Below are 56,186 nucleotides of genomic sequence, written 5' to 3' on the forward strand. Positions count from 1 at the left end.
CGGAAAATCCGACCGTCACGAACACGGTCGTCCCGCCTTCGGCTTTCAGCCTGTTTGCGATGGCGACCGTATTGGCAACGATCTGCTGGGCGGAGTAGGGCGCAAGCGGGCGGCTGAGCACGAGGCCTTGCAGGTCGATGGAAACAAGAGCGGTGGTCTTGGGATCGTAAAGTGACATCTGGGGGCTCCGAGAAAACATGAGGGTATCCTCACAATGGAAAATATGAGGATGACCTCACAAAAATCAAGTGAAGAATTGAAGACGCGCGCGCCGAAGCGGCAGCGAGGCCACGATCGCGTTGCCGTTCTGCTCGAAGCGGCGGCGAAAGTCTTTGCGCGCAGGGGTTACGATGCGGCAACGATGACGGAGATCGCGGCGGAGGCGCATTCATCGATCGGCTCGCTCTATCAGTTCTTTCCGACAAAGCCCCTGCTCGCCGAGGCGCTGCATATCGATCGCCTGGAGCGCCTTAAGGCGGGGCTTCGTGACATGGCGGAACGGAGCATAGGGCTTTCCGCCGCCGGTAGCGGTGAGGCAATCTTCGATGCGCTCGCCGCTTTCATCGAGCAATATCCCGAGTTTCCCGTACTAGCCGGGCGTCGCGATATTCCCAAGGACCGCAAGGCGCGCTCGCGCGCGGAGTTGCGAGAGCTGATTGCCGCCTTTCTGCGGCAGGCCCATCCGCCGATCACGGACGATATCGTTCTGATGGCGGGCATCGTGCTCGAATTGCTGCGCATTGCTGTCGTCGTTTCCAGCGACCCGGATGCCGCCGAGGACCGGCGCGTCTTCGCGGAACTGCGGCTGATGCTGCGCAAACGTCTTGAGGATGCTACGGCAAAAAACTGAGCCTCGGACACGGTTTTCAGCCTTTGCAACGAGATGAGTTGTTGCGTCCTGCTTTTTGCCCTCATTTGCCGTATGCTGATTCCTCAGACATCATCAGGAGATCATGAATGGCATTGTCGCGGTTGAAAGCAGGCTTGGTCGTTTCTCTTTTTTGCCTGCTGGCAATGCCTCTATCCACGAAAGCCGAAGAGCCGCAATTCCGCATCGGCACGGCTATTCTTGGCGACTTGAAATATCAATCCGGCTTCAAGCGTTTCGACTACGTCAATCCGGACGCGCCCAAGGGCGGCGAGCTTAAGCTTTCGGCCGAAGGCACGTTCGACACGCTCAATCCCGTGCTGTTTAAGGGCAACCCCGCCAGCGGATTGTCAATGGTTTTCGATACGCTGATGAAATCGTCCAATGATGAGATAGCCACTTCCTACGGCTTGCTTGCCGAGGGCGTCTCCTATCCCGATGACATAGCGAGCGCCACCTTCCGCTTACGCGCCGAGGCGAAATGGGCCGATGGCACACCGGTGACCCCCGATGATGTGATTTTCAGCTTCGATCGCACCAAGGAGCTCAATCCTCTCGCGACCAGCATCTATTCCCACGTGACGCGAGCCGAAAAGACCGGCGACAGGGACGTCACCTTCTATTTCAATGAAAAGAACAATCGCGAACTTCCTTTTATCGCCGGCCAGTTGCTGATCGTGCCGAAACATTGGTGGGAGAGCGCCGGCGCGGACGGAAAGCCGCGCGATATCTCCCGCACGACACTCGAGCCGCTCATGGGATCCGGACCGTATAAGATCGTCTCCGTGCAGCCGGGATCATCAATCCGATACGAATTACGCGACGACTATTGGGGCAAGAACCTGCCGGTCAATATCGGCCAAAATAATTTCGGGGCGATTTCCTATACCTACTACGCCGACAAGGATGTGCAATTCGAAGCCTTTCGTAGCGGAAACACCGATTTCTGGCAGGACCAGTCAGCAAGCCATTGGGTGACCGCATATGACTTTCCAGCCGTCAAGGACGGCCGCATCAAGCGCGACGAGCTGCCCAACTCGCTGCGCTCTGTCGGCATCATGCAGGCGGTGGTGCTCAATCTCCGGCGCGATCAGTTCAAGGATCAGCGTGTGCGCGAGGCGTTGAACTACGCCTATGATTTCGAGGAGATGAACCGAGCGCTTGCCTTTGGCCAGCTGACCCGTGTCAACTCCTTCTTTTTCGGCACCGAGCTTGCCTCTTCGGGGCTGCCCACGGGCGAGGAATTGAATATCCTCAACAGCGTCAAGGATAAGGTGCCGCCCGAAGTCTTCACCACGCCCTATACCAATCCGGTTGGCGGCGACCAACAAAAGGCACGCGACAACCTGCGTAAGGCGATCGAGCTTTTCAAGGAAGCCGGTTATGTGTTGAAGGGCAATCGCATGGTCAACGAAAAGACCGGCCAGCCCTTCGCGATGGAAATCCTGCTCGGCAGTCCTTCGATGGAAAGATCAAACCTGCCTTACGTACAGAACCTGCGCCGCATTGGCATCGATGCGACCCTCAGAACGGTCGATTCATCGCAATACATCAACCGCATTCGCAGCTTCGACTATGATGCGACCTGGAACGTCTGGGGCACATCTCTGCCGCCCGGCAGTGAGCAGATCGATTACTGGGGCTCGGCTTCCGCAAACCGCCAAGGCTCTCGCAACTACGCCGGCATATCCGATCCGGGTATTGATATATTGATCGGCAAGCTTGTCTCTGCCGCGACCCTCGAAGAAAAGACTGCTGCCGCCAAGGCGCTTGACCGCGTACTGCTCGCCCACCACTACGTTGTTCCGCTGTTTTATGGGACGACGAACAAGATCGCTTATTGGGACAAGTTCGAACATTTGCCCGAGCTGCCCTATTACTCCATCGGCTTCCCCGATGTCTGGTGGTCGAAAGGCGCCGGAAAGTGAGCCTCTCTTGCAATGAGGGGCCTGCTGGCTCCAAATGCAGAGGGCTGATTCGGGTAGTTTCAAGCTGATATGACTGCGCCGGCCTCGATCCGGCGGAAGGGAATGTGATTTTGATCGACGGACGGATTGAGGCGAGGCGGAACATACCCCTCTTCGAGGGAGCGGTGGGCTGATGGGCGCCTATATTCTGCGACGTCTCCTGCTGATGATCCCGACCATTGTCGGTATCATGGCGATTTCCTTCACCATCGTGCAGTTTGCGCCGGGCGGTCCGGTCGAGCAGGTCATCGCGCAGCTGACCGGGCAGGGCGACAATGCCAATGGCCGCCTGTCGGGTGGCGGTACGGACCTGGCTGCCCAGCAATCCCTGGACGATAGCAGCTCGAAATATCGCGGCGCGCAGGGGCTCGATCCCGAGCTGATCGCCAAGCTCGACAAGCAGTTCGGCTTCGACAAACCGCCGCTCGAGCGTTTCGGCCAGATGATGTGGAACTATATCCGCTTCGATTTCGGCGAGAGCTTCTTCCGCAATACCACCGTCATCGACCTGATCGCCCAGAAGTTGCCGGTGTCGATTTCGCTCGGCATCTGGATCCTGATCTTCTCCTACGCCATTTCCATTCCGCTCGGCATCCGCAAGGCGGTACAGGACGGATCGACCTTCGATGTCTGGACCTCGGGCATCATCATCGTCGGCTATGCCGTCCCGAGCTTCCTGTTCGGCATCATGCTGATCGTGCTGTTTGCCGGCGGCTCCTTCTTCGACTGGTTCCCGCTGCGCGGCCTCGTCTCGGATAACTTCGCCGACCTCACCTGGTGGCAGAAGATCCTCGATTATCTCTGGCATCTGGTGCTGCCGCTGATTTCGCTGTCGCTCGCAGCCTTCGCCACGACGACGCTGCTCACCAAGAATTCCTTCATCGAAGAGATCAAGAAGCAATATGTCATCACCGCCCGCGCCAAGGGTCTTTCCGAACGGCGCGTGCTCTATGGCCATGTCTTCCGCAACGCCATGCTCATCGTCATCGCCGGCTTTCCCGGCGCCTTCATTTCCGCCTTCTTCACCGGCTCGCTTTTGATTGAAAACATCTTCTCGCTCGATGGGCTGGGGCGTTTGAGCTATCTCTCCGTCGTCCAGCGCGATTATCCGGTGGTGTTTGCGACACTCTTCATCTTCTCGCTGCTCGGCCTCGTGGTCAGCCTCGTCTCCGACCTGATTTACACCTGGATCGATCCGCGCATCGACTTCGAGCGGAGGGACGTGTGATGGACGCAGCCAATCAGCAGACGCTTCCGACAACGGTGAAGCCGCCGCGCAAGGGGCTGTTCTCGCCGACCAATGTCCGCCGCTGGGAGAACTTCAAGGCAAACCGCCGCGGCTACTGGTCGCTCTGGATCTTCCTGGTGCTGTTCGTCCTCAGCCTCGGCGCCGAATTCATTGTCAACGACCGGCCGATCCTCGTCTCCTACAAGGGCGAGATCCTGACACCGGTCTTCGTCGATTATCCGGAGGAAAAGTTCGGCGGCTTCCTGGCGCAGACGGATTATCGCGCCCCGGATATTCAGGATGAGATCAATGCCCATGGCTGGATGATCTGGCCGCCGATTCACTATTCCTATCAGACCGCCAACTCCAATCTTCCCAAGGGCATGTCGGCGCCGACGCCGCCTTTCTGGGCGATGAGCAAGGAGACGCGCTGCTCGGGCTATCCCGGCGGCGTTGCCGATCCGAATTGCAACTGGAGCAATTTCAACTGGCTCGGTACTGACGACCAGGCCCGCGATGTGCTCGCTCGTTTGGTCTACGGCTTCCGCATCTCGGTGCTGTTCGGCCTGGCGCTCACCATCTGCTCGGCTGTCGTCGGCGTCTGCGCCGGCGCGATACAGGGCTATTTCGGCGGCTGGACCGATCTTTTGATGCAGCGCTTCATCGAGATCTGGTCGTCTATGCCGGTGCTTTATATCCTGCTGATCATTGCCTCGGTGCTGCCGCCGGGTTTCTTCATCCTCCTCGGCATATTGCTGCTGTTTTCCTGGGTCGGCCTCGTCGGGGTCGTGCGCGCCGAATTCCTGCGGGCGCGCAATTTCGAATATGTGCGCGCCGCCCGCGCGCTCGGCGTCAACAACCGTACCATCATGTATCGCCACCTGCTGCCGAACGCGATGGTCGCGACGCTGACCTTCGTGCCCTTCATCCTGTCAGGCTCGATCACCACCCTGACCTCACTGGATTTCTTGGGCTTCGGCATGCCGCCCGGCTCGCCGTCGCTGGGTGAAATGATCGCCCAGGGCAAATCCAATCTGCAGGCTCCCTGGCTGGGGCTTTCGGCCTTCTTCACCATGTCGATCATGCTGTCGCTGTTGATCTTCATCGGCGAGGCCGTGCGCGACGCCTTCGATCCGAGGAAGACGTTCCGATGAGCGAAAATTCCACTCCGCTGCTGTCAGTCCGCAATCTCTCCGTCGCCTTTCATCAGGGCGGGCAGACGTCGATTGCCGTCGACGGCGTCTCCTTCGATATCCACAAGGGCGAGGTCGTGGCGCTGGTCGGAGAATCCGGCTCAGGAAAATCGGTTTCGGCCAATTCGATCCTGAAGCTCTTGCCCTATCCGTCCGCAAGCCATCCTTCCGGCGAAATCCTGTTCAAGGGCAAGGATCTGCTGAAGGCATCGGATAACGAGTTGCGCGCGGTGCGCGGCAACGACATCACGATGATCTTCCAGGAGCCGATGACCTCGCTCAATCCGCTCCACTCCATCGAAAAGCAGATCAGCGAAATCCTGGCGCTGCACCAGGGCATCGTGGGCGAGGCCGCGCGCAGCCGCACGCTGGAACTCTTGAACCAGGTCGGCATCCGCGAGCCGGAAAAGCGCCTCAAGGCTTATCCGCATGAACTGTCCGGTGGCCAGCGCCAGCGCGTAATGATCGCCATGGCGCTCGCTAATCGCCCGGAACTGCTGATCGCCGACGAGCCGACGACCGCGCTCGACGTCACCGTGCAGGCGCAGATTTTGGAATTGCTGCGCGACCTCAAGGGCACGCATGGCATGTCGATCCTGTTCATCACCCACGATCTCGGCATCGTCCGTAAATTCGCCGACCGGGTCTGCGTCATGACCAAGGGCAAGATCGTCGAGACCGGCACGGTGGAGGACGTCTTCACCCGGCCGCAGCATGACTATACCCGTCATCTGCTGGCGGCCGAGCCGCGCGGCGAGCCGCCGGCAAGCGATGCGAACAAGCCGGTGGTGATGGAAGGCAGCGATATTCGCGTCTGGTTCCCGATCAAGGCTGGCTTCATGCGCAAGGTCGTCGATCACGTGAAGGCGGTCGACGGCATCGATCTGAAGCTCAGGGCCGGCCAGACGCTCGGCGTCGTCGGCGAATCCGGCTCAGGTAAGACGACGCTTGGTCTCGCACTCGCCCGGCTTATTTCCTCCAAGGGCCGTATCGCCTTCGTCGGCAAGGATATAGCCGGCTATTCGTTCCGCGAAATGCGGCCGCTGCGCAACCAGCTGCAGGTGGTCTTTCAGGACCCCTACGGGTCACTTAGCCCACGCATGTCGGTCGGCGAGATCATCGCCGAGGGGCTCAAGGTGCATGAACGCTCGCTTTCGGCCGATGAGCGCGACAAGCGCGTCTGTTGGGCGCTGGAGGAAGTCGGCCTCGATCCGTCCACCCGCTGGCGCTTCCCGCATGAGTTCTCGGGCGGCCAGCGCCAGCGCATCGCCATTGCTCGCGCCATGGTCTTGAAGCCGCGTTTCGTCATGCTCGACGAGCCCACTTCGGCGCTCGACATGAGCGTGCAGGCGCAGGTGGTCGACCTGTTGCGCGACCTGCAGCAGAAGCACGATCTTGCCTATCTCTTCATTAGCCACGATCTGAAAGTAGTGAAGGCGCTCGCCAACGAGCTGATCGTCATGCGCTTCGGCAAGGTCGTCGAGCAGGGCGCATCCGCCGATATTTTCCGGGCGCCGAGAGAGGACTACACCAGGGCGCTGCTTGCCGCCGCCTTCAACATCGAAGCGGTTCCTACCGCCGCCATTCAGCAATAGAGACCACCATCATGCCGGCCAAAAGCCCCGTTCTCGTCGACCTCAAATTCGATCCTGTGTCCGTTGCCAAGGCGGTTGAGACGGCCTTTGCCGATCGCGGCAGCATCAATCTGGCCGATCCTGCCAATAAAGGCGCTGATCTCTCCCATGTCGACTACGCGCTTTTGTGGAAGCCGGATGCCGATCTTTTCGAGCGCGCACCCAATCTCAAGGTCATCTTCTCGGGCGGCGCCGGTGTCGATTCGATGATGTCGATTGTCGGCCTGCCTGACATTCCCGTCGTCCGCTTCGTCGATCGCAGCCTGACGGTGCGCATGAGCGAATGGGTCGTGATGCAGTGCCTCATGCATCTGCGCGATGTGCAGGGGCATTTCAGGAATCAGCGCCAGCACGTCTGGGCGCAGCAGAATGGCCCTGAAGCCGCCGAAGTTACCGTGGGCGTGATGGGGCTCGGTGTTCTCGGCTGCGATGCCGCAGCCAAGTTGAAGATCATGGGCTTCAATGTCATCGGCTGGTCCCGCAGCAAGAAAGAGATCGACGGCATGGAAACCTTCGATGCTGCCGGGCTCGATGCATTCCTGGCGCGCACGGACATCCTGGTCGGCCTCCTGCCGCTGACGCCGGAGACGACGGGTATCTACAACGCCTCGCTTTTTTCCAAGCTGCATCGCAACGGCCCGCTCGGCAAGCCGGTCTTCATCAATGCCGGCCGCGGCAAGAGCCAGGTTGCGGCCGATATCGCTTCGGCTGTTCGCACCGGGATTCTCGGCGGCGCGTCGCTCGATGTCTTCGCCGTCGAGCCTCTGGCTGCGGACGATCCGCTTTGGGACTTGGAAAATGTCATCATCACGCCGCATGATTCCGCCATGTCTGACGAAAGGGCGCTGATGCGCCATGTCGAGGAGCAGATCGCCCGCTTCGAACGCGGTGAGCCGCTGCAGCATCTGGTAGATCGCGGTCGGGGATACTAAGTCTATCTTCGGATGGTGGTGGTCTGGGCACTATGCCTCAGCAGGCGCCGGCAAAATGCGACCCATTTGCCCTGGTATCAATTTTCTTTCAGCGACTGGACTTTCGCTCAACATTTTTTGATAACAGGGCGCTACAACCGCATGTCGGCAGGATGGTCGGCGGCGAGCATGACGTCCGTAGGGCAGGAGACGGGGCAGGAACGACATGACCAAGACGGATATCGCCACCCGCGTCTATAATCATACCTGGAAGCTTGATCCGATCATCCGCAGCTTGATCGATACGGATTTCTACAAGCTTCTGATGCTGCAGATGATCTGGAAGCTCTATCCGGATGTCGATGCCACCTTCTCGCTTATCAATCGCACCAAGAGCGTTCGCCTTGCCGAAGTGATCGACGAGAAGGAATTGCGTGAACAGCTCGACCATGCCCGAACGCTCCGCCTCTCCAAGAAGGAGATGATCTGGCTGGCGGGTAACAGTTTCTACGGCCGCGCGCAGATCTTCGAACCGGAATTCCTCGCCTGGCTGTCGAATTTCCAGCTGCCGGAATATGAGCTCTCGAAGCGTGACGGCCAATATATTCTCGACTTCCACGGTTCGTGGAAGGAAACGACGATGTGGGAAATCCCCGCACTCGCCATCATCAACGAGCTTCGCTCCCGCTCCGCGCTGAGGGCGCTCGGTCCCTTCACCCTCGATGTGCTCTATGCCCGCGCGAAGGCGAAGATGTGGGGAAAGGTGGAGCGGCTGCGGGAACTGCCGGGCCTGCGCATCTCCGATTTCGGCACCCGCCGACGCCACAGCTTCCTCTGGCAGCGCTGGTGCGTCGAGGCGCTGAAGGAAGGTGTGCCGCATGCCTTCACCGGCACGAGCAACGTGCTGCTTGCCATGGACTCCGATCTCGAAGCGGTCGGCACCAATGCCCATGAACTGCCGATGGTTGCCGCAGCGCTTGCAAAAAACGATGAAGAGCTTGGCAAGGCACCCTACAAGGTGCTGCGCGACTGGAACCGTCTCTATGGCGGCAATCTGCTTGTCGTGCTGCCCGATGCTTTCGGCACGGCTTCCTTCCTGCGCAACGCTCCGGAATGGGTGGCCGACTGGACCGGCTTCCGCCCCGACAGTGCCCCTCCCATTGAGGGCGGCGAGAAGATCATCGAATGGTGGAAGAAGATGGGCCGCGATCCGCGCCAGAAGCTGCTGATCTTCTCCGACGGCCTTGATGTCGATGCCATCATCGACACCTACAAGCATTTTGACGGCCGCGTTCGCATGAGCTTCGGCTGGGGCACCAACCTCACCAACGATTTCGCCGGCTGCGCTCCGACCGAACTCAAGGGCCTCAACCCTATTTCGATCGTCTGCAAGGTCATCGAGGCAAACGGCCGGCCGGCCGTGAAGCTCTCGGACAATCCTCAGAAGGCGACGGGCGAGCCAGCGGAAGTCGAGCGCTATCTGAAGTTCTTCGGCGCAGAGGATCGCGTCGATCAGGAAGTGCTGGTTTAAGGCGTTTCCCAGGAAAAATGCCTAGCGCAATTCCAGCAAAAGTGCGAAGCGGTTTTGCGTATGGAATGCGTAAAACGTCTAGTGGCGAATGGCCGCTTCTATCCGGGTGACGCGGCGAAATAGCGTCCAACGGCCATTTTCCCAGCGATATTGATCCGGCGAAATAACGTAGGGCACGTCGCTGAGATCGGCGCTGATCAGCTCCAGAAGCTGCAGGCCTTCAATGTCGTTCTCATGCGTGAAGAACACCTTATCGCGCGATAGGAAGGCGGCGATCGGCGCGGCGCCGCCGGATTGCTCCTGCACCTGCGCCCAGAAATTCGGCAGAAAGGCGATGCTGGATTCGAACTGACCGTCCACCTCGACATATTGGAACCGGCTGCGTTTGGCGATCTGGACGCCGGTCTTGGCAAGGAACTTCTGCAGGTTGGCCTGTGCCATCTCGGCGAGTTCCCGGACATCGATGCCCCAATCGTCGAGTGCTTCGGCCATCACATAGTTGACCGTCGTCTCGCCATTGACGACGAAGAGCTTGATCAGGTTTTCTGCTTCTTCGAGGTAGACAAATTGCGGCAGATTGGGCTCGTCCTTGACGGCCTGCATCATCTGCTGCCGCGCAACCTCGACGAAATCGCGCGCTTTCAGGACCGGCAGGACCTTGGCGAGCTCGCCGCTGTCGACCATGGCCTCCGTCATGTTGAGATAGTTGAGGAGCGCCTGCGCGCGCGCCGGCCCACGCTTTTCCCGCAGCGCCAGCAGCGCATTGCTCAGGAATTTTGTCATCGTATCGCCGTTGCGGCTGTGCAGCGTCAGGCTGCCGGCCGTAGGATCGTAGTCGACGCGGATCAGGTCACCGAAGAACGGCAGGCGTTCCTGCAGATAGGCGGCGAAGGCCGCTTCATCCTGCAAGGCTTCGTCGGGAATGTTGAGATCGAGAGTTTTGGCAGCCGCTGTGTTCTCTGACTCCTGCATTGGGAAGGCTCGGCCGGTGCGCACGTCTGCGCGCTCGCCTCTGCCGAAGAGCCTTTTCAGGAAATTGAACACGCGCATCCCCGAGTACCGAACGGTATTGCAGCAGAACCTAGCGCGACAGCCGTTGCGGGGCAATGGCGACATGATCGGGATTGGGAGCCGTAAGTGCCTGCTTGCCCGTGTCAAAAACGCGTATAGTCTGCAGGAGCGGGCCGGATGGTCCGATGGCAAGAAGGGCAGCGCAGATGAAGAATGTCAGGGGCGGCAGGTGGACGATCGGAGGCCTGCTTTTTTGTCTTTTCGCACTGGCTGTGCCCATGGCGGTCTTCGCGCAGAATGCGGCCGTAACGCAATCGGTAACGCCGCCGCCCGACAAGGTTCGCGAGCTGATGCAGCTGCTGAACGAGCCCGATGTCAGGCAGTGGCTTACCACGCAGCTCAGCACTCAGCCTGCGTCCGCCAGCGATAAACCCGCACCCGCCAGCGATCCGGCTCCGGCCGACGGCAATCAGATGTCGGTTCTGTCAGGCATGCTCGGCCACACGCGGCATCACCTCGAGCTGGTCTCTGGCGCTGCGATGACTTTGCCCTACGAGGTCATGACCGCATCGGAAAAGCTGGAGGGGGAGGGCAAGTCGGTCGGCCTCGTACGCATCATCGTTCAGATTGTCCTTCTGTTCTTCCTCGGATTGGTGGCCGAACTCGCCGTTGCCCGTTTCATCAACACCAGGCATATGCAGCGCACCGAGAGGGCTGCCGGTACCGAGACGGAACTGCAGGCAGCGCGCTTCCAGTTTCTGGGCGGCGTCGTGCCCGCCATCATCCATGGCCTGGTGACACTCGTTCCGCTTCTTGCCTTCGACTGGCCGCCTGCCATTGAAAATTTCGCCATCGCTTGCGTCATTGCGATGGTATCGATCAGGCTGGCGATCTCCATCGGCAAGCTTGGGATGGAATTGATCGCGATGCGCCGCGCCGATGATGTTCTAGACGAGGACGGCGGTACCGCCCGCATCGCCGAACGGCGGCGCGTGGCCTATTACTGGTATCGGCGATGCACGCTATTTGCCATTTATTTCGCCTGCGGCTGGGCAGTCATACAGGCCGTCACGTCGCTGGACTTTTCTGCCGGCGCGCGCGACCTCATCGGCTACACGCTCGGCATCGGTTTGTTCCTGATCGCCACGGCTGCCGTGTGGTCGAGGCCACTCCCGCCGGAAAAGCGGGGGGCGAAGACGGTTTCCTGGCTGCTGACGATTTTCTTCGTGGCGCTCTGGTGCCTCTGGGTGGCCGGTTTCGACGGTCTTCTATGGATCGGCATCTATGCGATATTGCTGCCGCGCGTCCTCTCGGTATCGACAAAGGCAATCGACGCTCTGCATGATGCGGCCGACGGCATTTTTGGTGCCGGCAAGATCGCGGCTGTGCTGCTCGACCGCGGCGTGCGCGCGCTGATTATCACTTTCGCGGCTTTGTGGCTCGGCAAGATGCTTGGAGTCGAGGCGCATGCGATGATGAGCGGCAGCGAATCGGTCGTTGGCCGCATCGCTCGCGGCATTCTCGGTGGCATCGTCATCCTGCTGGTCGCCGATCTCGTCTGGCAGCTCGCAAAAACCTATATCGACGGCAAGGTAATGGAAGCTCTGCCCGCCGCCGGCGAATCCGACGAGATAAGGGCAAGCCGCGCCCGGCTGCAAACGCTGCTGCCGATCTTCCGCAACATTCTTGCCGTCGTCATCGGCATCATCGCCGTCATGATGGTGCTGTCGGGCCTCGGCGTTCAGATCGGCCCGCTGATCGCCGGCGCCGGCGTCGTCGGCGTCGCGGTCGGCTTTGGTGCGCAGACCATCGTTAAGGACGTCATCAGTGGTGTCTTCTATCTCTGGGACGATGCCTTCCGCATCGGCGAATATATCGAAAGCGGCCATTACAAGGGCGTAGTCGAATCCTTCAGCCTGCGCTCAGTCAAGCTGCGCCACCAGCGCGGCCCGTTGGCGACGATCCCCTTCGGCTCGCTCGGCGCGGTCAACAACATGAACCGCGACTGGGCGATCGACAAGATCATCGTCAAGGTCACCTACGATACCGATCTCGTGAAGCTGAAGCGCATCGTCAAGGATATCGGCCAGCGCCTGCTCGAAGACGAGGATCTGAAGCCGAGCATCATCCAGACGCTGAAGATGAAGGGCGTCGAGCAGTTCGGCGATTTCGCGATCGAGATCAGGCTGGCGATCACCGCCAAGCCGAACGAACTCTCGGTCATCCGCCGTAGCGCGCTGGCCCTGATCAAACAGTCCTTCGACGAAAACGGCATCCAGTTCGCCTTCCCGACCGTACAGGTGGCAAGCGATAAGGATGCCACTGCCGCAGCCGCCCGGCAGCTTATCGAGATGCGGGCGGCAAATGTGGATGGCGCGCAGCAGGCGAGCTAGATCCGGTCAGGTCGCGGCGCCGCCGTGCTGCCGCGCACGATCAGCGTGACGCCGATCATCTCGCGCTCAGCCGGTACGGCATCGTGAAGAACGGCCTGCACCGCGCGTTCCGCGATCTCGGCAAAGGGCTGAGCCATGGTCGTCAGGCCGGGCTCCACCATTCCGCCTTCCGGCACGCCGTCGAAGCCGATGACGGAGACGTCCTGCGGCACTGAGAGACCTCGCGCCCGCAACCAGTTGATCGCTAGAAGCGCGATGTTGTCGGACATGGCGAGGATCGCAGTCGGCGGTTCGGGCAGGGAAAACAGGTAGTCCAGCCCGGCTTCAACGCTTGGCTTGTCGTTGAGCGTCTTATAAATCGGCACGTCCTCGCGCCGAATGCCGAAGGCTTCGAGCGCCTGCCAATAACCGAGTGCACGATTGCGGGAGGTGGAATAGATCCCGCGTTCGATCTCGGCAATTCCGACCGGCCCCACATTGTCGTCCGAAAGTTCTGTTGCAAGCACGCCGAAACGCCTGTGGCCCAATTCCGCCAGATGCCGTGCCGCAACGGCCGCGCCTCCCACGTTGTCGACGCTGATCGCAGGGATCGACGGGTCCTCGTCATTCAAGGCGAGAGCGATGAAAGGCAATTGCCGCTCGCGCGTCAACTGCACCAGTTTCTCTCCGCCCTCCACGCAGAGCAGGATGAAGCCATCCACCAATGCGCTCTTGATGTTCCAGTCCACCGTCTGCCGGTCCTTGGCCGAGACCAAAGCCAAGCCAGTGCCGCTGGCATCGCACACGCGGGAAACTGCGGCCAGCAGAGCCCTGGCCCATGGGTCATTGAAGAAATAGGCAATCGGCTCGACCGCGGCGACACCGATCGCATTGACCTTTCCCGCCCGCAGCAGCCGGCCCGTCAGGCTCGGCCCGGCATAGCCGAGCCGCTTGGCTGTCTCGAGCACATGCTCACGCACTTCCTCGCGCACCACTTCGGGCCGGTTGAAAACATTAGAGGCGGTCCCCTGCGATACGCCCGCCGCCTTGGCGACATCCGCGAGCCTGATGGTGCCCTTGGCCAATGAAATGCTCCTTATGTTTCCGGCGGATACTAGCAACGAAGTTGTATCGGTTCAATTCTTCTTGACGGCGGAGTTTTAAGGCGTATCATTGAACCGATTCAACAAAAGAAGCCCGAGCAATTATTGAATCGATTCAATATCGAGGAGAAACCAATGCTGACCAATTATCTCTTCAAGGATCTCTATGATGATCGATGGGGCGATCCGCGCAATCCGGATGCAGTCGAGCCGCCTTCACCGGAGGACGAGGGCGGAGCCGGCCGGCAAGGTTTGCTGGGTCGACTGGCAAACATTTTCCGCCGCCGCCGGAAACATCCCTCGGCATGGTCCTTCACGATTCCAAGCGAAGTGCCTGACGCCGAATGTGAAGCCGATCAGCGGCATCGTAATGGGCTAGAAGATCCGAAGTTTCTCGCAATCGCCAAGGCTTTGTCGCGGAATTGCTAGAGCTACGCCATGGAGCGCACGAAATTTCGAGCCTCAGAAGTTTTCCTTGTAGGGGCGCAGATCGAGCTCCTGCGTCCAGGCCGAAGGATGCTGACGGTGGATATGCCAGTAGCTCTCGGCGATGGCGTCGATATTCAACAGCCCATCGGCATCCACATCCGGCCGACGCGAGCGCAGCCGCTCTCCGTCGATGCCGCCATCGATGATGGTGTGGGCGACATGAAGGCCGAGAGGACCGAATTCACGCGCCATGCTTTGGCTGATCATTCGAAGGCCGGCCTTGGCGGCGGCGAATTGCGCAAAGCCGGCCTTGCCGCGCAGGCTCGCGGAAGCGCCGGTGAAGATCACGGTGCCACGGCCAAGTGGCGCCAGATGCCGCGCCGCCTCGCGCCCGACGAGGAAACCGCCGAAGCAGCAGATGCGCCAGAATTCTTCGAATTGGGCGGCCGTCAGATCGCGGAAACCGATCTGGCGGTTGATGCCGGCGTTGAAGACGACCAGATCGGGCTGAGCGATGTCGTCCCGAGCGGTAAAGGCGTGCTCGAATAGCCGGATGACCGCAGCTTCATCCGTCGCATCCGTTTCGATCGCCTCGGCACTGCCGCCGGCTGCCTGGATGGCAGCGGCCACCTGATCGATCTTCGCTGCGGTCCGGCCGGCAACGGCGACATGATAGCCCTTGTCCGCGAGAAGCCGGCAGAGCGCCGCACCCAGACCCTGCTCGGCACCCACTCCGACAATAATTGCGCTTGGCGTGCTCATTCGGCGGCCTCCCTGGCGTTCAGCGTCGGATAGTCGGTGTAACCCTCGGCACCGCCGCCATAGAAGGTTGGGCGATGATAGGGATTAAGAGGAGCACCGAGACGAATGCGCTCCGGCAGATCGGGATTGGCGATAAACAGGCGACCGAAGGCGATGGCATCGGCATGGCCCGCGGCAAGTGCGGCCTCCGCGGTATCCGGCCGGAAATTGCCGGCGGCGATCAACGTGCCGGACCAGGCCGGCCGAAAGAGTTCCGCAGCCGACGGCACGTTCTTGTGGTCGACCTCGGCTTGGCCAGCACCGCTGGCGCGCGGCTCGATCAGATGCAGATAGGCAAGGTTGAGCCGGTCCAGCTCGCGAATGACATGGCCATAGAGGCGCAAGGGATCGTCCTCGCCGCTGTCATTGGCGATGCCGAAGGGCGAGAGGCGGACACCGACGCGATCCGACCCCCAGACTTCGGAAACCGCCTCGACGACCTCGAGCAGCAGCCGCGTGCGGTTCTCGATCGAGCCGCCATATTGGTCGGTGCGCTGGTTCGTGCGGGCCTGCAGGAACTGTTCGATCAGATAGCCGTTGGCGCCGTGGATCTCGACGCCGTCGAAGCCGGCTTGCTTGGCATTGGCAGCGGCTTGAGCATAGACGTCGATCAAAAGCGGCATCAGGTCGATATCGATCGCCTGTGGCGTCTCGAAAGGCACGCGCTCGAAGGAGGCCGTGAAGGCATGTCCCTGGGCGGCAATGGCCGAAGGAGCAATCGGCAGAGCGCCATCGGGCTGGTGCGAGGAATGGGAGATGCGACCGACATGCCAGAGCTGCAGGAAGATCTTGCCGCCCTTGCAATGAACCGCATCCGTCACCGCCTTCCAGCCGGCGATCTGTTCGGCCGTGTGGATGCCCGGCGTTGCCGGCATGCCCTGTCCGGCCCGTGAAATCTGCGAGCCCTCGGAAATGATCAGCCCGCCCTCGCTGGCGCGCTGGGCATAATATTCTGCATTCAAAGCCGAGGGCACGTTGCCGGGCTGGCTCGCCCGCATGCGGGTCAGCGGCGCCATGACGATACGATGCGCAAGCTCATAGGGGCCGATGGAAAGAGGCGAAAACAAAGTGGCTGTCATAAAATTCTCCTGCCTGGAGCCAAATTGCTCCCCGGGGCGGAAGGGCCTGTCAGCGGCGATTCGGTCTCGGGAGTTCGAATAAGATGATGGTCATCATTTATTCCAACGATCGGACATGCGCAACTGAATCTGATCTCAGGCGGCAATCCGAGCGAGGAAGGCGAGCAGAGCGGCGTGGAACTGCGCCGGCCGCTGCAGCGGTGCGAAATGGCTGACGCCGGGCAGAAACATCAATTCCGCCCCGGGAATATGCCGGACAAGATAATCGGCGTGTTCGCGCTTGATGAACTCATCGTGCTCGCTGTGCACAATAACGACGGGTACATTGATCTCGGCAAGATCTTTGATCGTGTAGTTCGGCTCGGTCCGCTGCATCAGGCCGACAGCCTCGACGAAGGCATCGAACCTATCCGGCGTGGCGGAAAGGGCTGCGTAATCCTTCGTATGACGGGAGAAGCAGCGCTCGATAATCGGCGTCGCTACGAATTCTTTCGTGCCGCTCGGGTCCATGTTGCAGGCAAAGAAAAAGACGCCGGAAACACGCTCCCGATGGGTTTTTCCAAGCACCATGCCGATGCAGGCGCCGTCGCTCCATCCGGCAATGACAGCCTTTTCGATCTTTAGCCTGTCCATGACGGCGAGAACGTCGGAGGCCATGAGCTCATACGTGTATGGTCGCTCGTCGCGTGTGCTGCGGCCATGGCCGCGGCTGTCGATGACGATAACCTGATGGCCTGCGTCGATCAGCGCCGGCGCCTGATAGCTCCAATTGCCGCTGTTTCCGAGCCCGCCATGCAGGAGGATCACCGGTGCGCCGCTGCCATAGGAAGCGTACCAGATACGCGCGCCATCATGATCGACATGGCCTTCCACCTCGGTTTGCGGCAGGGGCGCGGCCCCTTCGGCTTCGAAGCGGTGAAGCTCGTCGTCGTGAAATTCCATGCCTACCTCCCATTGCGCCGTCTCCTCCCGACAGCCACGCGGGAGACTAGTCGATCCCAACGCGTCTTTTCAACAGGTCGGGCTCATATCGTTGCCAGATGTTCGAAAAGATCGCGAGCCGGTGACGGAAGGTCTTCGAGGGAGCGTGTGCAGACCGAAAGCCGGCGCGTCGCCCATGGGTCGGTGAGGCGGAGGGCCGTAATTTTTGCGGATCGGCTGCAGCGACGTGCTGCCGTTTCCGGCACGATGCCAAGGCCGATACCCCGGCCTGCCATCTCGCAAATGGCCTCAAATGTCCGCATCCGCACCCGCATCTTCAATCGACTGCCGAGCCGGGCTGCCTGCGCGTCGATATGATCCTGCAGCGCTCCGCCTGCGAGCCCGACAAAATGCTCATGCAGGATGTCCGCAAAAGCAATCTGCTTTGCCGCCGCAGGCGCATGATCGCGAGGCATCACCACCACCAGCCGGTCGACTGCGAAGGGTTGCAAAAGCGGGCCCGCAGTGTCGACGGCATCCGAAAGGATGCCGATCTCGGCGAGTCCAGCCGAAACGGCCCGGGCGATCTCGATGCTTTGGCGCTCCTTGAGATCGATGTCGGTTCGCGGGTTTCTGGCCATCCATTCGGCAAGGCGAGGCGGCGGATATTCGGCGATCGCCGCGGTGTTGGCGAGAAGCCGAATGGTTGCGCGCAGGCCGCTTGCATGTTCCCCAAGCTCGCCGCGCATCTGTGTCAGTTGCCTCTGGATCAGCCGGGCATGATGCGCAAGCGCTTCGCCGGCGGGGGTCGGGCTCACACCGCGTCGCCCGCGCTCCAGCAGCTTTACGCCGCCATTCACCTCCATGTCGCGCAGTCGCTCGCTGGCGGCCGGCAGCGAAAGCCCGACATCGGCGGCCCCATGCGTGATGCTGCCGGCATCGACGACGGCGAGGAACAGGCGAAGGTCGGTCAGGTCAAAGCGCATGAAGCGGAGATTACCGCATCTCCAGGCTTCGGAACAGCCGAAGGCTGGCTTCGCATCATCCGCATTGTGCCGGTCTTTGTCTCTGCTACTGAAAAGGCATGATGGATCATTCGATATGGCTCGTCGCGGCGATCTTCGCGACCTTCTTCGTCGCCGGCACTGTCAAGGGCGTCACCGGCATGGGGCTGCCGACCGTGGCGATGGGCGTCTTAGGTACGTTGATCTCGCCGCTGACGGCAGCGAGCCTGCTGATCGTCCCGTCTTTCGTCACCAATGTCTGGCAGCTTCTGTCAGGTCCGAGTTTTGGCGCGCTTGCCCGTCGCTTCCTTCTATTGGTTCTTGCCGTGGTCATCGGAACCTTCGCCGGCTCATATTTCCTTGCCGCCGGCGATACACGTCTGACGACCGCTGCTCTGGGTGCGGCGCTCATCGTCTATGCCGGCCATGCTTTGTTCGCCCGTCAACTGCATATGCCCGCAAGGTTCGAGCCGCTGCTATCGCCGCTCGTTGGCGGGGTCACCGGCCTGCTCACAGGAGCGACCGGTGTTTTCGTCGTGCCGGCAGTGCCCTATCTGCAGTCGCTCGGACTGGAGAAGGAGGAGCTGGTTCAGGCGCTCGGCCTTTCCTTCACCGTGTCTACCGTGGCACTGGCCGCAGCGCTTGCCTGGCACGGCGCCTTTCGCATCGACAATCTCGCGCTCTCTACCCTCGCGATCGTCCCGGCACTTGCCGGCATGTGGGCCGGCCAGATCATTCGCAATCGCGTCAGTCCTGCCACTTTCCGCCGCTGGTTTCTGATTTGTCTGCTGGTGCTTGGCGCCGAGATGGTGATGAAGGCCTCTTTCTGAGGCTGTCTTGCCGGGCTGCCCGATGCGCACCCATATGGAGTTTGTTTCATGGCAGGATCTGAAGGATTGATGGAAGAAGAGCAGCGAGAGATTTCCGATAACAATCCATTGGCCGATGCCCTGCTGGTCGTCGATGTCCAGAATGCCTTCGTACAAGGCCCAGGCGCGGTCGCCGATCATGCCGTGTTGAGGTCGGCGGTGGAGGTCCTGCTGGACAAGGCGCGGTCAGCATGGGCCCCTGTGATTTTCCTGCAGAACGATGGTCCGTCAGGCGCGCTGGATGAGCCGTTTCAGCCGGGATGGAAACTCCATTTTCCACCCCTATCAGGCGAAGTGGTCATCAGGAAAACGGAGGATGACGGCTTCGACGGCACCGACCTTGACACCATTCTCACAGCCCTCGGCGTGAAGGATCTGGTGATATGCGGCGTGCTCTCGGAAATGTGCGTTGCCGCGACAGCGCGGACGGCGCTTGAGCGCGGCTATGGTGTACTGCTGCCGCATGATGCCCACGCCACCTATGATGTTCCCGCCGGTCCAGGCTCACAGGGCGTGCCCGCAGCCATGGCGGCAAGGGCGGCGGAATGGTCTCTTGGCGACGAGATCAGGATTTGTGCTTCGGCACGCGAAGTTCGTTTCAAAGAGCGAGCTTAACCGCAGCCCTGCATCATCTATTCTTCTTCCGGCACCTTCACGATAACCGTCTCGTCCGGGCCGATGGCACGCCCGTCCTGCGCCCGGATGTCAAGCTGCACCGGCTGACCTGTGACGCAATCCACCAGTAGCGAATGCTCTTCCGCCGGCGCAAAGAGATGGCGTTCGCCGAATTGGCGCAGCGCCACCATCACCGGAAAGAGATCTTTTCCCATCGCCGTCAGCCGATATTCCATGCGCGCACCGCCTTCGCTTGTCGGTACGAGCTCCAGAATGCCGCTTGCGACAAGCGTCCGCAGTCGCTCGGTCAAAATATTCTTGGCAATGCCAAGGCTCTTTTGAAACTCCCCGAAGCGCGTCAGCCCGTCGAAGGCGTCGCGCACGATCAGCAGCGACCACCAGTCGCCGATCACGTCGAGCGACCGTGCGCTCGGACAATAATCACCCTTCAGGCTTTTCCGCGCGACCATCGCCTTAGCCCTTCCGGTCCTTTGTTAGTAGAAATGGTTGCATGATTAAACCAATAATGTTACTCGATCGTTGGTTTCATTATTAAACCGAAGAATCGGGAGTTTTGCAATGACGATCGATCAGGACGCGCCGCCAGCCGGCAGCGCGAAGGATATTCTGCGCCCTAACTCCTCGCGAGAGGGTTCGTCTAAGAGCGCCCAATACTCCGGAGCGCCCAATTCGCCGTTGACGCGCGCAACGATTTTCCTCTTTGCCGTCGCGAGCGGCGTCGCCGTTGCCAATGCCTATTTCGCCCATCCGCTTCTCGATGTCATGGCCGATGATCTCAAGCTGTCGCGCACGGTTGCCGGCCTGATCGTCGGTGCGACGCAACTCGGCTACGGGCTCGGCCTGATCCTGCTGGTGCCGCTCGGCGATCTCGTCGATCGGCGCAAGCTCATCATTGTGCAGTCGCTCTTGAGCGTAGCCGCGCTCATCTGTGTCGGCTTTTCCTCAAGTGCGGCGATGCTGCTCGCCTCCATGGCCGCAGTCGGCTTTCTGGCCGTGGTCACACAGGCGCTCGTTGCCTATGCGGCGAGCCTGGCGCACCCCGCCGAGCGCGGCCATATCGTCGGCATGGTCACGAGCGGCATCGTCCTCGGCATCCTGCTGGCGCGTAGCGTGGCGGGAACGCTGACCGATCTCTCCGGCTGGCGGACCGTCTACATTGTCTCGGCCGCGCTGACGCTGGTAATTGCGCTTCTCCTTTGGTGCGCACTGCCGCGGCAGGAAAGGCCGAAGAGTGGTCTGTCCTATTTCGGACTCATCCGCTCGCTCGGCACCCTGCTCGTCGAGGAGCCGGTGCTGCGCATCCGCGGGATCATCGCCATGCTGATCTTCGCCAATATCACCACCTTGCTCGCTCCTCTGGTGCTGCCGCTGACCGCCCCGCCTTACTCCCTGTCCCACACGGAAGTCGGCTTGTTCGGCCTTGCCGGAGCGGCAGGTGCACTCGGCGCCGTTAGGGCAGGGCGCTGGGCCGACCGTGGCCATGGCCAGCGCACCACGGGGATCGCACTTGCCCTGATGTTGTTTGCCTGGCTGCCGATTTCCATGCTGGACCGCTCGATCCTCTGGTTGATCTTCGGTGTCCTCGTTATCGATTTCGGTCTGCAGGCGGTGCACGTCACCAATCAGGGCATGATCTATCGCGTCAGGCCGGATGCGCAAAACAGGCTGACCGCCGCCTACATGATCTTCTACTCCATCGGCAGCGCCGTCGGCTCCTCGACGTCGACGATCATCTATGCCCATGCGGGCTGGACGGGCGTCTGCATATCGGGTGCTGCCATAAGCCTCGCAACGCTGCTTTTCTGGGCGCTGACTTTGCGGGCAACGCCTGAGGTGGCGACGCAGAACGTCGATCTGAAAAATAGCTAGCTTTTCGGCGGGGAGGCCGTGCCGAGCTGCTCCTCCAACAATGAAAGCACCACCCGAATCCGCGGCGGAAGCGGCCTTATCACCGGGTAGAGCGCATTGAGATCGAAGCCCGGCACGGTAAATCCTGGCAACAGGCGGATCAGGTTGCCATTGGCAAGATCATCCGCGCAGACCGGCTCCTGCAGGATGCCAATACCGGCTCCATCCAGCAGCAGGCGGTACAGCGGCCGCCAATGGCTGGTGCTGACGGCGATGTCGACGGCGGCAAGTTCGGTCTGTCGCTCCGGATCGACCAACGGAATCCGGCCGTTATTGAACAGGCCGGAGACCCGCAGAAAAGGGTGGTTGGCGAGCTCATCGGGGGTCGTTGGCGTCCCATACTCATTGAGATAGGCGGGCGAGGCCACGAGTACGCGGCGGACATGGCCGAGCTTGCGGGCGATGAAGCTTCCCTCGCTAAGATCACCCAGCCGCAGCGAGATATCGACACCTTCCGTCACGGGATCGACGATCCTGTCGTTGAGGATCAGCTCGATTTTGAGCAGCGGATGACGCTTGCGCATCTGCAGCAGGATCGGCGGCAGGATGATCTCGCCGACGCCATGTGGCGCCGCGATTCTGAGCGTGCCGCGGAGCGACTTATCACCATCCGCGACCGTCAAGGCATCCTCGGCACTTTCGAGAACTTGCTTGCTGCGCTCGTAGAAGGCGGCACCGACATCGGTGACGGAAAGCTTGCGGGTATTTCTAAGCAGCAGCCGTGCTCCGAGATATTGCTCCAGCCGATCGATCCGCTCGCTGACGGCAGGCTGGCCCATGCCAAGATCGCGGGCGGCAGCCGACATGCTGCCCCTTTCCACCACCCGCACGTAGACGCGCATCGCAACCAGCAGATCCATATGCGCCAATATATCGGCTCAGCCGATAAATGTAAGTGGATGATGCCGTCTAGTGGGGAAGCATTCGATCGCCGAAAACGGCGCTCGAACAGCAACCACAGGTCAGGCTTATGAGCGATATCAGGCTTTATATGTTTCAGTCGGGCACGCAGCGATGCAAGGCCCACGACATCAGGATGAACCAGGGTGGTGACGCCGATTACGAAATCCCTGTTCCCTGGTTTCTGCTGACGCATCCGAAGGGCAATGTCGTCATCGATGGTGGGCTGGCGGTGGAGGGCCTTTCCGATCCGCGCGGCTATTGGGGCGATACGGTCGACAGCTATCAGCCCTTCATGACCGAGGAGCAGGGATGCGTTGCGCAGCTAGCAAAGCTCGGCATATCCGGTGAAGACATCCGCTTCGTCGTGCTGTCCCACCTGCATTCCGACCACAGCGGCGCTATCGGCCGCTTCCTGAACGCGACCCATATCGTCCAGCGTAGCGAATATCACTATGCCTTTGCACCGGATTGGTTCGCCGCCGGCGCATATGTCCGAAAGGATTTCGACCGTCCCGGCTTGAAGTGGCACTTCCTGGAGGGTGCCGCGACCGATGGCTGCGATCTCTATGGCGACGGCGTGCTGCGGATGATCTTCACGCCTGGCCATAGCGTCGGTCACCAATCCTTTCTCGTGCAGTTGCCGAACGCAGGCACGATATTGCTGGCGATCGATGCAGCCTATACCCTCGATCACTGGAACGAAAAGGCACTCCCCGGTTTCATGGCGTCCGCCGTCGACGCGGTGCGATCCGTCGGCAAGCTGCATGCGCTTGCCGAACAGACCGATGCCCTGGTGGTCACGGGGCATGATCCCGAGGCGTGGCCTCGGTTCAAGCACGCCCCGGCCTATTATGATTGAAGGCGCATCCCGCCGATCAGCCTCGGCTTGATGGCGCTTGTTCCGTATCGAAGAACAGTGCCCGATGCTGGCGAACCCATTCCTCGATACCGGTCGGCTGGAAATCCTCAAGGCCGGCTCGCGGTTTGAAGGGCTTGGCCAGCATCCTATCCGCATCTTCGGGATGCGTTGCGAAGAAGCGGAATTTCGAGGCGACGCGGCGCCCTGTTCCTGGCCCCATCGCCGCATCGACATCCCGCTCGAACTCGTCGAGCGGCTGCTGGCGATAGGTGATCCGGCGACCAAGCCCGGCACCGATGCGCGTGACAAGCTCGTTTCCATCAACGCTCTCCGGCCCAGCAATGCAGTGGTCGCCGGATGCAATGCCGCGTTCCAAAAGGGTGACGGCGGCGCAGGCGCAATCGTCGACCGAGCTCCAGGCGATCCGCTGGGATTCGGCAATCGGCGGCGCAAAGATCCCATGTTCGACGATGTCCTTGCGCGCGGATGGTTTCAAGAGATTGTCGAGGTACATTGTGGGGCGAACTATGGCAAAGGGCAGGCCTGACGCGCGAACGACATCCTCGATCATGGCGTTGGCGACGAAGCTCGGTTCCTCGCAAGGCGCTGGTCGGCTGGCGCTCGCAAGCTTGAGGACAATGGATTTCATACCGGATGCCAGCGAAGCCGATATCGCATTGTCGGCCTGGATACGCATGTCGCCCTGTGATCCGATTGGAATCTGCAGCACCGCATGGCTGATGCCGGTGCTGGCGGCGCGAAGCGAGGCGGCATCGCGAAGATCCCCTTCGGCAAGTTCGACACCGAGGGCTGAAAGCGCCGAAGCGCGCCTTCGGTCTCGCACAAGCGCCCGAACCTTGAGGCCACGCTGCAACGCGGCGCGAATGACTGCGCTGCCTTGGACGCCGGCGGCGAGATAGACAAGGATGGGCTGGGATTGATCGATAGTGAACATGGTATGACTCCTTCGAACATGGTCTGCCGAGGAAGCATCGTCAAATGGCTACCACCGCGCAGACCCGAGACGCGCACGAGGCGCAGGGACTGTCGGGGTATCCGCGCGAGCGCGGAACAGAGCTTCTCCGTCCGAGGAGAAGGGCCTGGGCCTACCGAGACCAAGCCAGCCATTTTCGACGGACGATATCTAGGTCGGCTTCACCGATGCTGTCAATGGATAGATACGCGCGGACACGCGCGTCACGCTATTTGCCTTACGGTTGAGGCAGCAGCGATCTGATCCGCTCGGCATCATCAGGCGTTGCCGGATTGTAGACGATCATGCTGAGATCCGTTCGGCCGTCGACCGAAAAGGCCGAATATTCGAATGCCAGCGGGCCGAGGATGGGATGGCGTATATGTTTGACGGCCTCGGTGTGAGTGCCGGGAACGTCGTTTTCGCGCCACATGGCCCTGAATTCCGGGCTGATGCGGCAAAGTTCCGCCACGAAAGGCTCGATCTCACTCGATGCGCCTGCGCGCGCTGCATCGACACGGAATGCGCCCAGAGCGAAACGGGCGACGCTTTCCCAGTCATATTGCACGGCGCGGGCGCGCGGATCGAGAAAGATATAGCGCAGAATGTTGCGTTCTTCCGGCGGCAGCGATCCGTAATCGATCAGCATCACGGGTGCTGCCCGGTTCCATGCGATGACGTCCCAAGTGGCGGTTCGGATGAGGGCAGGGCTCGGCTCCAGCGCATCGAGCACACGCTGCAGCCGCGGCGTCACGCCATCATTCTTGCGATAGCGCGCTTCCGGCGGCCGGCCGAGGCCGAGCAGGAATAGATGCTCGCGCTCCACTTCGGTCAGCATCAGCGCACGGGCGATCCGGTCAAGCACGTCGGCGGAGGGCGCCCCGCCGCGTCCCTGTTCCAGCCATGTGTACCAGGTCGGGCTGATATTGGCGCGCTGCGCCACTTCCTCGCGCCGAAGCCCGGGCGTGCGCCGCCGCTCGCCGGCAAATCCCAAGGCGGATGGGTCGAGTTTTGCGCGGCGGTCCCTCAGATAGGTCCCGAGCACGTTTTCGGTTTCGATGAGATCGGTCATCCTGTTAGTGTCTTTACTATGATAATGTCACTACTTTACCAGAATAAACGATAGGCAGAGATTTGTCTCCGACGAAATAAGGAGACAGTGCATATGCGTATATTCGTTACCGGTGCGACCGGAAATGTCGGCTCGCATGTCGTCAGGGAGTTGATTGGCGCCGGCCACCAGGTGCTGGGCCTTTCGCGCTCGAAGGAAAAGGCGGTCGCGCTTGCCGCTGCCGGCGCCGAAGTCCTTAACGGCACGATCGAGGACGCGGAAATCCTGAAAAGCGGCGCCTCGCAATCCGACGGCGTCATCCACCTTGCCTTCAACCACGACTTCTCGAGATTCGTCCAGAATTGCGAGGATGACCGCCGGGTCATCGCAACGCTGGCCTCGGCGCTTGCCGGTTCCGCCCGTCCGCTGGTCATTACGTCGGGCACGCCGATCGCCAACACGGTGCCGGGCGAGCCCGCGAAGGAAGACAATCCGATCGTCCGCTCCGACAGGCATCCGCGTGCCGCCACGGAGGAAGCGGGGATATTGGCGAGCGAAATCGGCGTCAATGTCTCGGTCGTGCGCCTCCCGCAGGTGCATGATCCGGTCACCCAGGGGCTTATTACTCCCTTGATCCAGATATTCCGGGAAAAAGGTGTTTGCGCCTATGTCGGAGATGGGCTCAGCCGCTGGCCGGCGGCGCATTTTACCGATGTCGGCCGCCTTTACCGCCTCGTTGTCGAGCGCGCCGAGCCGAATGCCAAATATCACGCCGTTGCCGAAGAAGGCGTCCCCTTGCGCGATATCGTGGAGACGATCGGGCGGCGCCTGAACCTCCCGGTCAAATCGATCACCAAGGAAGAGGCGCAGGATTATTTCGGCTGGCTCGCTCTGTTTGCCGGCCACGACATGCCGGCCTCCAGCGCCAAGACCCGACAGAAGCTCGGTTGGGAACCCAACGGTCCGACACTGCTTCAGGATCTTGCAGAGCTGCAGGTTTCCGCAGCGTGATGCCGGTGCCATCGGCCACGATCCGCGGATGGTCGATGGTCTGACTGAGCATGTATTCGAAAACCCGGCCGAGCCTTCGGCCGGGTTTCATCTTTCAGGCTGCGATCCAGGAAGCTCCGGAGTCAGACATACGGCGTCCCGGCAAGAGCGGCGTCGACACCAGCAAAACCTCGATCCAGGACGCTCGCCAGCGCTGCCTCGGGCCTTCGATTCTCGCGAAAGGCGCTGAGCGCCTCGCCATAGGCGGTCACCAACGTCGCCATCAGCATGGTGCCGGCAAGCCGCGCCTCGGGATCGGAAGCGGGCCGGCCCACGGCGTCGGACAGCATTCCCGAGAGATCGCCGGCAAGGCTCACCTGCAGTCCGCATGCATGCGCCGTCAGCGCCGGGCTTTCCGCGACCATGCGCCAGAATGCGATTGGCCGCTCGGTGATCCTGAACAGAGGATGCCGCGTTTCCAAAAGTTCCCGCATCAGCGCCTGGAAGGCGCGGACCGGTGGCTCACGGCCGCGGTCGGCAATCGCTTTGCGCACCAGCTCCCGCACCTCATCCTCGCGATCGAAAACCAAATCCTCCTTGCGGCGAAAATAGTTGAATACCGTCTTTCTGGCGACCTCCGCTTCGTCAGCGATGTCGGCGACGGAAACCTTGTCGAAGCCATGTTCGACGAAGAGGCGTGTTGCGACATTGGAGATCGCCTGACGCGTCATCTCCTTCTTGCGGTCCCGGAGTTTGATTCGGTTTGACATGGATATATTTATACCATAAGTAAATTTATACCGAGTGTAAAAATCGTATCGCGATCACGAAATCGGTGAAATCGGCACAGGTTTTACGACTGTCCCTGTAGCCGGACCGTCGCCCGCTCGAATGGAGATGGGCATTTTCCAATGAGACTCGCGCCAGCTGGGGCTTCCGGAAGCCGGAATGTCTGGCGCCCTTGCGGCGCCGCTCGCTTGAGGAGTTCTGTCTTGATTTATGATGTCCTGATTGCCGGCGGCGGACCTGTCGGCTTGTTTCTCGCCTGTGAGCTGGGTCTCGCCGGTCTCTCCGTATTGGTGCTGGAGCAAGCCGAGGATCCGCGCTCGCCCGTGAAGCGCCTTCCCTTCGGCATGCGCGGCCTTTCGGCGCCGACCATCGAAGTCTTCTATCGTCGCGGCCTGCTGAAGGACATCGCGGCGGTACAGCGCGCCAAGAATGGATCGGGCGACAGCGGTGCTTCATCTGCCGCGCACTGGATGCACCAGCCGCGCCGCCCGGGCGGCCATTTTGCCGGCATCCAGTTCTTCCATGACAATATCGATGCTTCGAAGTGGCCCTACCGCCTGTCGAGTCCGGCCGGCACCAGCATGATGATCGAGATGGAAAGCCTCGAAGCTGTCCTTGCGGCGCGTGCAGAGGCCATGGGCGTCGAGATCAGGCGCGGCTTCGGCGTCGAGAGCTTCGAGCAGTCGGATGAAGGTGTCTCCGTCTGCGCCGGAGGCGAGACCTTTCGCGGACGCTGGCTTGTCGGCTGCGACGGCGGCCGCAGCACCGTTCGCAAGGCCGCCGGCTTCGAATTCGTCGGCACCGATCCCGAATTCACCGGTTATTCCGCTGAGATCGAGATGGCGGAACCGGACAAGCTACGTCCCGGCCGCCATTATACCGCGACGGGCATGTACACTTTTTCGCCTCCCGGGACGATCGCGATGGTCGACTTCGACGGAGGCGCTTTCCACCGGACCCAGCCGATCACGCTCGAGCATGTGCAGTCGGTGCTGCGCCGTATCTCCGTCACCGAAGTCAATCTAACGGCGCTCAAGCTTGCCACCACATGGACGGACCGCGCCTACCAGGCGACCAGCTATCGCAGAGGGCGCGTTCTGCTTGCCGGCGATGCCGCGCACATCCATTCCCCCTTGGGCGGCCAGGGCCTCAACCTTGGTCTGGGCGACGCGATGAACCTTGGATGGAAGCTTGCCGCCACAATTCGTGGCGATGCGCCGGACGGCCTGCTCGATACCTATTCCAGCGAGCGGCATCCCATTGGGGCGAAGGTGCTTGATTGGTCACGCGCCCAGGTCGCACTCATGCGGCCAAGCCCGAGCTCGCGTGCCCTCGAAGCCATCATCCGCGATCTGATCGACACGCGTGATGGCGCGACCTATTTCGCCGAACGCGTCTGGGGCGTTTCTCTCCGCTATGATCTCGGTGGCAGCCATCCGCTCGTCGGCCGCGGCGCTCCTGATTTCGAATTGGCTGATGGGAAAAGGGTTGGCGATCTTCTGAGAGCAGGCGGAGGCCTGCTGCTCGATTTCGATGCTAGCGCATCGCTCGAAGCGCTTGCCGGTCGCTGGGGTGACCGGATTGCCTATCTCGCCAGTGACGTCAAGGATAGGCTTGGCTTGGGCGCCTTGCTCGTGCGGCCCGATGGCGTGGTTGCCTGGGTCTGCGAGACGGAGCCGGACGTTGAAGCCGCCGCCGATGCCGCATCTCGCTGGTTCGGGGAAGCGTAGCTCCTCGGCCGAACTCGGCCCGCTCTTTCATCATCCATTCTTGACAACGCCAACGATCCATAATTATACAACGTATAATTATGGAGATGCGATGATGAGCGGCCATGTTTTCATTGCAACCAGCTTGGATGGGTTCATCGCTCGTGATGACGGCGACATCGAGTGGTTGCTCAGATATGACGCTTCCGGCGAAGACCATGGCTACGATGATTTCATCGAAGACATCGACGCCATCATAATGGGCCGGGGCACCTTCGATGCAGTCCGCAATATGAAGCCCTGGTTCTATACGCGCCCGGTGCTCGTTCTTTCGGCCACCCTGGCAGAACAGCCGGTTCCGTCCGAGCTTGCCGGCAAGGTCCGTTTCACGCGGAAGTCGCCGAAGCAGGCTATGGCCATGCTCGAAGCGGAAGGGTGCCGCCACGTCTATGTGGACGGCGGGCGGATCATCCAGTCCTTCCTCCGGGAGGGCTTGATCAGCGATCTGGTCATCACGCGCGTTCCGATACTGCTCGGCAGCGGCCGCCCCCTGTTCGGCCCGCTCGCGCGTGACGTTCATCTCACGCATGTCAGCACTCGTCCGTTTCCCTCCGGGTTGGTGCAAACGACCTACACAGTTGCGAAATGACCAAGCGAAGCCGAGGCCGGCCACGCGCCGATGAGAACGGCGTGTCGCCGGCAAAAATTCTTTCGGAGGCTTTCGCTCTCCTGAGTAGCGAGGGTTTTGAAAATCTGACGATGCGGGCGGTCGCCACGCGTGCGAATGTCAACCCGATGACGATCTATCACCACTTCCAGGACCGGGACGGATTGATCAAAGCACTGGCGGAGAGCGTCTATGCCGACGTTGCCGCGTCTCCGGAGGGAACGGTTCGGTCTCGAATAGAGGGCTTGCTGAAGGCGTATCGGGCAAAGGTGGTGCGCTATCCAGGTCTGACCCTTGCGATCTTCAACCGGCCAGCCGTGTTTCCAGACCATGCAAGGCGGATCACCGACAACATGACGGATCTGCTGAAAGAGCTTGGCCTTTCGCCGTCGCGAGCTCTGCTGTGGGTGCATATTCTTGTCGATTATACGCACGGTGCAGCGCTTGCCGTGGCGACGGACGCGAATGGCCCACAGCCGGCAGCAACGGACCCGGAGCATACGAATTATGAACGCGCGATCTCTGAATTACTGGACCGTCTGGAGGCGTAGAGTAAACGGTTGTAAATGGCGGACAAGGTGGGATTCGAACCCACGGTACGCTTTCACGCACACACGCGTTCCAGGCGTGCGCCTTAAACCACTCGGCCACCTGTCCATCTGCACTTTCGCATCCGATAAAGGAGCTATTGTGGGAACGGCGCGATATATACCGATGAATTTTCTAGGATCAACCCGAATCTGACAGTTTTTTGACTTCTGGACAAAAAACTCTGCATCTCATCCCCATTGCGCTTATTTCGCGTTCCACTTATCTAAAGAAATGGATGAGGCGGCATAAGACCGGTCGGCCTACAAAGGCTGGACGTAGTGAGTATCCGGAGGAGTTCATGCGTTTCCTGTTGCGTTTTTCCAGCCTTGTCGCGCTGGTGGTGGCCGTGATCGCTGGCACCATCGATTCCATTCAATCCGTTGCGGCCTCCGCCGTGGTCATGACCCCGATGGGAGATGCGTGGAACGATGTCAGCCCTTCGTCGCTGGCAAGCCTTCGCGCGACCATCGCCTATTATGTTCATCCCCGCTTCTATGATTTGGCGATGCAATGGCTGCTGTTTCAGCCGGCCTTTGCCGTCTTTCTGGTGATCTCGCTGCTTCTATGGATGGTCGCCTATAAGCGCCAGCCCGTTGCCGGACGCTTCAGCGCCTGAAAGGGGCTGCGTTTCGCTCTGTGCCATTTGGGGATTTTGGTGACGTCGAAGAATGTCTGGCGATGGGCTTGCAGCTATGCCGTGGTGAGCAAAACTGGCGACTGCGGAGAGCTGACCGGCAGCTATTCTGACCAATAAAATTGCAGTTTTGGCCCGAAATTGTTTAAAAAAAGGGTGGTTTGGATGGGTTTTCACCAATTCCCACAAATCTTTACCAACTGAAAAATTTCTCGTGAATTTTTCATGCAGCCATGCAAGGATGCGCGCCAGCTTGGCCTCGGGGAGGTCGGCGGTTCCGCAGACTTGCCCGGTCAACGGGCTTGCGGGAGGACCCAACAAGATAGAAACAATAGGGCTGCACCACATGAAAAAATCCCTTTTGACCCTTTTCGCTCTGGCTGCCATGTCGGCAACGGCGCTTGCGGCCGATATCAAGCCGGCAATCGTTTACGGAACCGGCGGCAAGTTCGACAAATCCTTCAACGAAGCTGCCTACAACGGCGCCGAAAAATTCAAGAAGGAAACCGGCATCGCTTACCGCGACTTCGAGCCGACGGGCGACACTCAGGGCGAACAGGCGCTGCGCAACTTCGCCAGCAAGGGCTTCAATCCGGTTATCGCCGTTTCCTTTGCCTGGACCTCCGCGCTCCAGAAGGTTGCTGCCGAATACCCGAAGACCGAATTCGTCCTGATCGACGACAGCCTTGACCTGCCGAACGTCCGCTCGGTCAAGTTCAAGGAAAATGAAGGTTCCTATCTCGCCGGCGTCATGGCTGCCATTGCGTCGAAGTCCGGCAAGATCGGCTTCGTCGGCGGCATGGACATTCCGCTGATCCGCAAGTTCGAATGCGGCTACGAGCTCGGTGCGCGTGCCACCAATGCGAAGATCGAAGTTTTCCAGAACATGACAGGCACGACCGGCGCTGCCTGGAATGACCCGGTTCGCGGCGGCGAACTCACCAAGAACCAGATCGACCAGGGCGCAGACGTTGTTTACGCAGCTGCCGGCGCGACCGGCCTCGGCGTGCTGCAGACCGCCGCCGACAACAAGAAGCTGTCGATCGGCGTCGATTCGAACCAGAACTACCTGCATCCGGGTTCCGTTCTGACCTCCGTCGTCAAGCGCGTCGACCTCGCCGTTTACAATGCCTTCAGCGACGCCAAGAACGGCAAGTTCACGCCTGGTACGCAGGAACTCGGCCTGAAGGAAGACGGCGTCGCCGTCGCTATGGACGACAACAACAAGTCGCTCGTCACTCCGGAAATGCAGGCTGCTGTCGACAAGGCCCGGACCGATATCGTTGCTGGCACCATCAAGGTCCACGACTATCTGACCGACAACGCCTGCCCGAAGAACTGATATGAAATAAGGGCGTATGACGGAGCAAAAACGTCATGCGCCCTTTTCTTATCCGGAAACCGGTTTCTGGAGCCCCTATAGTGAGCCAAATCTCTGCCATCGAGCTCGTGGGCATCGACAAGAAGTTCGGTGCTGTCCACGCCAATAAAGATATCAACCTGACCGTCGCCAAGGGCTCGATCCACGGGATCATCGGCGAAAACGGTGCCGGGAAATCGACCCTCATGTCGATCCTCTACGGATTCTATCAGGCCGACAGCGGCGAAATCCGCATCAACGGTAATCCCATTGCCATCCGCGACAGCCAGACGGCAATTGCATCCGGTATCGGGATGGTGCACCAGCATTTCATGCTGGTTGACAATTTTACCGTCCTTGAAAACGTCATGCTGGGCGCCGAAGGCGGCGCGCTTCTCGCCAAGGGGGTAGCGGCCGCACGCGCCGAGCTCAACCGGCTGGAGAAGGATTATGGCCTGGAAGTCGATCCGGATGCGATGATCGAAGAGCTTCCCGTCGGTCAGCAGCAGCGCGTCGAGATCCTGAAGGCGATGTATCGCGGCGCGGAAATCCTCATTCTCGACGAACCCACCGGCGTCTTGACGCCGGCCGAAGCGGACAATCTCTTCCGCATCCTTCGCGTCCTTCGCGATCAGGGCAAGACGATCATACTCATAACCCACAAGCTGCGCGAGATCATGGCGATCACCGATACGGTGTCGGTCATGCGCCGCGGCGAGATGGTTGCCACGCGCAAGACGGCGGAAACCACCGTCGAGGAACTGGCAGAATTGATGGTCGGCCGCCGCGTGCTGCTGCGCGTCGAAAAGGGCGCCCCCAATCCGGGCGATATCCTGCTGTCGGTGCGCAATCTCACCGTCAAGGACGGCCGTGGCGTCACCATGGTCGACAATGTCTCCTTCGATGTCCGCGCCGGCGAGATCGTCGGCATTGCCGGCGTTGCCGGCAACGGCCAGTCGGAATTGCTGGAGGCCATCGCCGGTATCCGTAAGCCAGCCTCGGGCGAGATCCTTCTGCATGGCAAGCCGATCGGCAATGCCGATCCCGCAGCACTTCGCGACCTTGGCCTTGCCCATATTCCGGAAGATCGCCATCACATGGGCCTCGTCCTCAAGTTCGAGGAGTATGAGAATTCCATGCTCGGCTATCACCGCGACCGCAAATACGGGCGCGGCGGCATGCTCGATCTCGATGCCATGCGCAAGGATGCCATCGAGAAGATCGAAAAATACGATATCCGCCCGCCAAACGCGCGGCTGAAAACAGCCAATTTTTCCGGCGGCAACCAGCAGAAGATCGTCGTCGCCCGTGAGATCGAGCGCGATCCGAAGGCTCTGCTGATCGGCCAGCCGACGCGCGGCGTCGACATCGGCGCCATCGAATTCATCCATCGTCGCATCATCGAGATGCGCGACGCCGGCAAGGCCATCCTGCTGGTTTCGGTGGAGCTGGATGAGATCCGTGCGCTTTCGGACCGTATCCTCGTCATGTTCGCCGGCCATATCGTCGGTGAAAAGTCGGCTGAGGCCGGTGAACAGACACTCGGCCTGATGATGGCCGGCATTGCCGCGTGAGGCGTATATGAGCACGGCTTCCGTTCCGCTCCCCAATTGGATCACCTACGGTCTGATCCCCCTTCTCAATCTCATTGTTGCCTTCCTGATCTCCGGCCTCGTCGTCTGGTTCATCGGCGAGAGCCCGCTCGATGCGCTTGTCCTGCTGCTGCAGGGCGCGCTTGGCAGCGGCGAAGGCATCGGCTTCACGCTGTATTATGCGACAAGCTTTATCTTCACCGGCCTGTCGGTCGCCGTCGCCATCCATGCCGGCCTTTTCAATATCGGTTCGGAAGGCCAGGCCTATGTCGGCGGTCTCGGCTGCGCCCTGGTGGCGCTGACTCTCGACCATTATGTTCCCTGGTATGTGACGATGCCCTTTGCCGTCATCGGCGCGGCGATCTTCGGGGCGCTCTGGGCCTTCATTCCTGCCTGGCTGCAAGCCAAGCGGGGCAGCCACGTCGTCATCACCACGATCATGTTCAATTTCATCGCATCGGCGATGATGAACTTCCTGCTGGTGCATATACTGATCGTTCCGGGCAAGATGGCCCCCGAAACCCGCACCTTTCTGGAGGGCGGTCAGCTGCCGAAGCTCGGCTGGTTGATGGATATGTTCGGCTCGACCATCGGTGCGGCACCGCTCAATGTGTCGTTCTTGATCGCGCTGGTCATGTGCTTCCTGGTGTGGGTACTCGTCTGGCGCACCAAGCTCGGCTATGAAATGCGCACGTTGGGCCTCAGCCCCACCGCTGCGGTCTATGCCGGCATTCCCTACGCCCGCACGGTCATCATCGCCATGCTTCTTTCCGGCGGTCTTGCCGGCATGATGGCGCTTAATCCCGTCATGGGCGCTTCCGCGCGTCTGCAGGTGGAATTCGTGCTCGGTGCGGGCTTTGTCGGCATCGCCGTGTCGCTGATGGGCCGCAATCATCCGCTTGGCATCATCGTGGCGGCGATCCTGTTCGGCATTCTCTATCAGGGCGGCGACGCGCTTTCCTTCGATATGCCCAACATCACGCGCGACATGATCGTGGTGATCCAGGGTCTCGTCATCCTGTTTGCCGGTGCCCTCGAATATATGTTCCGACCTGCGCTCGTGCGCATCTACCAGACATTCGCCAGGACGTGAGGATCGGACGATGGACTATTATGATCTTCTCATCAGCATACTTGGTTCGACGATCCGCCTGTCGATTCCGCTGATCTTCACGGCGCTGGCGGGCCTGTTTTCCGAGCGCGCCGGCATCTTCGATATCGGCCTTGAAGGCAAGATGCTGGCCTCGGCTTTTGCTGCCGCCTGCGTCGCCTCGATCAGCGGCTCACCCTGGGCCGGCCTTGGCGCGGGCATTGTCGTCTCGGTCGTCGTCGGCCTGTTGCACGGTTTCGCATCGATCACCAATCGTGGCAACCAGATCGTTTCAGGCGTCGCGATCAACTTCCTGATGGCCGGCCTGACCATCGTTCTCGGTCAAGCCTGGTTCGGTCAGGGTGGCCGCACGCCCACTTTGCCTGCCACCGCACGTTTTTCCGGCATCACGCTGCCCGGCGCCGATGCCATTCGCGACGTTCCGTTCATCGGGCCGCTCTATGCGAATGTCATCTCCGGCAACAATATCCTGACTTATCTGGCCTTCCTGACGGTGCCGATTTCCTGGTGGATTCTCTATCGCACCCGTTTCGGTCTGCGCCTGCGTGCCGTTGGCGAAAATCCTGGCGCCGTCGATACCGCCGGCATCTCGGTCGAATGGCTGCGCTATCGATCGCTGATAGCAGCCGGCATTCTCTGCGGCTTCTCCGGAACCTATCTCGCCATCGCCCAGTCGGCCGCCTTCATCAACAACATGTCCGCGGGCAAGGGCTATATCGCGCTTGCCGCACTGATCTTCGCAAAATGGAAGCCTGTGCCGGTCATGTTCACCTGCCTTCTATTCGGCTTCCTTGATGCCTTCGCCAATTTCATGCAGGGCAAGGCGGTTCCGGGCATCGGTGAGGTGCCGGTACAGATTTTCCAGGCGCTGCCCTATATCCTCACCTGCATCCTGCTTGCAGGCTTTATCGGTGTCGCCAAGCCTCCGAAGGCCGGTGGCGTGCCCTATACCAAGGAGCGCTAGTCTATGTCGCATGATCTGTTCGAGGCCGCGCGCGGCGCGATGGCGTTCGCGCATGCTCCCTATTCGAAGTTTCCCGTTGGCGCGGCGATCCGCGCTGAGGACGGCAAGATCTATACCGGCGCCAATATCGAGAACCTGTCCTTCCCGCAGGGCTGGTGCGCCGAACCCACAGCGATCGGCCAGATGATCATGGGCGGCGCCAAGAAGATCGTCGAGATCGCCGTCATCGCCGAGAAGCTGCCGCTCTGCCCGCCTTGCGGCGGCTGCCGGCAGAAGATCGCCGAATTTGCCAGCAAGGAGACGCGCATCTATCTTTGCGACGAAACCGGCGTGAAGAAGACCATGACCATGGACGAAATGTTGCCCTTCAGCTTCGAAACGGAGGTGCTCGGATGAGTGCGGCCGTCGATATCCTCACCGAGAAGCTCGGCGAGCTGAAGCCGCGCTATGGCATCATCCTGGGTTCCGGCCTCGGCTCTCTCGTGGATGAGGTCAAAGACGCGCTGCGCATTCCCTATGCCGATCTGCCCGGCTTCCCGGTCAGCGCAGTATCAGGCCACGCGGGCACACTGGTCGCAGGCAAGCTCGGCGATGTCCCCGTCATCATGCTCTCCGGCCGCGTACATTACTACGAAAAGGGCGACGCCAACGCCATGCGCGCGCCGATCGAGACCCTGAAGGCGCTTGGCGTCGACACGCTGATCCTGACGAATTCGGCGGGATCGCTGCGGGAAGAGATGCCGCCGGGCTCGGTGATGCAGATCACCGATCACATCAACTATTCCGGCATGAACCCGCTGATCGGTGAGGAAAGCGACAGGCGCTTCGTCGGCATGACCAGCGCCTACGACCTCGACCTCATCATGCGCATGCGCAAGGCGGCGGAAAAGGCCGAGATCAAGCTGTCACATGGCGTCTATATGTGGTTTTCCGGCCCGAGCTTCGAAACGCCGGCCGAGATCCGCATGGCGCGCATCCTCGGTGCCGATGCCGTCGGCATGTCGACGGTGCCGGAAGTCATCCTGGCGCGTCTTTTCGGTTTGAGGGTTGCCGCTGCCTCCGTCATCACTAACTATGGTGCTGGTATGACCGGCGGCGAGCTCTCGCATGAGGAGACGAAGGACATGGCTCCGGTCGGCGGCGCGCGGCTTGCCGCTATCCTGAAAGAAATGATCGCGGACGAAGGAGATCCACAATGACCGGCCATTCGCTGAGAGAAACGGCAGCCGTTGCGCTTTCCCTTCTCGATCTCACCAATCTCAAGGATGACTGCACCCCGGCTCAGATCGAGGCGCTGTGCGCCCGTGCGCAATCGCCCTATGGCAATACGGCCGCCATCTGCATCTGGCCGCGTTTCGTCGCACAGGCGCGTGGCATTCTCGGTGTCGATCATGCCATAAAGATCGCGACCGTGGTGAATTTCCCGGCCGGCGACATGGAAGTGGCCGATGTTGCCGCCGAGGCGCGCGAAGCCATTGCCGATGGCGCCGACGAGATCGATCTGGTCATTCCCTATCGCGCCTTTCTGGCGGGCAATGAGCAGGCCGTCACCGATATGGTTGCCGCGGTAAAGGCCGAATGCAAAGGTCCGGTCCTTCTGAAGACCATCCTTGAAACCGGCGAAATCAAGGATACCGCTCTCATCCGGCGCGCGTCAGAACTCGCGATCGATGCCGGCTCCGATTTCATCAAGACGTCCACCGGCAAGGTTGCCGTCAACGCGACGCTCGAAGCCGCTGACATCATGCTGCGCGCCATCCGCGACAGCGGTCGCAAGGTCGGCTTCAAGCCGGCCGGCGGCATCGGCTCTGTCTCCGATGCGGCTCTGTATCTCAGCCTCGCCGAGACCATCATGGCGCCCGACTGGGCTATGCCGTCGACCTTCCGCTTCGGTGCGTCGAGCTTGCTCGACGATATCTCGAACGTGCTGGCCGGCGGCGAGTCCAAGACGGCGTCTTCAGGCTACTGATCCATGATCCCGCAGGAGATCATCCGTCAGAAGCGTAACGGCGCCACCCTTTCGGCTGCCGATATCGATGCGTTTATCGGCGCACTAGGGCGGGGCGAACTGGCGGAAAGCCAGATCGGCGCTTTTGCCATGGCCGTCTGGTTTCGCGGCATGACGCGGGAGGAAACGGTGGCGCTGACGCTCGCCATGGCCCGCTCTGGCGATATCCTCTCCTGGCAAGGCATCGGCAGGCCGATTGCCGACAAGCATTCGACTGGCGGTGTCGGCGACAACGTCTCTCTGATGCTCGCTCCCATCGCCGCCGCCTGCGGCCTCGCCGTGCCGATGATCTCTGGTCGCGGTCTCGGCCATACCGGCGGCACGCTGGACAAGCTGGAATCCATTCCCGGTTACGGGATCACGCCGGATGCCGCCCGCTTCCGCAAGGTGGTCGATGAGGTCGGCTGCGCCATCATCGGCCAGACCGGCGCGCTGGCGCCCGCCGACGGCAAGCTCTATGCGGTGCGCGATGTCACCGCGACCGTCGATTCCGTACCGTTGATTACCGCCTCCATCCTGTCGAAGAAACTGGCGGCTGGGCTGGAAACGCTGGTGCTCGACGTCAAGATCGGCAGCGGTGCCTTCATGACCTCGCAGGAAGAAGCCGAGACGTTGGCGCGCTCGCTGGTGGAAGTGGCCAATGGCGGCGGGGTCAAGACTTCGGCCCTGATTACCGACATGAACCAGCCCCTGGCCGATGCGGCTGGCAACGTGGTCGAGCTTCGTAACTGCCTGGATTTCCTGAAGGGCAACAAATCGGGCACGCGGCTCGAGACGGTTGTGCTGGCCTTCGCATCCGAAATGCTCGTTCAGGCCGGCATTGCCGCGAACGCTGCCGATGCAGAGACTAGGGCGCGTACGGCTCTGGCATCCGGCAAGGCGGCAGAGATCTTCGGCCGTATGGCGCATGCGCTTGGCGGCTCCGCGGATCTGCTGGAACACCCTGATCTCTACTTGGCGAGTGCGCCGGTGCAGAAGCCCGTTCTCGCCGCCGCCGATGGCTGGCTTGGCGCCTGTGATGCGCGGGAGATAGGCATGAGCGTCATCGATCTCGGCGGCGGCCGTCGCCGCCCGCAGGACAAGATCGATCATCGCGTTGGCTTCACAGACATTCTGCCACTCGGAACGAAGGTGAGCAGGGGCGACCGCATCGCCACCGTTCACGCGGCGGACGAGGCAAGCGCGCAAAAGGCCGCAGGCGATTTGTCGGCTAACTATCGTATCATGGATGCGGTGCCCGTTTTGTCACCTGTCATTGTCAGACGGATTTGATCTGAAGGCGCCAGTCGGCCGCTTCGCAGTCTCGGGAAGGCCTTCTATCCTATTGCTTGAGAAGCAATGTGCCGTTCTGAACACCATAGGAGTTCAGCTTCTTCATGAAGCTCATGCCGATCAGCGTCGTGCCCAATGCGCTGTCCTTTGCCACCACGGCATCGATATCGCGAACTCGGATCGTGCCGATCTCCAGGCGGTCGAGTTTGATGTGGGCGACCTTTGACGTGCCGTTTGCCGTTTGGGCTGAGTAGCGATAGTCGAGATCGACGCTGCTGAAGCCGAGGCTGCGCGCGGTGCTTTCGTTCATCGTCACATAGGTCGCGCCGGTATCGATCATCCCGTGCACAGACCGGCCATTGATGGTGAAATCGCCTTCATAGTGGCCGCCCGCATTGGCGCGCAGTTGAACGCGGCCAAAGGAAACGGCAGCTTCCGCCTTCGGAGGGGCAAGCGAAACCGCTTCGACCGGTGCGGGCTTCGCGGCATGTTCGCCATAGCTGCTCACCAGCATCGGCACCTGGGTCGCCGCAACGGCGATGACACCGGCAACGGCAAGAACACGAACGAGCATCGGCAAGGCCCCTCCTGCGGACCATGCCATCTATAAGCCGAGAGTGCTGAAAGGATGCTAAAGCAATCAATAAAAAGCCCCGCAGTCGAATAACTGCCGGGCTTCCTGAAAAGTATTAGAGCGGATTTACTTGGTGCCGTACATGCGGTCGCCGGCATCGCCGAGGCCGGGGACGATATAGCCCTTTTCATTCAGGTGGCTGTCGATGGCGGCCGTGAACACCGGAACGTCCGGATGCGCCTTGCGGAAATTGGCGATGCCTTCGGGAGCCGCCAGCAGGCAGAGGAAGCGGATATTGTGCGCACCGCGCTCCTTCAGCTTTTCGATCGCGGCAATCGAGGAATTGCCCGTCGCGAGCATTGGATCGACGACGATGATCAGGCGCTCGGAGATATCCTCTGGCGCCTTGAAGTAATATTCGACCGGCTGCAGCGTTTCATGATCGCGGTAGACGCCGATATGCGAGACACGGGCCGAGGGCACCAGGTCGAGCATGCCTTCGAGCAGGCCGTTGCCGGCGCGCAGGATTGAGGCGAAGACCAGCTTCTTGCCCTCGAGGATCGGCGCATCCATCGGCTGCAGCGGCGTCTCGATGGTCTCGATGGTCAGTTCGAGGTCGCGCGTCACTTCGTAACAGAGCAGCGTCGAAATCTCGCGCAGCAGCCGGCGGAAGCTTCCCGTCGACGTGTCTTTCTTGCGCATGATTGTGAGCTTGTGTTGCACAAGCGGGTGATCGATGACAGTGACGCCGTCCATGGTTTCAGCCTTCCAGTAATTCCGCGATATAAGATGGTTCTTCCACGGAAATCGCCTCTGGTGCAAGAAAATAGGCCACTTCTGGAGATTTCATCCCCAATCTGCGGCCAAAACCACGCTTTTAGAGCTTCGCTAGCAATGCCGCCCGTGTCGCCTCGTCCACAAACGCCGCCTCGATCGCCGTGCGGGTCATCGCATTGATCTCGTCGTCGCTGAAGCCGAAGGCTGACGACGCAAGCTCGTATTCTCGCTCGAGCGAGGTGTGGAAGAAGGGCGGATCGTCGGAGCTGATCGTGATCTTCACGCCGGCGTCGCGCAGCTTGCGCAGCGGATGCGACTGGAAATCCGGAAAAACCTTCAGCGCGATGTTGGAACCGGGGCAGACTTCCAGCACGGTGCCGAGATCGGCAAGGCGTCTGACGAGATCCATATCCTCGATGGCGCGCACGCCATGGCCGATACGCTGTGGACGCACCAGATCCACCGCGTCGGCGACGCTAAATGCACCACACACTTCGCCGGCATGGATGGTGATGCCGAGGCCCGCCTCGCGGGCGACGTCAAAGGCGCGGGCGTAATCGGCGACGCGGCCCATGCGCTCCTCGCCGGCCATGTTGAAGCCTGATATCAGCGGATTATCGCTCTTGGCGGCATATTCCGCCGCCTTCACTACGCGCTCCGGGCCGAAGTGGCGTTCGCCTGTCACGATCAGCCGCGCCTCGATGCCCGTTTTTGCCTTCGCGGCACGGATGCCGGCCGAAACGCCGGCCATATAGGCGTCAGCGCCGAGGCCGATGCGGTCGCCATGGTCGGGCGAGACGATGAGTTCGCTATAGATCGTGCCGATGCCGGCAAGCTCTTCCAAATAGGTTTCCGTCAGCAGCGCATAGTCTTCCTCGGTGCGGTAGACCTCGGAAACCTTGTCGTAGCAGACGAGGAATTCGGCAAAATCCTTCCAGAGGTAAACGCCGTCCTTGAGGAAGGCACTGGTGTCGACTCCGTATTTCTCCGCTTGTGCGAGCGTCAATGCCGGCGGAGCGGCGCCCTCCAGATGGCAGTGCAGCTCCACTTTCTTCAAATGCGATGTCAAAGGAAGCTCCTCCCGTGCGGCCCTGCCGCAATTCCCAAATGTTTCGCAACCGTCTCGCCGATATCCGCATAGGTCTGACGGACGCCGATGGAGCGCGAGCGAATGCCCGGCCCGTAAGCCATGACGGGCACGCGCTCGCGTGTATGATCGGTGCCGCGCCAAGTCGGGTCGCAGCCATGATCGGCGGTCAGAATAACGAGATCGCCGGCCTTCAGCTTCTTGTGCACTTCAGGCAGGCGCGCGTCGAAGGCCTCGAGCGCTGCAGCATAGCCCGGCACGTCGCGGCGATGGCCATAGACCATGTCGAAATCGACGAAATTGGTGAAGACCAGATCGCCGTCCTCGGCTTCGTCCATGGCTTTCAATGTCGCATCCATCAGCGCCATGTTGCCATTGGCCTTGATGACCCTGGAGACACCCTGATGGGCAAAGATATCGCCGATCTTGCCGACGGCGTGCACCGTGCGTTCGGCCTTGATCAGACGGTCGAGCAGCGTCGGCTCGGGCGGCAGAACGGAAAAGTCGCGACGATTACCGGTTCGCTCGAATGTCGCCACTGTCTCACCGATGAAGGGGCGGGCTATGACGCGGCCGATATTGTAGGGATCGAGGAGCGTGCGTACGATCTTGCAGAGGCCGATCAGCCGGTCGAGGCCGAAATGCTGTTCGTGCGCTGCAATCTGGAAGACGGAGTCGGACGAGGTATAGCAGATCGGCTTGCCGCTGCGGATGTGCTCTTCGCCGAGCTTTGCGATGATATCCGTGCCGGAGGCGTGGCAATTGCCGAGAATTCCCGGCAGATCGGCGGCCTCGCAGATGGCCTTCACCAGCTCCGGCGGAAAGGCATCGCCCTCGGCCGGAAAGTATCCCCAGTCGAACATGACGGGCGTTCCGGCGATCTCCCAATGGCCCGAAGGTGTGTCCTTGCCGTGGGAGACCTCATTGGCGCAGCCATAGAGACCATACAGTTTTTCCGGTAGCGGCATGCCGGCGGGATAGTTGCCCGTTGCCGCCTTGGCGATCTCCAGCAGGCCGAGGCCAGATAGGATCGGCAATGTCAACGGGCCTTGGCGCAGGCCTGCCCGATCGGCCGCGCCCGCAGCGCAGAATTCCGCGATATGGCCAAGCGTGTCGGCGCCTTCATCCCCGTAGCTTGCCGCATCGGGGCCGCCACCCACGCCGAAAGAATCCAGAACGAAGAGAAAGGCGCGCGCCATAGATCACCCGATAGAATACCGTCACCCCCGGGAGGTCTTCCGGGTCATTGGACGTCACCCATATAACGGAGGCATCGACTTGGCAATTTTCCGTTTGGAGCGTCCGCTAGGCGCCTCTCAGCGGCGGAGTTCTCAGCAGTCGCTGCAGCTGATCGAAGTGCCGACACGCTGGCGATAGTAATATTGCCGGCTGATGGTGATCTGGTTTGTGCCGCTCGGCAGGAAATTGGCACCAAAGCTGAGGAGCTGATAGGGGAGGGCAAGTTCGCTGCGGACGAGGAATGTGCTTGCCTGGTTCATGTTGGCCGGCAAAGTGACCGTCGAACCCACCGTATATGGCCTGGTTCCGTCCTGTGCCCAGGACCATGCCACTGTCGCCTTACCTGAGGCGTCGATGGTGATGCCGGTAATCTTCAGCGTCAGGCCGGTGGTGTTATAGGGTGCGAAGATGGCGCCGGCGACCGAGGGCATTGTCGTAAGCACGGACTTTGTGATCGACGATTGCTGCGAGACGATATCGGCTATCGAACCGGCCGAGCGGCTGGCTCGTTTCGAGGCGCTGAGGCCGACGGTAAGCTCGAAGGCACCGAGATAGAGCATCAGCAGTACGGGAAAAAGAATGGCGAATTCGATGGCGCCCACGCCGCGTTCGTCGCGGGCGAATCGCCGCAATATGCCTGAGGGCGCACTTTCTTTCGCGGTCACGCTTGCGGCCCTGTTCACGGATAATTCTCGTTCTGAAATGCCGCCGTGGCGACGATAAGATAGACTGAGGCCGAACCGTCGGTCGGGTGCACGTTGGTCAGATAGGGGCGCAGCAGGTCCGTTATGATCCCCCAGCGATAGTAGGCGCGCACCATGTTCAGTGACTTGGCCCCGCCTGGCGTGAAGGCGAAACCTGTGGTGCTGAGGTCGGAATAGGGATCGGTTGAGGACTTGCGAGGGATTGTTGTCGGCATCGATGCGAAGCTCGAATAGCTCTGCACATCGAGGTAAAGGTTTGTCGGCGTCTGTAATTCAGTAGATGAGCAGGTAATGAGCACGGAAATCTGATTGCAAAATGCCTGCCGGAATTGCTGCGAGCTGGTATTGGCCGCAGTAATCTGCCCGGTTCTGATCTGACGCGATAGAGTATCGACGGCGTTCGAAACGACCTGTTCCGCAGTAAAGGCGACAAAGGTTTCGATAATGGCGAAGATGATCAGAAAATAGGGAATCGCAAGCAGAGCGAATTCGATCGCTGCCGTCCCATCGCGAGAGCGCACGAATTCGCGCAATTTACCCCGGGCATGCTGCCGTGCAGGGCTTGTATTGGCGAGAAGCGCGTTGTCTGGCGTCATAGGTCATCCGCAATGTTTAAACGCGGAGGACACTAGAGTTGCTTTCTTGATAATCCGTTTCTCTTCTCTATTCATATTTAGAGGAAGTCGGGATTATCGATCGCAATTCAATTCTTCGGAAGTACTTTAGAATATTTGCGTTATCGAATGTTGCTATGGCCCTGCGGCGGCGGTCGGTGTCGCCGTATTGTTTTGCTGGGCGTGCTGTTCGCAATTCGGCGTGCACGACAGCACGGCGCGATCCGTCTGGCGGAAAACACGGACCGTATTGCCTTCGTCGATCGACACCAGGATCTGCTCGTCTACGATCGCATTGCCGTCGGTATCGAGCAGGATGATATTTGTCGTGCCGAAGCTGCGGCCGGTCAGTACGATGGTTTTCGGATCGGCGACCGTTGCATCGGCAACCTGCGAATTGCCGACGATGACCTTACTGACAGGGCGGTCCAGCTTCAATACGCGCGCGTGATCCATATAGACGCGCAGCATGCTTTCTCCGGCGGCGTGGGAAAGCTGCGGCGTCATGCCGGCCACGGCAACAATGCAGGCAAGGAATGCTGTTCTGCCGCCGATTGGCATGGCTTGGCCTCTTGGAACGCTATGGCGAAAAGAATTCCGGATAGAATGGGAAAGAATGGTGAATGAACGATTAAGCTAATCCGGTATCGTTCGATTATGGTGCGGATGTCCCGCTTGTCCGTCATATCATCCCATCATTGGGGGATCGTGTATTGTTTCGAGACGAATCATATATCTCGCTAATATTCTCCTATCTAATAATTTCAATTTGACTGAAGAATTTCTTTAAAACGGAAAGAAGATCATGAAACTTGCATTAACTATTCTTTTTTCGTTTTTGTATTTACTGTGCATTAACCTCATTCTTTAAAGCGATGGAAACGGCGCGCAGCTACCGTGCAGTTCATCCGATCAACGGCAACAGTTGGCGGACGTGCTGTCAACAAAGTGGAGTTAAACTTATGTCCAAGCTTTTTTCGCGTTTCCTGAAGGATGAATCCGGCGCGACCGCAATTGAATATGGCCTGATCGCCGCCCTGATCTCGGTTGCTATCATCGCTGGCGCAACCACACTGGGTAACACGCTAAGCGCTACCTTTACCAATATCTCAGGCAGGATGAATGGCGCTGTCGCTTTGCATTAAGCGCGCCAATTTCATCGTGGCATGTCTTGTTCGGAAACCGCTCAGTACTATGAGCGGTTTTTGACTTTTATAGTTGAGTTGGGGATGTTTGATGCTTGAAGCCGCAACATTACTGATTTTCCCGCTCTGTTTGGCGGTCGCTGCCCTCTCCGATCTGCTTACCATGACGATCCCGAACCGTGTGTCGCTCGTCCTGCTCGGCTCCTTCATCGTGCTTGCGCCCTTGCTCGGTCTGACATGGCCCGACATCGGCATGCATTTTGCCGGCGCGGCCATCGTTTTCTGCGTCTGCTTCGCGCTTTTTGCATTGAACGTCATGGGCGGTGGCGATGCCAAGCTGCTGGCGGCTTCTGCACTCTGGTTCGGCTTCGATCCGTCGCTCCTGTCCTTCCTCATCTATGTTGCCTTCCTCGGCGGTGCGGTGACAATTTTCATCCTCCTGATACGCTCACAATCCAGTATCATAATGGCGATGGGCCTGCCTGTACCGAACTCGCTGTTGGTTGCCAAAAAAATCCCCTATGGCATTGCCATCGCCATCGGCGGTTTCCTGGTTTTTCCCTCGTCGCCGATGGTCATCGCAGCGACATCACATCTTCTCTAAATTAGAGAATTCTAAGCATTAATGATGTATTGCGCGATATTGTATCTTATATTTCTTTAATAGTTTGGCTTAAATAATTGTAAATGTAACCACCCATTAACCATAATTACACCAATTGCCGGTCATTCTGCAGGGCGAAGAATCCTGTTCCTCAAGGAATGACCATGAAACCCGCTCGCATAATGATCCTCGCAGTGGCAGCCGTCGCGGCCGGTATGGCCGGTCTGCTCGCGATGCGCCTGGCGGGTTCGCGCGATATCGTTCCCCAGCAGATCGCGGCGGTCGTGGAGAAGGAGGCGACGGTCAACGTCCTCGTAGCCGGCGCCAATCTGCCCGTCGGTTCGCGTCTCAACGAACAGTCGATCCATTGGATGCCTTGGCCTGAAAGCGGTCTCGTCAAAGGCCTCGTCACCGAACGCGAACGGCCCGACGCTCTGAAAGATCTGACCGGCGCTGTTGTTCGGCTGCCGATCTTCGAGGGCGAGCCCATCCGCGAGGAGAAGATTGCCGATTCCAACAGCCGCATCCTTTCGTCTTTGCTGCCGGCGGGCAAGCGGGCCGTCGCCACGGAGATTTCCGTCTCCACCGGCGCAGGCGGCTTCATCCTTCCGAATGATCGTGTCGACGTCATCATGGTGCGTAAGGGCTCCCAACAGCAGCTCGTCACGGAAACCGTGCTCAGCAACGTTCGCGTTCTGGCAGTCGATCAGCAGATCGAGGAAAAGCAGGATGGAAGCAAGGCCGTCGTCGGCGCGACCGCGACGCTGGAGCTGACGCCGGACCAGACGAGGGTCCTAGCGGTCGCCCACCAGATGGCCGATCGCCTGACGTTGGCGTTGCGCTCTGTTGCGGACGCGCAGCAGTCCGATACGACGGCCGCTGATTATCTTCTGGCCGGCGACAATGGCGGCAGCATGATCCAGGTCATCAAATCCGGAGCAATCGTGACCGACGGCCCGACCGGGCCGAAGCCGCAGTGAGAAGGGGCGAGACCATGTTCAAGACAAGCAACAAAGCCAGCCTCTCCCTTGGTGTAAGCCTCTCCTTCTCGATCGCCTTTGCCGGCCTGCCCTTAGCAGACATGCCGGCCTTTCTGCGCACGCCTGCGGCCTTCGCGAGCGGCTCGGACAGTATCGTGACGATAGCCGGCCTGGGCACGAAGCGCACATTGAAGCTGGGCCTCAACAAGGCGCTTGTCGTCGATCTGCCGGCCGATGCTCACGATATCCTTGTCTCCGATCCCAAGATGGCCGATGCGGTGACGCGAACCTCACGCCGCATCTATCTTTTCGGCAAGACGGTCGGCCAGACCAATATCTTCATCTTCGGCGCCGACGGTAAGGAGATCGTCAGCCTCGATCTGCAGATCGAGCGCGACATTGCCGGACTTCAGGCCAACCTGAAGCGCTTCATTCCGGACTCCGACATCAACGTCGAGATCGTTTCCGACAACATCGTCATGACCGGTACGGTGCGCACGCCCCAGGATGCGACACGGGCCGAGCAGCTTGCGCAGGCCTTCCTCAAAGGCGGCGAGGCGACGACTCGAAACCAGACTGCCTCGGGCAGCGGCGACAACAATGCGGTCGCCATTTTCGCGGAAACACGGCAGACCTCGCAGATCGTCAACATGCTGCAGATCGAAGGCGAAGATCAGGTGACGCTCAAGGTGACCGTCGCAGAAATCAAGCGCAGCGTGCTGAAGCAGATCGGCTTCGACAATCTCGTCAGGAATTCTTCCGGCTTGACGGTTGCCCAGCTCGGCAGTCCTAGCGCGGATGGGACTGCGGCGGCCGGCGGCGGCGGCCTGGCCAGCTTGTTCAAGACCGCCATCGGCAAATACGATATCAGCACCTATCTCAATGCTCTCGAGCAGGCTGGGGCCGTCCGTACGCTGGCTGAGCCGACGTTGACGGCGATCTCCGGCCAGGCCGCGACCTTCAATTCGGGCGGTCAGACCCTGTACGCCGTCGCGAATAAGGACGGGACCGTCACGGTCACGCCCTTCACCTATGGTATCAGTTTGGCGTTCACGCCTGTCGTGCTGTCTGCCGGACGAATCGCCCTGCATGTGCAGACCCAGGTCTCCAATCCGGTTGGCACGGCCAACGCCGGCACGGCAACCTACAACCAGCGCGCCGCCGATACTTCGGTGGAGTTGCCGTCGGGCGGCTCGATCGCCTTGGCCGGTCTCCTGAGCGATACCATTCAGCAGACCACCAACGGCACGCCGGGCGCCTCGAAGATTCCGATTCTCGGCGCTCTGTTCCGTCAAAAGAGCTTTCAGCGCGATGAAACCGAGCTGGTCATCATCGCGACGCCTTATCTGGTGCGGCCGGTCGCCCGTAGCCAGCTTGCCCGCCCCGACGATAACTTCTCGCCGAGCAACGATATCAGCGGCGTCTTCATGAATCGTGTCAACAAGATCTACGGCCGCAAGGACGGGCCGCCGGTCGCCGATGCCGATTTCCACGGCACTGTCGGCTTCATCTACAAGTGAGGAGAGACCGATCATGACGCGCGCCTTTTCAACCGGATCAACGAAAGATCCCAAAATGGCCAGCCTGGAGCACAAAGCGCCTCGCACCGGCCGGTCCCGTTCCCTCGGGCTGGCTCTGATGGTGCCGGCCCTGATCGTGACGGCTGCAACTATCAGCAGCTGCGCCGATTCACGTGATCGCATGACCACCAGCGCGATCAATGACGATTACCGGCAACGTCATCCGATCGTGTTGACGGAGAAAGAACACAATCTCGATATCCCGGTTGCCGCCAGCGACCGTCGCCTGACGACGGGAATGCGCGATACCATCCGCGGATTTGTCCAGGACTACCGAACCCGTGCGAGCGGTACGGTCGAAATCCTTGCCCCCAGGGGATCGATGAATTCGTTGGCAGCATCTGCGTTGCGTCAGCAGATCCGCAGGGAGCTGGTTGCGAACGGCATTCCGTCGGCCCGCATCGTCGACAGCTCCTATGGGGCTGGCGACCCAGGCGATGCGGCTCCGATTCGTCTGCGCTTCACAGCGACGACGGCGCTCACCAACACATGCGGTCAATGGCCGGACGATCTTTCGGACAACGCTTTCGATAACCAGAACTACTACAATTTCGGCTGCGCGACACAGCATAATCTGGCGGCGCAAGTCGCCAATCCGACGGATCTGATCTCGCCGCGTGCCGTGTCGCCGATCGATACCGATCAGCGCAGCAAGGTGATCGACAATTATCGCAATGGCTCGGTCCCGACGAGTACCGCCACGGTTGGCGGCTTCAGTGGTTCCGGCGGCTCGGGCCAATGAACATGAGAGTTACGCGCCGGCGGAACAGGATGAAATCATGAACGCCATCGAATATGATATCGGCTCGACTGCCCCGGAAGCGGAGGAGGTTTCGCGCTCGGCCAATCTCGACAGTCTACGGCCGCTGCCGCGTATTTCCATACATGCCTTCTGTGAAAGCGAGCAGCTGCAGCAGGTGATGGATCAGTGTGCCAACGATCGGCGCATGTCCAAGGTTAGCCTTCGCATCACCAGCGGTGGTGTCGCAGCGGCAGCAAACATGTTCGCCTCGGCGCCGACCCCTAATCTGATCATCCTGGAGACGCGCGCCGGTCCGCGCGGCCTGCTGGCGGAACTCGAACCGCTCGCCGCCGTCTGCGATCCGAGCACCAAAGTCATCGTCGTCGGCTATCACAACGATATCGGCCTTTATCGTGAACTCATCCGCAACGGCATCTCCGAATATATCGTCCAGCCGACCGACATGGTCGATCTCTTAACTGCGGTGGCGGCGATCTTTATCGATCCCGATGCCGAGCCGCTCGGGCGCAGTATCGCTTTTATCGGCGCCAAGGGTGGGGTAGGCGCATCGACCATCGCCCATAATTGCGCCTTCGGAATTTCCAGCCTTTTCTCCACCGAAACCATTCTTGCAGATCTCGATCTGCCCTACGGCACCGCCAATATCGATTTCGACCAGGATCCCGCGCAGGGTATCGCGGAAGCCGTCTATGCCCCTGAGCGGCTTGACGAGGTCTTCCTCGACCGGTTGCTGACCAAATGTTCCCAGCATCTCTCGCTGCTGGCGGCTCCCTCGATGCTGGATCGCGCCTATGATTTTGAAGGGCAGGCTTTCCTGCCGGTGCTGGACGTCCTTCAGCGCAGTGCTCCGGTCGCGGTTCTCGATGTGCCGCATGTCTGGACGGAATGGACACGCTCGGTGCTTGGCGCGGTAGACGAGGTCGTCATTTGCGCCGCGCCCGATCTCGCCAATCTGCGCAACGCCAAGAATCTGATCGACGCGTTGCGCAAGCTGCGGCCCAACGACAAGGCGCCGCACCTCATTCTCAATCAGGTCGGCATGCCGAAGCGTCCCGAGATCAATCCTTCGGAGTTCTGCGCACCGCTTGAGACGGATCCGATCGCTATCATCCCCTTCGACATCAACCTGTTCGGCAATGCCGCCAACAGCGGGCAGATGATCGCCGAAACCGATCCGAAGTCGCCGACCGCGGAGACTTTCTCGCAGATATCGCACATCGTTACCGGACGTGTCGCTTTGAAGAAGGCCAGAAAGGGCGGTTTGCTGGGCCTTCTGAAGCGAAAATGATCGTTTGATTTCGCACGGACTTCCGAAGGCCGATTTTCATGGAGGCCGTGCAGCAGCATTAGAATTGGATCAGAAAGATGTTTGGCAAGCGCGGAAATGAAGGTCCTGCAAAGAGCGGCGCGATGTCTCCGCCGCCGGCGCGCGTGCCCGCCGTTGGCAATGGTCCGACGGCACCGGCCGTGCTGATAGAGCCGTCCCATGATTCCACGCAGCCGCGTCAGCAGGTCGCGCCTCCCTCGATGCAGACGCCCAGCCGCCGTCGCGTGGCGCGCACCGAAGAATATTACGATACGAAATCGCAGGTCTTCTCCGCGCTGATCGACACGATCGACCTTTCGCAGCTTTCCAAGCTCGGAAACGAGGCCGCACGCGAGGAAATCCGCGATATCGTCAACGATATCATCACCATCAAGAATTTCGCGATGTCGATCTCCGAGCAGGAGGAACTGCTCGAGGACATCTGCAACGATGTGCTCGGCTACGGTCCGTTGGAGCCGCTGCTCGCCCGCGACGACATTGCCGACATCATGGTCAACGGTGCCGGACAGACCTTCATCGAAGTCGGCGGCAAGACCGTCGAATCCGAAATCCGCTTCCGCGACAATTCGCAGCTTCTTTCCATCTGCCAGCGCATCGTCAGCCAGGTCGGCCGCCGCGTCGATGAATCCAGCCCCATCTGCGATGCGCGCCTGCCCGATGGATCGCGCGTCAACGTCATCGCACCGCCGCTCGCGATCGACGGTCCCGCGCTGACCATTCGTAAATTCAAGAAGGACAAGCTTACCCTCGATCAGCTCGTCCGCTTCGGCGCCATCACGCCCGAAGGCGCGACGCTTTTGCAGATCATCGGCCGCGTGCGCTGCAATGTCGTCATCTCAGGCGGTACCGGTTCGGGCAAGACGACGCTTCTGAACTGCCTGACCAACTACATCGACCGCGATGAACGCGTCATCACCTGCGAAGATACCGCCGAACTGCAGCTGCAGCAGCCGCATGTGGTGCGTCTCGAAACCCGTCCGCCGAACATCGAAGGCGAGGGCGAGATCACCATGCGCGATCTCGTCAAGAACTGCCTGCGTATGCGCCCCGAACGCATCATCGTCGGCGAAGTGCGCGGACCCGAGGTATTCGACCTGCTGCAGGCGATGAACACCGGCCACGATGGTTCCATGGGGACCATCCACGCCAATACGCCGCGCGAGTGCTTGAGCCGTATGGAATCGATGATCGCGATGGGTGGTTTCAGCCTGCCGGCCAAGACCGTGCGCGAGATCATTTCCAGCTCCGTCGACGTCGTCATCCAGGCCGCTCGCCTGCGTGACGGTTCGCGTCGCATCACCCAGATCACCGAGGTGATGGGCATGGAAGGCGATGTGATCATTACCCAGGATCTGATGCGCTACGAGATCGAGGGCGAAGATGCGAACGGCCGGATTATCGGTCGGCACGTCTCCACCGGCATCGGCAAGCCGCATTTCTGGGATCGTGCCCGCTACTATAACGAGGAGCGGCGTCTGGCGGCCGCCTTGGATGAGATGGAACAGAAGGCGCAATAGGATTTACGATGTTCGGTATCGATCCAATAGTGCTGTTGATTGTGCTGCTGGCGGCGGTTTCCGCCGCGGCAGTCTGCTATGGCGTTCTCTATTCGCGGATCGAGACCCAGAAGAAGGCGGAAGGTCGTGTCAACCGCGTCAAGCAGGCCGAAACCGATCGCGTCAAGGTCAAGGCAGCGCGTGATCGCGTCCAGGAAATGTCGAAGCGGCGCAAATCCGTGCAGGATTCTCTGAAGGATCTGGAACGGCGCCAGTCCGAAAACACGAAAAAGAGGCAGTCCCTGAAAGCCCGCCTCGCTCAGGCCGGTCTGTCGTTGACGCCGGCGCGCTTTTACATCTTCAGCGTACTGTTCGGCCTTTTCGTCACATTGGTTCTTTTCATTGTCGGCGCCCCGCTGCTGGCGATTCTAGGCATATTCTTTGCCGCTGCTTTCGGCCTGCCGCGCTGGGTCGTCCGCTTCCTCATCAAGCGCCGGCAAAGCAAATTTCTAGAGGAGTTTCCGAACGCACTCGATGTCATCACGCGTTCCCTTCGCTCAGGCCTGCCGCTCAATGATGCGGTTCGGCTGGTGGCCGGTGAGGCACGGGAGCCCGTCAAGACGGAGTTCCGCCGGGTGGTCGAAGCGCAACAAGTCGGTTTCAGCATGGCGGATGCCTGCGCGCGCATCTCGAACCATATGCCCCTGCAGGAGGTAAATTTCTTCTCGATCGTTATCGCGATCCAGGCCCAGGCGGGCGGTAACCTGTCGGAAGCTCTCGGCAATCTTTCGAAGGTGCTGCGCGAGCGCAAGAAGATGAAGGCGAAGGTCAAGGCATTGTCGATGGAAGCCAAGGCATCCGCCGTCATCATTGGCACTCTGCCCTTCGTGGTGATGCTGCTGGTCTATCTGACGTCGCCGCAATACATGATGATCCTGTTCGCCGATCCGCGCGGCCATCTGATCTTGCTCGGAGCCGGCATCTGGATGTCGATCGGCATCTTCATCATGCGCAACATGGTCAATTTCGAGATCTGAGCGGGAAGGAGCCGCGTAGCCCATGACCGATCTCGCTGCCCGTTTAACCGATCCCGGCACTCTTCTTGCCGTCGTGGTCGCCATTGCCGTGTTCGCGACTTTCTACACGATTGCGATACCGCTTTTGGAACGCGGCGATCTCAGCAAGCGCATGAAGGCCGTGTCGACGGAGCGCGAACAGATCCGTGCGCGCGAGCGGGCACGGCTGAATGCGGACGGCGGCAAGGCATCGCTGCGCAGCCACAACAATCGAAACGTCAGACAGATCGTCGATCGGTTCAACCTGCGCAACGCGCTGGTCGACGCCAATACCGTCAATCGCTTGCGGGCCGCGGGCCTGCGATCGGAAAATGCGCTCAACATGTTCCTGGTGGCGCGATTCCTGCTGCCGTTCCTGTTTCTCGCGGTTGCGATCGTCGTCGTCTTCGTTCTCGGCTGGTTCGCCGCAAAGCCCCTGCCGATCCGCCTGCTCGGGGTCATCGCTTTCGCCTATCTGGGCTTCTATACGCCGAACATTTACATCTCCAATCTGGTGAGCAAGCGCCAGAAATCGATCAAGCGCGCCTGGCCCGATGCCCTCGACCTGATGTTGATCTGCGTGGAATCGGGCATTTCAATCGAGGCGGGTATGCATCGCGTGTCCGAGGAAATGGCGGAGCAATCCCCAGCACTTGCCGAGGAAATGGTGCTGACCACGGCCGAGCTTTCCTTCCTGCAGGATCGCCGTACCGCCTTCGACAATCTCGCCGCCCGTACGCAGATCGATCTCGTCAAATCGGTGACGCAGGCGCTCATCCAGGCCGAACGCTATGGTACGCCGCTCTCGCAGGCGCTGCGCGTCATGGCGCAGGAGGGCCGCGACGAACGCATGAACGAGGCGGAAAAGAAGGCGGCCGCGCTGCCGCCGAAGCTGACAGTGCCGATGATCATCTTCTTCCTGCCGGTCCTGATGGCTGTCATTCTCGGCCCGGCGATCATCCAGGCCATGGACAAGTTCTGAATTGCCTGCTTGCCCGCCACGCGGAGACATGGTTAGTTGTATCCAATGTCGTCGATTGCGTCTCGCGTGTGTTCCAGCAAGCGGAAGTCATTCGCGCCGAGCGTCTTTGGAGGTCTCGCATGTCATCCCTGGCAATATTTTTCAGCGTCATGGCGGCCGTTTTCATCGGGGCGGTCAGTCCCGGCCCCAGTTTCGTGCTCGTTTCGCGCATTGCTGTTTCGCGTTCCCGTAAGGCGGGGCTTGCCGCAGCCTTCGGTATGGGAACCGGCAGCGTCATTTTTGCGACCTTGGCCTTGTTTGGCCTCAGCGCATTGCTGATGAAAGTCGAATGGCTGTATCTCGCACTGAAAATCGGCGGCGGCCTCTATCTGATCTATGTCGGCATTAGGATCTGGCGCAGCGCAGCGGACGATCTTCCCATCAATGCGCCGGCAACGCCGGCAGAGGGCGGCGTGATGCGCAACTTCCTCTTTGCGCTCGGCACGCAGCTCAGCAATCCAAAGACAGCCATTTTCTACGGCAGTATCTTCGCCGCACTCCTGCCGGCTGCTCCGCCTCCGTGGCTGCTCTTTACGGTTCCACCCGCAGTCTTTCTGGTCGAGGCTGGCTGGTATACCGGGGTGACGCTTGCCTTCTCCTCCAACCGCCCGCGCGCCATGTATGTTGGATCAAAGCTCTGGATCGACAGGGTGGCGGGCGCTGTTATCGGCGCGCTCGGAGCGCGGCTTGTCGCCGAGGGGCTGCCGCGCCACATCTGGCGTTAAGTGCCTCGAGCTGCCGGGTATCCGCCTGAATTGGCGCGCGGCCGGCTTATCTGTGCGAGAGGTGCGCAGGCAAGCCCTTATGGCCGCTCCCGCTGGCCCTATTGTTGGGCGACTTTCCTGCCGTTGCCGCTGGCGGCAAGCTTCTGCCAGGAGTTCTGCTGCGCCAGCATGCCGCGCAGATAGGCAACGTTGGCGTTCGCCTGTTGCGGCGTCAGTTCCTGCCGGGCAATTTGTTCGGCTTCCGCAAACCGGCCCTGCAGACCGACGACCAGCGCCAGATTCTGCCGTACGCGGCTATCGGAGCCCGGCTGCGAGATGGCCGTGCGGAGATAGTTTTCCGCATTCTTGAGATCGCCGGTCAGCACATAGGACATGCCGAGATTGGAAAGGATGGTCGGCTCGTTTGGAGCCAGCACCAGCGCATCCCGATATTTGGCGCGCGCATCTTGGGAGCGCCCAAGCTGATCGAGGATAGCGCCCTGCGCCGAAACCAGGCGCCAGTCCGGCCGATCCGGAAGCTGGGCGCGGTCAATGGTCGAAAGCGCCTCGTCAAGCTGGCCCGCCGCCGCCTGGGCCTTACCATAGGCCGCCAGCACGCCGCGGTCGGTCGGATTGGCGATTGCCACCTGCTGCATGACCGCAAGCGCTTGATTGTTGCGGCCGCTCATGCGCAGCGCATTGGCGTAGTTGACGCCGGCATCGCGATCCTTGGGATTGGCATCATAGGCCTTGCCAAACGTCGTGGTCGCCTGAGCCAGCTCCGTGCTGTTCATCGTATCGACAGATTTCGAAGTCTTGGGGATCGAGCCTGTCGTCATCCTGTCCTGTCCGGTCGTCGAGCAGCTTGCGAGCGCGAGCGCCAGAAGTGCGACGGAAGCTCCCTGCAAAAGAAAGGTTCTGAATGAAGACGCGGCTGCGACGGCGGGCATGACGCTGATCCCTGAATTCCTATAGTCTTGCGCCCGGCCTAGAATCGGAACAGGGAAAGGTTCGACGCAATGTTCGCTCCAGCAATAATCTGTTAACCCTAACAGACGGTTAACTCTCGATTCCCCTCAGTCATTGCCGAAGGATAGTCATGGCCCCCTTTCAATTCATCGAGCGCGCGACGCCTTTCAATTCGAAGGGTGGCGCGACCCTGCCGATCTTTGCTGTCACCCCCGCGCATATCGAGACGGGCACCATCGATCCCATCGCGCTCGATTGGGCACGCAAGGCGGGTTACAAGGCAGAGAGCGGCTCGCTGTTGTTGATCCCGACCGCTGAAGGGCATCTGGGCGGAGCTCTGTTCGGCCTCGGCTCCAATCCGTCCGAACAACCCTTCCTCACAGGCAAGCTGGCACGCAGCCTGCCGGCCGGCGCCTGGCATATTGAGACGGCGCCGCTGACGGCGAACCGGCTCTCGCTTGGTTTCGGTCTCGGCAGCTATCGCTTCGACCGCTACAAATCCGAAAAAGCCGCGGCGCCGACATTGATGATCCCGCGCGATGCCGATGCTGCCGATATCAAGCGCCAGCTGGCAGGCGTCTTCCTCGCCCGCGATCTCATCAACACGCC

At 60.4% G+C, this 56,186-nt stretch carries 57 protein-coding genes and 1 tRNA gene (2 of these 58 cut by a window edge); 37 read left to right on the forward strand and 21 right to left on the reverse strand.

What is annotated here, in order from left to right; translation table 11 throughout:
• On the reverse strand, positions 1-178 hold the start of the coding sequence (locus tag AC13RE_RS26240; protein WP_488565104.1) for an isochorismatase family protein. It extends 392 nt beyond the left edge of the window; the window shows 178 of its 570 coding nt (coding positions 1-178); the start codon lies at positions 176-178; its stop codon lies beyond the left edge, outside the window.
• 36 nt (positions 179-214) lie between these two features.
• Between AC13RE_RS26240 and AC13RE_RS26245 the strand changes: the two genes are divergently transcribed.
• From AC13RE_RS26245 to pncB, 7 genes are all read left to right on the forward strand, one after another.
• Positions 215-850: a TetR/AcrR family transcriptional regulator gene (locus AC13RE_RS26245; protein WP_488486139.1), complete on the forward strand. Its 636-nt coding sequence runs from the start codon at positions 215-217 to the stop codon at positions 848-850.
• A 107-nt stretch (positions 851-957) separates the two neighbouring features.
• Positions 958-2,796 (forward strand): extracellular solute-binding protein, encoded by a 1,839-nt coding sequence (locus AC13RE_RS26250; RefSeq protein ID WP_488565105.1) that lies wholly within the window; start codon positions 958-960, stop codon positions 2,794-2,796.
• Positions 2,797-2,968: 172 nt separating this feature from the next.
• Complete coding sequence (locus tag AC13RE_RS26255) at positions 2,969-4,063, forward strand: microcin C ABC transporter permease YejB (protein ID WP_132721058.1); 1,095 nt, start codon at positions 2,969-2,971, stop codon at positions 4,061-4,063.
• Positions 4,063-5,217, forward strand: a complete 1,155-nt coding sequence (locus AC13RE_RS26260; protein WP_488565106.1) for an ABC transporter permease — start codon at positions 4,063-4,065, stop codon at positions 5,215-5,217. Before AC13RE_RS26255 ends, AC13RE_RS26260 begins: the two co-directional genes overlap by 1 nt.
• The gene (locus AC13RE_RS26265) at positions 5,214-6,851 is read left to right on the forward strand and encodes an ABC transporter ATP-binding protein (protein ID WP_488565107.1); all 1,638 of its coding nucleotides are present in this window, start codon (positions 5,214-5,216) and stop codon (positions 6,849-6,851) included. The genes AC13RE_RS26260 and AC13RE_RS26265 overlap by 4 nt, the downstream gene beginning before the upstream one ends.
• An 11-nt stretch (positions 6,852-6,862) precedes the next feature.
• A complete protein-coding gene (locus AC13RE_RS26270) occupies positions 6,863-7,822 on the forward strand; it encodes a 2-hydroxyacid dehydrogenase (RefSeq protein ID WP_488565108.1) in 960 nt (319 codons plus the stop codon).
• A gap of 205 nt (positions 7,823-8,027) precedes the next feature.
• The gene (gene pncB, locus AC13RE_RS26275) at positions 8,028-9,332 is read left to right on the forward strand and encodes a nicotinate phosphoribosyltransferase (RefSeq protein ID WP_015338380.1); all 1,305 of its coding nucleotides are present in this window, start codon (positions 8,028-8,030) and stop codon (positions 9,330-9,332) included.
• Positions 9,333-9,410: 78 nt separating this feature from the next.
• Here pncB and AC13RE_RS26280 read toward each other — a convergent pair whose 3' ends face one another.
• Positions 9,411-10,304: a DUF1444 domain-containing protein gene (locus tag AC13RE_RS26280; protein ID WP_488565109.1), complete on the reverse strand. Its 894-nt coding sequence runs from the start codon at positions 10,302-10,304 to the stop codon at positions 9,411-9,413.
• 224 nt (positions 10,305-10,528) lie between these two features.
• Here AC13RE_RS26280 and AC13RE_RS26285 point away from each other — a divergent pair, with 224 nt between their 5' ends.
• Entirely contained in the window at positions 10,529-12,736 is a 2,208-nt protein-coding gene (locus tag AC13RE_RS26285) for a mechanosensitive ion channel family protein (RefSeq protein WP_488565110.1), read from the forward strand.
• Here the strand turns inward: AC13RE_RS26285 and AC13RE_RS26290 are convergent.
• Entirely contained in the window at positions 12,733-13,800 is a 1,068-nt protein-coding gene (locus AC13RE_RS26290; RefSeq protein ID WP_488565111.1) for a LacI family DNA-binding transcriptional regulator, read from the reverse strand. The two genes, AC13RE_RS26285 and AC13RE_RS26290, sit on opposite strands and share 4 nt — an antisense overlap.
• Before the next feature lie 153 nt (positions 13,801-13,953).
• Here AC13RE_RS26290 and AC13RE_RS26295 point away from each other — a divergent pair, with 153 nt between their 5' ends.
• The gene (locus AC13RE_RS26295; RefSeq protein ID WP_488565112.1) at positions 13,954-14,247 is read left to right on the forward strand and encodes a hypothetical protein; all 294 of its coding nucleotides are present in this window, start codon (positions 13,954-13,956) and stop codon (positions 14,245-14,247) included.
• Between the two features lie 33 nt (positions 14,248-14,280).
• Here the strand turns inward: AC13RE_RS26295 and AC13RE_RS26300 are convergent, their stop codons facing one another.
• The 4 genes from AC13RE_RS26300 to AC13RE_RS26315 all read right to left on the reverse strand — a co-directional run bounded on the left by AC13RE_RS26300 (position 14,281) and on the right by AC13RE_RS26315 (position 18,034).
• A complete protein-coding gene (locus AC13RE_RS26300) occupies positions 14,281-15,009 on the reverse strand; it encodes an SDR family NAD(P)-dependent oxidoreductase (protein WP_488565113.1) in 729 nt (242 codons plus the stop codon).
• The gene (locus AC13RE_RS26305) at positions 15,006-16,127 is read right to left on the reverse strand and encodes an alkene reductase (RefSeq protein WP_488565114.1); all 1,122 of its coding nucleotides are present in this window, start codon (positions 16,125-16,127) and stop codon (positions 15,006-15,008) included. Before AC13RE_RS26305 ends, AC13RE_RS26300 begins: the two co-directional genes overlap by 4 nt.
• Positions 16,128-16,262: 135 nt before the next feature.
• A complete protein-coding gene (locus tag AC13RE_RS26310; protein ID WP_488565115.1) occupies positions 16,263-17,069 on the reverse strand; it encodes an alpha/beta fold hydrolase in 807 nt (268 codons plus the stop codon).
• An 83-nt stretch (positions 17,070-17,152) separates the two neighbouring features.
• Positions 17,153-18,034, reverse strand: a complete 882-nt coding sequence (locus tag AC13RE_RS26315; protein ID WP_488565116.1) for a LysR family transcriptional regulator — start codon at positions 18,032-18,034, stop codon at positions 17,153-17,155.
• 98 nt (positions 18,035-18,132) lie between these two features.
• Between AC13RE_RS26315 and AC13RE_RS26320 the strand changes: the two genes are divergently transcribed.
• Positions 18,133-18,882: a sulfite exporter TauE/SafE family protein gene (locus AC13RE_RS26320; protein WP_488565117.1), complete on the forward strand. Its 750-nt coding sequence runs from the start codon at positions 18,133-18,135 to the stop codon at positions 18,880-18,882.
• A 48-nt stretch (positions 18,883-18,930) separates the two neighbouring features.
• The gene (locus AC13RE_RS26325) at positions 18,931-19,536 is read left to right on the forward strand and encodes an isochorismatase family protein (RefSeq protein ID WP_488565118.1); all 606 of its coding nucleotides are present in this window, start codon (positions 18,931-18,933) and stop codon (positions 19,534-19,536) included.
• A 17-nt stretch (positions 19,537-19,553) separates the two neighbouring features.
• Here the strand turns inward: AC13RE_RS26325 and AC13RE_RS26330 are convergent, their stop codons facing one another.
• A complete protein-coding gene (locus AC13RE_RS26330) occupies positions 19,554-20,006 on the reverse strand; it encodes a winged helix-turn-helix transcriptional regulator (protein ID WP_488565119.1) in 453 nt (150 codons plus the stop codon).
• Between the two features lie 109 nt (positions 20,007-20,115).
• On the opposite strand from AC13RE_RS26330, the gene AC13RE_RS26335 reads away from it, so the two are divergent.
• Positions 20,116-21,426, forward strand: a complete 1,311-nt coding sequence (locus tag AC13RE_RS26335) for an MFS transporter (RefSeq protein ID WP_488565120.1) — start codon at positions 20,116-20,118, stop codon at positions 21,424-21,426.
• Here AC13RE_RS26335 and AC13RE_RS26340 read toward each other — a convergent pair.
• Positions 21,423-22,325, reverse strand: a complete 903-nt coding sequence (locus AC13RE_RS26340) for a LysR family transcriptional regulator (protein WP_488565121.1) — start codon at positions 22,323-22,325, stop codon at positions 21,423-21,425. The two genes, AC13RE_RS26335 and AC13RE_RS26340, sit on opposite strands and share 4 nt — an antisense overlap.
• A 110-nt stretch (positions 22,326-22,435) precedes the next feature.
• Between AC13RE_RS26340 and attM the strand changes: the two genes are divergently transcribed.
• Complete coding sequence (gene attM, locus AC13RE_RS26345; RefSeq protein WP_488565122.1) at positions 22,436-23,227, forward strand: AttM family quorum-quenching N-acyl homoserine lactonase; 792 nt, start codon at positions 22,436-22,438, stop codon at positions 23,225-23,227.
• Positions 23,228-23,243: 16 nt separating this feature from the next.
• On the opposite strand, the gene AC13RE_RS26350 is transcribed toward attM, so the two are convergent.
• Both AC13RE_RS26350 and AC13RE_RS26355 read right to left on the reverse strand, forming a co-directional pair.
• Positions 23,244-24,182 (reverse strand): SDR family oxidoreductase, encoded by a 939-nt coding sequence (locus tag AC13RE_RS26350; RefSeq protein WP_488565123.1) that lies wholly within the window; start codon positions 24,180-24,182, stop codon positions 23,244-23,246.
• Between the two features lie 256 nt (positions 24,183-24,438).
• A complete protein-coding gene (locus AC13RE_RS26355; RefSeq protein WP_488486157.1) occupies positions 24,439-25,272 on the reverse strand; it encodes a helix-turn-helix transcriptional regulator in 834 nt (277 codons plus the stop codon).
• A gap of 93 nt (positions 25,273-25,365) precedes the next feature.
• On the opposite strand from AC13RE_RS26355, the gene AC13RE_RS26360 reads away from it, so the two are divergent.
• Positions 25,366-26,262 carry an SDR family oxidoreductase gene (locus AC13RE_RS26360; protein ID WP_488565124.1) on the forward strand — a complete coding sequence of 299 codons (897 nt, stop codon included), beginning with the start codon at positions 25,366-25,368 and terminating at the stop codon, positions 26,260-26,262.
• Between the two features lie 122 nt (positions 26,263-26,384).
• Here the strand turns inward: AC13RE_RS26360 and AC13RE_RS26365 are convergent, their stop codons facing one another.
• Positions 26,385-27,011: a TetR/AcrR family transcriptional regulator gene (locus AC13RE_RS26365; protein ID WP_488565125.1), complete on the reverse strand. Its 627-nt coding sequence runs from the start codon at positions 27,009-27,011 to the stop codon at positions 26,385-26,387.
• 222 nt (positions 27,012-27,233) lie between these two features.
• Between AC13RE_RS26365 and AC13RE_RS26370 the strand changes: the two genes are divergently transcribed.
• From AC13RE_RS26370 to AC13RE_RS26380, 3 genes are all read left to right on the forward strand, one after another.
• Entirely contained in the window at positions 27,234-28,760 is a 1,527-nt protein-coding gene (locus AC13RE_RS26370) for an FAD-dependent monooxygenase (protein ID WP_488565126.1), read from the forward strand.
• Positions 28,761-28,851: 91 nt separating this feature from the next.
• Positions 28,852-29,388, forward strand: coding sequence for a dihydrofolate reductase family protein (locus tag AC13RE_RS26375; RefSeq protein WP_488565127.1), 537 nt, complete (start codon positions 28,852-28,854; stop codon positions 29,386-29,388).
• 41 nt (positions 29,389-29,429) lie between these two features.
• Complete coding sequence (locus AC13RE_RS26380; RefSeq protein ID WP_488565128.1) at positions 29,430-29,957, forward strand: TetR/AcrR family transcriptional regulator; 528 nt, start codon at positions 29,430-29,432, stop codon at positions 29,955-29,957.
• A gap of 16 nt (positions 29,958-29,973) precedes the next feature.
• Here AC13RE_RS26380 and AC13RE_RS26385 read toward each other — a convergent pair.
• A tRNA-Ser gene (locus AC13RE_RS26385) sits at positions 29,974-30,063 on the reverse strand.
• 232 nt (positions 30,064-30,295) lie between these two features.
• On the opposite strand from AC13RE_RS26385, the gene AC13RE_RS26390 reads away from it, so the two are divergent.
• From AC13RE_RS26390 to deoA, 9 genes are all read left to right on the forward strand, one after another.
• A complete protein-coding gene (locus tag AC13RE_RS26390) occupies positions 30,296-30,613 on the forward strand; it encodes a hypothetical protein (protein WP_015338400.1) in 318 nt (105 codons plus the stop codon).
• 364 nt (positions 30,614-30,977) lie between these two features.
• Positions 30,978-31,973, forward strand: a complete 996-nt coding sequence (locus tag AC13RE_RS26395; protein WP_041677159.1) for a BMP family lipoprotein — start codon at positions 30,978-30,980, stop codon at positions 31,971-31,973.
• A 35-nt stretch (positions 31,974-32,008) separates the two neighbouring features.
• Positions 32,009-33,565, forward strand: coding sequence for an ABC transporter ATP-binding protein (locus AC13RE_RS26400; RefSeq protein WP_085999166.1), 1,557 nt, complete (start codon positions 32,009-32,011; stop codon positions 33,563-33,565).
• Positions 33,566-33,572: 7 nt separating this feature from the next.
• A complete protein-coding gene (locus tag AC13RE_RS26405; protein WP_015338403.1) occupies positions 33,573-34,676 on the forward strand; it encodes an ABC transporter permease in 1,104 nt (367 codons plus the stop codon).
• Positions 34,677-34,686: 10 nt separating this feature from the next.
• On the forward strand, positions 34,687-35,658 hold the full coding sequence (locus AC13RE_RS26410; protein WP_285175871.1) for an ABC transporter permease: 972 nt from the start codon (positions 34,687-34,689) through the stop codon (positions 35,656-35,658).
• Positions 35,659-35,661: 3 nt separating this feature from the next.
• Entirely contained in the window at positions 35,662-36,054 is a 393-nt protein-coding gene (locus AC13RE_RS26415; RefSeq protein ID WP_015338405.1) for a cytidine deaminase, read from the forward strand.
• Positions 36,051-36,857: a purine-nucleoside phosphorylase gene (locus tag AC13RE_RS26420; protein ID WP_132721082.1), complete on the forward strand. Its 807-nt coding sequence runs from the start codon at positions 36,051-36,053 to the stop codon at positions 36,855-36,857. The genes AC13RE_RS26415 and AC13RE_RS26420 overlap by 4 nt, the downstream gene beginning before the upstream one ends.
• Positions 36,854-37,627: a deoxyribose-phosphate aldolase gene (deoC, locus tag AC13RE_RS26425; protein ID WP_488565129.1), complete on the forward strand. Its 774-nt coding sequence runs from the start codon at positions 36,854-36,856 to the stop codon at positions 37,625-37,627. Before AC13RE_RS26420 ends, deoC begins: the two co-directional genes overlap by 4 nt.
• Before the next feature lie 3 nt (positions 37,628-37,630).
• A complete protein-coding gene (deoA, locus tag AC13RE_RS26430) occupies positions 37,631-38,938 on the forward strand; it encodes a thymidine phosphorylase (protein WP_488565130.1) in 1,308 nt (435 codons plus the stop codon).
• A gap of 49 nt (positions 38,939-38,987) precedes the next feature.
• On the opposite strand, the gene AC13RE_RS26435 is transcribed toward deoA, so the two are convergent.
• The 7 genes from AC13RE_RS26435 to AC13RE_RS26465 form a co-directional block, all read right to left on the reverse strand.
• Positions 38,988-39,512 carry a retropepsin-like aspartic protease family protein gene (locus AC13RE_RS26435; RefSeq protein ID WP_488565131.1) on the reverse strand — a complete coding sequence of 175 codons (525 nt, stop codon included), beginning with the start codon at positions 39,510-39,512 and terminating at the stop codon, positions 38,988-38,990.
• A gap of 126 nt (positions 39,513-39,638) precedes the next feature.
• Positions 39,639-40,268 (reverse strand): uracil phosphoribosyltransferase, encoded by a 630-nt coding sequence (gene upp / locus AC13RE_RS26440; RefSeq protein ID WP_015338410.1) that lies wholly within the window; start codon positions 40,266-40,268, stop codon positions 39,639-39,641.
• Between the two features lie 121 nt (positions 40,269-40,389).
• Positions 40,390-41,358: an adenosine deaminase gene (locus tag AC13RE_RS26445; protein ID WP_488486164.1), complete on the reverse strand. Its 969-nt coding sequence runs from the start codon at positions 41,356-41,358 to the stop codon at positions 40,390-40,392.
• Positions 41,355-42,575: a phosphopentomutase gene (locus tag AC13RE_RS26450; RefSeq protein WP_488486165.1), complete on the reverse strand. Its 1,221-nt coding sequence runs from the start codon at positions 42,573-42,575 to the stop codon at positions 41,355-41,357. Before AC13RE_RS26450 ends, AC13RE_RS26445 begins: the two co-directional genes overlap by 4 nt.
• 132 nt (positions 42,576-42,707) lie before the next feature.
• On the reverse strand, positions 42,708-43,280 hold the full coding sequence (locus AC13RE_RS26455) for a TadE/TadG family type IV pilus assembly protein (RefSeq protein WP_488565132.1): 573 nt from the start codon (positions 43,278-43,280) through the stop codon (positions 42,708-42,710).
• 14 nt (positions 43,281-43,294) lie between these two features.
• Positions 43,295-43,915, reverse strand: coding sequence for a TadE/TadG family type IV pilus assembly protein (locus tag AC13RE_RS26460; protein ID WP_488565133.1), 621 nt, complete (start codon positions 43,913-43,915; stop codon positions 43,295-43,297).
• Positions 43,916-44,068: 153 nt separating this feature from the next.
• A complete protein-coding gene (locus AC13RE_RS26465) occupies positions 44,069-44,494 on the reverse strand; it encodes a pilus assembly protein N-terminal domain-containing protein (RefSeq protein ID WP_488565134.1) in 426 nt (141 codons plus the stop codon).
• Positions 44,495-44,895: 401 nt separating this feature from the next.
• On the opposite strand from AC13RE_RS26465, the gene AC13RE_RS26470 reads away from it, so the two are divergent.
• From AC13RE_RS26470 to AC13RE_RS26515, 10 genes are all read left to right on the forward strand, one after another.
• A complete protein-coding gene (locus AC13RE_RS26470; protein ID WP_488565135.1) occupies positions 44,896-45,078 on the forward strand; it encodes a Flp family type IVb pilin in 183 nt (60 codons plus the stop codon).
• A 91-nt stretch (positions 45,079-45,169) separates the two neighbouring features.
• Positions 45,170-45,682: an A24 family peptidase gene (locus tag AC13RE_RS26475; protein WP_488565136.1), complete on the forward strand. Its 513-nt coding sequence runs from the start codon at positions 45,170-45,172 to the stop codon at positions 45,680-45,682.
• A 164-nt stretch (positions 45,683-45,846) separates the two neighbouring features.
• On the forward strand, positions 45,847-46,662 hold the full coding sequence (cpaB, locus tag AC13RE_RS26480) for a Flp pilus assembly protein CpaB (protein WP_488565137.1): 816 nt from the start codon (positions 45,847-45,849) through the stop codon (positions 46,660-46,662).
• 14 nt (positions 46,663-46,676) lie between these two features.
• Positions 46,677-48,182, forward strand: coding sequence for a type II and III secretion system protein family protein (locus AC13RE_RS26485; RefSeq protein WP_488565138.1), 1,506 nt, complete (start codon positions 46,677-46,679; stop codon positions 48,180-48,182).
• Positions 48,183-48,195: 13 nt separating this feature from the next.
• The gene (locus tag AC13RE_RS26490) at positions 48,196-48,984 is read left to right on the forward strand and encodes a CpaD family pilus assembly protein (protein ID WP_488565139.1); all 789 of its coding nucleotides are present in this window, start codon (positions 48,196-48,198) and stop codon (positions 48,982-48,984) included.
• Between the two features lie 37 nt (positions 48,985-49,021).
• Positions 49,022-50,293: a CpaE/TadZ family protein gene (locus tag AC13RE_RS26495; RefSeq protein WP_488486173.1), complete on the forward strand. Its 1,272-nt coding sequence runs from the start codon at positions 49,022-49,024 to the stop codon at positions 50,291-50,293.
• Positions 50,294-50,370: 77 nt separating this feature from the next.
• The gene (locus AC13RE_RS26500; protein WP_132721095.1) at positions 50,371-51,849 is read left to right on the forward strand and encodes a TadA family conjugal transfer-associated ATPase; all 1,479 of its coding nucleotides are present in this window, start codon (positions 50,371-50,373) and stop codon (positions 51,847-51,849) included.
• Positions 51,850-51,857: 8 nt separating this feature from the next.
• Entirely contained in the window at positions 51,858-52,865 is a 1,008-nt protein-coding gene (locus AC13RE_RS26505; protein WP_132721096.1) for a type II secretion system F family protein, read from the forward strand.
• 22 nt (positions 52,866-52,887) lie between these two features.
• The gene (locus AC13RE_RS26510; protein ID WP_488486175.1) at positions 52,888-53,865 is read left to right on the forward strand and encodes a type II secretion system F family protein; all 978 of its coding nucleotides are present in this window, start codon (positions 52,888-52,890) and stop codon (positions 53,863-53,865) included.
• Between the two features lie 119 nt (positions 53,866-53,984).
• On the forward strand, positions 53,985-54,629 hold the full coding sequence (locus tag AC13RE_RS26515) for a LysE family translocator (protein WP_488565140.1): 645 nt from the start codon (positions 53,985-53,987) through the stop codon (positions 54,627-54,629).
• Positions 54,630-54,727: 98 nt separating this feature from the next.
• Here AC13RE_RS26515 and AC13RE_RS26520 read toward each other — a convergent pair whose 3' ends face one another.
• A complete protein-coding gene (locus tag AC13RE_RS26520; protein WP_488565141.1) occupies positions 54,728-55,558 on the reverse strand; it encodes a tetratricopeptide repeat protein in 831 nt (276 codons plus the stop codon).
• 149 nt (positions 55,559-55,707) lie between these two features.
• On the opposite strand from AC13RE_RS26520, the gene AC13RE_RS26525 reads away from it, so the two are divergent.
• A protein-coding gene (locus AC13RE_RS26525; RefSeq protein WP_488565142.1) for a leucyl aminopeptidase family protein crosses the window boundary here: on the forward strand, positions 55,708-56,186 show its 5' portion. Its footprint extends 913 nt past the window's final position; the window shows 479 of its 1,392 coding nt (coding positions 1-479); it begins with the start codon at positions 55,708-55,710; its stop codon lies off the right edge, out of view.

The sequence above is a fragment of the Martinezella sp. CNPSo 3959 genome (assembly GCF_057784355.1).

Coding starts and splice junctions, on each gene's coding strand:
- deoA (WP_488565130.1), top strand. CDS start 37,631: ATGATCCCGCAGGAGATCATCCGTCAGAAGCGTAACGGCGCCACCCTT.
- AC13RE_RS26485 (WP_488565138.1), top strand. CDS start 46,677: ATGTTCAAGACAAGCAACAAAGCCAGCCTCTCCCTTGGTGTAAGCCTC.
- AC13RE_RS26490 (WP_488565139.1), top strand. CDS start 48,196: ATGACGCGCGCCTTTTCAACCGGATCAACGAAAGATCCCAAAATGGCC.
- AC13RE_RS26415 (WP_015338405.1), top strand. CDS start 35,662: ATGTCGCATGATCTGTTCGAGGCCGCGCGCGGCGCGATGGCGTTCGCG.
- AC13RE_RS26520 (WP_488565141.1), bottom strand. CDS start 55,558: ATGCCCGCCGTCGCAGCCGCGTCTTCATTCAGAACCTTTCTTTTGCAG.
- AC13RE_RS26295 (WP_488565112.1), top strand. CDS start 13,954: ATGCTGACCAATTATCTCTTCAAGGATCTCTATGATGATCGATGGGGC.
- AC13RE_RS26340 (WP_488565121.1), bottom strand. CDS start 22,325: ATGGATCTGCTGGTTGCGATGCGCGTCTACGTGCGGGTGGTGGAAAGG.
- AC13RE_RS26270 (WP_488565108.1), top strand. CDS start 6,863: ATGCCGGCCAAAAGCCCCGTTCTCGTCGACCTCAAATTCGATCCTGTG.
- AC13RE_RS26390 (WP_015338400.1), top strand. CDS start 30,296: ATGCGTTTCCTGTTGCGTTTTTCCAGCCTTGTCGCGCTGGTGGTGGCC.
- AC13RE_RS26320 (WP_488565117.1), top strand. CDS start 18,133: ATGATGGATCATTCGATATGGCTCGTCGCGGCGATCTTCGCGACCTTC.
- AC13RE_RS26260 (WP_488565106.1), top strand. CDS start 4,063: ATGGACGCAGCCAATCAGCAGACGCTTCCGACAACGGTGAAGCCGCCG.
- AC13RE_RS26350 (WP_488565123.1), bottom strand. CDS start 24,182: ATGTTCACTATCGATCAATCCCAGCCCATCCTTGTCTATCTCGCCGCC.
- cpaB (WP_488565137.1), top strand. CDS start 45,847: ATGAAACCCGCTCGCATAATGATCCTCGCAGTGGCAGCCGTCGCGGCC.
- AC13RE_RS26420 (WP_132721082.1), top strand. CDS start 36,051: ATGAGTGCGGCCGTCGATATCCTCACCGAGAAGCTCGGCGAGCTGAAG.
- AC13RE_RS26460 (WP_488565133.1), bottom strand. CDS start 43,915: ATGACGCCAGACAACGCGCTTCTCGCCAATACAAGCCCTGCACGGCAG.
- AC13RE_RS26450 (WP_488486165.1), bottom strand. CDS start 42,575: ATGGCGCGCGCCTTTCTCTTCGTTCTGGATTCTTTCGGCGTGGGTGGC.
- AC13RE_RS26405 (WP_015338403.1), top strand. CDS start 33,573: ATGAGCACGGCTTCCGTTCCGCTCCCCAATTGGATCACCTACGGTCTG.
- AC13RE_RS26515 (WP_488565140.1), top strand. CDS start 53,985: ATGTCATCCCTGGCAATATTTTTCAGCGTCATGGCGGCCGTTTTCATC.
- AC13RE_RS26500 (WP_132721095.1), top strand. CDS start 50,371: ATGTTTGGCAAGCGCGGAAATGAAGGTCCTGCAAAGAGCGGCGCGATG.
- AC13RE_RS26285 (WP_488565110.1), top strand. CDS start 10,529: ATGGCAAGAAGGGCAGCGCAGATGAAGAATGTCAGGGGCGGCAGGTGG.
- AC13RE_RS26330 (WP_488565119.1), bottom strand. CDS start 20,006: ATGGTCGCGCGGAAAAGCCTGAAGGGTGATTATTGTCCGAGCGCACGG.
- AC13RE_RS26465 (WP_488565134.1), bottom strand. CDS start 44,494: ATGCCAATCGGCGGCAGAACAGCATTCCTTGCCTGCATTGTTGCCGTG.
- AC13RE_RS26395 (WP_041677159.1), top strand. CDS start 30,978: ATGAAAAAATCCCTTTTGACCCTTTTCGCTCTGGCTGCCATGTCGGCA.
- AC13RE_RS26245 (WP_488486139.1), top strand. CDS start 215: ATGGAAAATATGAGGATGACCTCACAAAAATCAAGTGAAGAATTGAAG.
- AC13RE_RS26365 (WP_488565125.1), bottom strand. CDS start 27,011: ATGTCAAACCGAATCAAACTCCGGGACCGCAAGAAGGAGATGACGCGT.
- AC13RE_RS26305 (WP_488565114.1), bottom strand. CDS start 16,127: ATGACAGCCACTTTGTTTTCGCCTCTTTCCATCGGCCCCTATGAGCTT.
- AC13RE_RS26435 (WP_488565131.1), bottom strand. CDS start 39,512: ATGCTCGTTCGTGTTCTTGCCGTTGCCGGTGTCATCGCCGTTGCGGCG.
- AC13RE_RS26410 (WP_285175871.1), top strand. CDS start 34,687: ATGGACTATTATGATCTTCTCATCAGCATACTTGGTTCGACGATCCGC.
- AC13RE_RS26265 (WP_488565107.1), top strand. CDS start 5,214: ATGAGCGAAAATTCCACTCCGCTGCTGTCAGTCCGCAATCTCTCCGTC.
- attM (WP_488565122.1), top strand. CDS start 22,436: ATGAGCGATATCAGGCTTTATATGTTTCAGTCGGGCACGCAGCGATGC.
- AC13RE_RS26355 (WP_488486157.1), bottom strand. CDS start 25,272: ATGACCGATCTCATCGAAACCGAAAACGTGCTCGGGACCTATCTGAGG.
- AC13RE_RS26400 (WP_085999166.1), top strand. CDS start 32,009: ATGCGCCCTTTTCTTATCCGGAAACCGGTTTCTGGAGCCCCTATAGTG.
- AC13RE_RS26360 (WP_488565124.1), top strand. CDS start 25,366: ATGCGTATATTCGTTACCGGTGCGACCGGAAATGTCGGCTCGCATGTC.
- deoC (WP_488565129.1), top strand. CDS start 36,854: ATGACCGGCCATTCGCTGAGAGAAACGGCAGCCGTTGCGCTTTCCCTT.
- AC13RE_RS26300 (WP_488565113.1), bottom strand. CDS start 15,009: ATGAGCACGCCAAGCGCAATTATTGTCGGAGTGGGTGCCGAGCAGGGT.
- AC13RE_RS26310 (WP_488565115.1), bottom strand. CDS start 17,069: ATGGAATTTCACGACGACGAGCTTCACCGCTTCGAAGCCGAAGGGGCC.
- AC13RE_RS26510 (WP_488486175.1), top strand. CDS start 52,888: ATGACCGATCTCGCTGCCCGTTTAACCGATCCCGGCACTCTTCTTGCC.
- pncB (WP_015338380.1), top strand. CDS start 8,028: ATGACCAAGACGGATATCGCCACCCGCGTCTATAATCATACCTGGAAG.
- AC13RE_RS26475 (WP_488565136.1), top strand. CDS start 45,170: ATGCTTGAAGCCGCAACATTACTGATTTTCCCGCTCTGTTTGGCGGTC.
- AC13RE_RS26495 (WP_488486173.1), top strand. CDS start 49,022: ATGAACGCCATCGAATATGATATCGGCTCGACTGCCCCGGAAGCGGAG.
- AC13RE_RS26505 (WP_132721096.1), top strand. CDS start 51,858: ATGTTCGGTATCGATCCAATAGTGCTGTTGATTGTGCTGCTGGCGGCG.
- AC13RE_RS26375 (WP_488565127.1), top strand. CDS start 28,852: ATGATGAGCGGCCATGTTTTCATTGCAACCAGCTTGGATGGGTTCATC.
- AC13RE_RS26325 (WP_488565118.1), top strand. CDS start 18,931: ATGGCAGGATCTGAAGGATTGATGGAAGAAGAGCAGCGAGAGATTTCC.
- AC13RE_RS26255 (WP_132721058.1), top strand. CDS start 2,969: ATGGGCGCCTATATTCTGCGACGTCTCCTGCTGATGATCCCGACCATT.
- AC13RE_RS26470 (WP_488565135.1), top strand. CDS start 44,896: ATGTCCAAGCTTTTTTCGCGTTTCCTGAAGGATGAATCCGGCGCGACC.
- upp (WP_015338410.1), bottom strand. CDS start 40,268: ATGGACGGCGTCACTGTCATCGATCACCCGCTTGTGCAACACAAGCTC.
- AC13RE_RS26315 (WP_488565116.1), bottom strand. CDS start 18,034: ATGCGCTTTGACCTGACCGACCTTCGCCTGTTCCTCGCCGTCGTCGAT.
- AC13RE_RS26280 (WP_488565109.1), bottom strand. CDS start 10,304: ATGCAGGAGTCAGAGAACACAGCGGCTGCCAAAACTCTCGATCTCAAC.
- AC13RE_RS26250 (WP_488565105.1), top strand. CDS start 958: ATGGCATTGTCGCGGTTGAAAGCAGGCTTGGTCGTTTCTCTTTTTTGC.
- AC13RE_RS26335 (WP_488565120.1), top strand. CDS start 20,116: ATGACGATCGATCAGGACGCGCCGCCAGCCGGCAGCGCGAAGGATATT.